This window comes from Streptomyces griseorubiginosus, from assembly GCF_001514195.1.
Classification (GTDB): Bacteria; Actinomycetota; Actinomycetes; order Streptomycetales; family Streptomycetaceae; genus Streptomyces; species Streptomyces griseorubiginosus.
The window spans coordinates 1-56,380 of the sequence record NZ_KQ948742.1 but is presented as its reverse complement, the minus strand read 5'-3'; the positions used below and the strand labels follow the sequence as shown (position 1 = coordinate 56,380).

Sequence of the window (56,380 nt, the reverse complement as noted above, 5' to 3'; positions counted from 1 at the left end):
CGGCGGGGAAGGCCGCGATCTGCGCGTCGACCTCCTCGCGCGACTGCACGATGACGGGCCGGTAGCCACGGTCGCTGAGCGCCTGCTGGGTCGTCACGTCCGGCGCGGGCCACACCAGCAGCCGCCGCGGGTTGTCCAGCGGCTCCGGGGGCAGCTCGTCGTCCATCGGCTGGGGCCGGGGGGTGTCGGGGATCTCGACGGCCCCACCGGGACCGTCCAGCGGCTCGGGCCCCTCGGCGGCGTTCTCGTCCGGGGCCCCTATGGCGTACGACCGCCCGGCCGCCTCGGTGGCGTGCGCGAGCCTCGACTGGCCGGCCAAAGAGGGCTGCGGCTGGGGGGCTTGGGCCGCCGGTGCCACCTGTGCCACTTGCGCCGCCTGGGCCGACGCCGGGGTCTGCTCGGCCGCCGGGTGCGGACGGGCCGCCTGCTCCGGGGCGGTGGCGACCGCGGGGTCGGGCCGGGTACCGAGCTTGCGCCGCCGCCCCGAACCGCCCGACTGGTGCGGCGGAGGCGTGGCCGCCCCCGGCTGCTGCACCTGCGCCGCCTGCCGGGTGAACGGCACGCCCTGCCCGAGCGTCCGCACGCTGATCGCCCGGCCCTGGGTCGAGTTGGGGTCCACGGGGGTGGCGGCGGCCGCGGCTACGGCCGCTGCGGCTGCGGTTGCGGCTTCGGCGGGCAGCGGTTGAGCTTGGGCGGCTCGGGCCTGCGCCTGTGCCTGGGCTTGCAGCGCCTGGGCCTGTGCCTGGGCTTGCAGTGCCTGTGCCTGCGCCTGCTGTGCCTGTGCCGCGTCCGCGGGCAGCGCGACGCCGGGCGGCGGAGTGGCCGGGCCGGGCGCGGACGTCTGCACCGGCTGGGGGGTCGGCTGGTTCGGGGGTACGGCGATGCCGGCGCCGGGAGTCTCCTGAGCGGCGAGCCAGGGCTGGGCAACGGGAGTGGCCTGCGCCGGCGTCTGCTGCGCCGGTGCCTGCTGCTGGGGTGCCTCTGCGGGGAGGGGCTGCCCGGGGAGCGGCTGACCCGGCTGCGCGAGGCCGGGCTGGCCGGGGACACCCTGCGGGAGGCCGGGCTGGGCCGGGGCTGCCTGGGCAGGAGTGGCCTGTGCAGGAGTGGCCTGCGGAGTAGCTGTCTGCGGAGAGGCTGCTTGCACGGGCGAGGCCGGGGCGGCGACGGGCTGGGGGACCAGACCGGCCTGTCCGGTGGCGTTCTGCACGGGGACACCCGGGTACTGCACCGGCGGCACGGCGGCGGGGACCTGCTGGGCAGGGGTCGTAGGAACAGCCGCGGGCACGGCCTGACCCGGCGTTGCCTGACCTGGAACGGCCTGACCGGGTGCGGCTGCCTGTGCGGGGACGCCCTGTGCCGGCATTCCCTGAGCGGGCGTACCGGCCGGCTCGGGCGGCTGGGCGACGGCCCGTCGGCGTCGGCCCGTCGGCGCGGTGGTCGGGTGCGGCTGCGGGGGCGTGTGGTCGTCGGCCTGGTCGTGCGGCACGGCGTCGTGCCGACCGTCCTCACCGTGACCGTCGGAGGGATCGGGGTGACCGGGGACCGGAGCCGGTACCTGCGGAACCTGCCCCGGGGTCTGGACCTGCCCGGGAACCATTCCCTGAGCGGGCACCTGCCCCAGCACCTGAGCCTGGCCCGGAAGCTGACCCGGCACCACGGGCTGCCCCGGCACCACCGGTTGACCAGGCACCACGGGCTGGCCCGGCACCAGGGGCTGTCCCTGTGCCGCAACGGGTCCCGCCGCACCGGTGTCGGCATCGGCCCCGGCCGGGCGGTCCGCGTCGGCGGGCGGGAGGGCGAACACCGAGCGGGGGGCCGCCTCCTGCGCGGCCGCTCGCTCCGACGCGGCGGCGAGCGCACGCCGTCGGCGCCCGTCCTGCTGCGGAGTGCCGTCACCCGGCGCGGACTGTCCGGCGATCTGGAGCTGCCCCTGGGCCGGCTGACCCTGGGACTGCTGCCCCGGTCCGGCGGAGCCGCCCGCGGGCAGTGCCGCCGGCAGCGCGTGCTGCTCGCCGCCGTCGCGTCGGGCCCGGCGTCCGGCCGGAGCGGGCACGCCCTGCGGCGGCACGGTCCCGCCGAGACCGCTTCCGACCGCCGCGGACCCCGCGGCATGCTCGGCGGCGGTCACCACGGCACCCTCGGACACCCCGGCGTCGCCCGTATCGCCTTCGTCGGCGCCCTCGGCGGGCCGCCCGCGGCGCCGGCCGGTACCGCCGGAGCCTCCGGAGCCGCCGTCCGCGTCCTCGCCGGAGGCCTGTGCGGGCGGGGCCAGGGCCGCCTGTTCCTGTTCGGCCGCCGCACGCCGCCTGCGCCGCCCGGTGGGCGCGGAGGACTCGTCGGCGTCGGCCGGGACGTCACCGTCGAGGAAGGAGTCGGTGGAGGCCCGCCGGGCCCGCCGCCGCCCGCCTCCCTCGGCGGGGGAGTTCTCCCCCGGATCGGTGCCCGGAGCGACCTCCGGGGACCCGGCTTCCATGGGTGCGGCCTGGACGGGCGCGGCCTCCAGCGCGGCCGGTCCGGGCACCGAGACGGCCCCCGCTCCACCCCCGATGGGTACTTCGAGGACGTACGCGCTGCCGCTCATGCCCGGCACCTCGTGCGTCTGGAGCACACCGCCGTGGGCGCGCACGATCCCGCGCACGATCGGCTCGTGCACCGGGTCGCCCCCGGCGTACGGCCCGCGCACCTCGAGACGGACGCTCTCTCCGCGCAGTGCCGCCGCGACGACGACCGTGTTGTCCATGTAACCGCCTGCGGACACGGGAGCGTTCCCGGTCGCGTCGACGCCGGCGACGTCCGCGATGAGGTGCGCGAGGGCGGTTGCGAGGCGCTGGGCGTCGACCTCGGCCTCGATGGGCGGCGCGTGGACGGCGAACTGGACCCGCCCCGGCCCGATCAGCTCGACCGCCCCGTCCACACCGGCGGCGACGACGGCGTCCAGCATGACGTTCGTACGGACGACGGCGTCGGCGCCCGCGTCGAGCCGCTGGTAGCCGAGGACGTTGTCGATGAGGTGGGTGATGCGGGAGTAGCCGGCCGAGAGGTGGTGCAGGACCTGGTTGGCCTCGGGCCACAGCTGTCCGGCGTCGTCGGCGGCGAGCGTGGACAGTTCGCGGCGCAGTTCGTCGAGGGGCCCGCGCAGGGAGCGCCCGAGCAGCGTCAGCAGCTGGTCGTGCCGGCCGGCGAGGGCCTCGTAGCGGTCCTTCTCGCGCTCGCCGAGGGCGGCGTACCGCTCCTCGCCGGCGGCGATCTCCTCGTCGTGCCGCTCCTGGAGCTCCTCCAGCTCGGTGATGTGCTTCTGGCGCAGGGCGGTCAGCTCGGAGGCGTGCTCCTCCTCCAGCCGCTCCAGCTCCTCGGCGTGGGCCCGCTCGGCGGCGGACTTCTCGTCGGCGAGGGCGTCGTAGGGCCGCCGGTCGGTGAAGGTGAGCACGGCGCCGACGAGCTGGTCGCCGTCGCGCACGGGCGCGGTCGTCAGGTCGACGGGGACCTTCTCGCCCTTCTTGGACCACAGCACCTGGCCGCGCACCCGGTGCTTGCGCCCGGAGCGCAGGGTGTCGGCGAGCGGGGACTCCTCGTACGAGAAGGGCGTGCCGTCGGCGCGGGAGTGCAGGATGAGGTCGTGGAGCTCGCGGCCGCCGAGGTCGCTGGCCCGGTAACCCAGTATCTGGGCGGCGGCCGGGTTGACGAGGACGATCCGCCCGTCGGTGTCGGTCCCGACGACCCCCTCGGCCGCGGCCCGCAGGATCATCTCGGTCTGCCGCTGCGACCGCGCCAGCTCGGCCTCGGTGTCGACGGTCCCGGTCAGGTCGCGTACGACGAGCATGAGCAGTTCGTCGCCGCTGTAGCCGTAACCGTCGTAGGCCTGCTGGCCGTTCTCCAGGTTGGCGCTGGTGACCTCGACGGGGAACTCGGTTCCGTCGGTCCTCCTGGCCACCATCCGGGTCGGCTTGGTGCGTCCGCGGGGGTCCATGTGGTCGGGCCGGCGCATGGAGCCCGGGATGAGCCGCGAGTCGAACTCGGGGAGCAGATCGAGGAGCCCCCGCCCCACCAGAGCCGTCCCGGGCGCCTCGAACGCCTCCAGGGCGATGGTGTTGGCGTTGACGACGGTCCCATTGGCGTTGACCAGCACCAACGCGTCGGGAAGCGCGTCGAGTATGGCTGCGAGGCGAGCAGCGCCTCGGGATGGCCTGCTGCTCACGAGACGCTTCCTCCCTGTTACCGCACCTTGCCGACCGCTCGGGCCATCTTGCCAAGGGGCCCGCGACGTGTCACGCGAGGGAGTCTAAGCGCAGCGGTTGTGCGGGGGAGCCGGATGAGAGGGAGGTCGCACGACGAAGTGAAGTAGAACGTGTGACCGCATCTTGGGGGCTGTGTCTTGGGTCCCCGTCTTAGGGCCCCCGTCTTGAAGGGGGAGGGGGGCCGTCTTGGAGGCTAGGCGCCGGAGTGGGTGCCCATGTCGGGCAGGAGCGGCACGAAGCGGTCCCAGCGCGCGGTCTCGCACCCGTTGCTCCGGTCGAACCGCGCGTCCACGGGCCGCCCGGCCCAGGTGCCCGTGACGTGGGCGGTCGCGGGGCCGCCGTAGAGCATGGTGCAGACGCTGCCCTCGGGGACGGGAGCGAAGGGGTCGCGCCCCCACCGGGTGTTGCGCTCGAGGGCGGCGCAGGCGCCGGGGATGTCGGGGTGGGTGCTGGGTCCGGAGGCGGTGCCTGGGGTGTCTGGGGTGCTGGGGGTGCTCGGGGCGCTTGGGGTGCTTGGGGTGCTTGGGGTGCAGCTCACTTCGTAGGTGGCGCTTCGTTCGCCCGCGTCCCGGACGGTGACGAGGAGGTGGTCGCCGCCGGTCGCCGCCGTGGCGGTCGCGGGGGCGAGGGCGGCGAGGAAGAGGGGGAGCGGACCCAGCCGGGCGAGCCGGCGGAACCGGGTGACGGGCGGGGTGACGGGCGAGGTGCGCCGGCTGACGTGTGACATGCCCTGACTAACGCCGGGCGGGGCCGTACGTTGCGCGGAAGCACTTTGCCCTGGGCGCCGCCCGCCTAGTACCGTGGGTGCCGATTGGTGGCGCGACCTTCGGCTGTGTCATCATCTGCACGCACCACTCGCGCTCGCGCGGGCGGCTGTGCGGGAGGCGTCGCCTAGTCCGGTCTATGGCGCCGCACTGCTAATGCGGTTTGGGACTTACATCCCATCGAGGGTTCAAATCCCTCCGCCTCCGCGCAAGATCACCGAAGCCCCGGTCCAGTGGACCGGGGCTTCGTCGTGGTCCTACCCCAGACGGGTGTTTCCGCAGCTCACAAGGGGTACGGCAAACGGATTTCACATGCGAGCGGCAGTCATGTAATGTTCTTCCTGTCGCCGCGAGCGGCCCGAAAGGGCGGGGAGCGGCGAAAAAACAGAACAAGCACTCGTAGCTTAACGGATAGAGCATCTGACTACGGATCAGAAGGTTGCAGGTTCGAATCCTGCCGAGTGCACACAGGTCAAAGCCCCCTCGGGATCATCCCGGAGGGGGCTTTGTCGTGCCGTACAGCAGCGAAGTACTGCAACGGGTGACGTCAGCCGGAGGGGGCACCTTGACCGGGACCGTTGAACCGCTCGACGTGGTTGTCCTGGACGACGGCGTGCAGAGCGTTGCCGTCCGGCTGTTGTCCCCGATTCCGCAGTACGGCTACTACGACGCGGAGATCGTCATCCGCAGTGACTTCGTGAACGCCACCGTACGGACGGGCTTCAACGCCGACGATCTCGACGACTGGGCGGCGATCCTGGAGGCGGTCGCGGCAAGCGATACGGAGGCGGCCGAGACCGATGACGTCGTCTGCGGCAACTGGCCCGGCGAGGGGCGTACGGCGTATCTCACCTTCATCGCCGAGGACCCGTACGTCGTCGAGGTGCACGATGCGCCGAGCACTCAGATCTCCGTCCGCGTCCCGATCGACCTCAAGGCTCAGTGGCTTGACGGGGCCCGGGAGCGCTTGATGACCGCGCGGCGGGCTCTCGGGCTGTAGCCAGGCGGTCATGGCTGCCCCGTCGCCTGATACAGCGTGAGGGGCGGAGGATGCGCTGAGCCACCTTTGGACGGACCTTGAGGGCGACCCGCAGCGGGCTGCACGTGTGTCGTGTGTTCTGGAGCGGGACCGCCAGGAGGCCGGCACAGCATGGCGCGCAGGGCGAACATGCGGGTGCGGTTGCCCGGCTCGATGGGTGTGCCGTACTTACTTCGTGGTGAAGGCCAGGCCCCGAGTGTCCTGCCACCGCTCCCCGGCCGCCTCGGCGTGATCGCTCTGCGCTCGGACGAACCCGAGCCTGATCCCCACCCCGCGCTACCCGGCTCTTGATCACCCATCACCGTCGAAGACGCTTACCGGCACCTTCCTGTGCGGAGTGCGATACGGCATGCCGTCTGCATCACTTCGATCACCCCTGGCGGTGAGGCGGTCGGCGCTCCGGCAGCGCAAACGCGCCACATTCGCGTGCATATTCACGTCGGTCATGTTCATGCCTTTCGCGCCCCGTGGGACTCCCTTAGGCTCCTGCGCCGGACGGTAGGTGTTACCGGCGGTAGGGGAGACCGGGCATGGGGCGAACAGGCAGCACACGACGCACCTTTGTGGTGGGGGCCGCGGCCGCAGGCGGGGCGGTGGCGCTGGGGACCGGCACGGCGGCTTCAGCGGCACCGGCGCAGGGACGGCAGCAAGCCGTCGCCGTGCTCGGCGGTGGCGTGGCCGGGCTGACCGCGGCGCACGAACTCGCCGAGCGGGGCTTCGCGGTGACCGTCTACGAGCGCCGGGCGCTCGGCGGCAAGGCCCGCTCCATGGACGTACCGGACAGCGCGAAGGGAGGCCGCAAGCCACTGCCCGCGGAGCACGGGTTCCGCTTCATCCCGGGGATCTACCACAACCTCCCCGACACGATGCGGCGCATCCCTTTTCCCGGGAACGCGGGCGGCGTCCGGGACAACCTGATCGCACCGAAGGAGATGATGTTCGCGCGGACCAACGGCCGCGAGGATCTCCGGATACCCATCCCTGGGGAGAAGGAGCCCGCCGAGCTCACCCTCGACGACATCAGACGCGCTCTCACCGGCCTCCTGGAGACGGGATTCAATCTGCCCCTGCATGAGATCGCGTACTTCGTGAACCGCGCCGTCGTCTTCCTGACCAGTTGCGACGCGCGCCGCAACTCCACCTGGGAGGACACCCCTTGGTGGACTTTCGTACGGGCCGGGCAGATGTCGAAGGAGTACCAGCGCATCCTCGCGGTCGGCATCACCCGCAACATCGTCGCCACCAAGGCCGAGGTGGCCAGCACCCGCACGGTCGGCACCCTCGGCGAGGCCTTCGTGTTCAACGCGCTCGGCCGTGGCGCGGACGGTCCACCCGACCGGATCCTCAACGCACCGACCAATGAGGCCTGGATCGACCCCTGGGTGGCTCATCTCAGCTCCCTGGGCGTGACGTTCCATATCGGCTGGACCGTGCACGAGGTGAGGCTGGGCGGAGACGGGCTGGTCTCAGGGGCCGTCATCGAGGATGCGGACGGCGTCCTTCGCTCCATCACCGCCGATCACTATGTCTCCGCCATGCCGGTGGAGCACGCGCGGCGCACCTGGAGTGCCGGATTACGCGCTGCCGACCCACAGTTGGCACGCTGCGACCAGCTGCGGACGGACTGGATGACGGGCATCCAGTTCTATCTGACCGAGACGCCGCCCCTGGTGCAGGGCCACTTCAACTGCATCGACTCGCCGTGGTCGCTGACCGCGATCGCCCAGGCCCGGCACTGGCCAGGGCGGGACTTCGCCGCCGACTACGGCGACGGCGTGGCCAAGGAGTGTCTGTCGGTGGACATCTCCGAGTGGGACAAGCCCGGCGTCCTGTACGGCAAGACGGCCAAACAGTGCACCCGCGAGGAGGTCGCACGCGAGGTGTGGGCACAGCTCAAGGACGCCCTCAACGACACCGGCAGGACAGTGCTGCGCGACAGCACGCTGCACTCGTGGTTCCTGGACCCCGGAGTGGACGGGATCGGCACTCCGCACCCGACCAACCAGGACGAGCTGCTGATCCACCCCGTGGGCACGCTGTACAACCGCCCTTCGGCCAGGACCGCGGTCCCGAACTTCTTCCTGTCCGGGGACTACGTCGCCGTGGACATCGACCTTGCCACCATGGAGGGCGCGAACGCCTCGGCCCGCCAGGCGGTCAATGCCCTGTTGGATCAGGCCGGTTCGAGTGCGCCGCGCTGCACGGTCACCCCGCTGTTCAGGCCACCGGAGCTCGAGAGCCTCAAGCGCCACGACCACTTCCGCTTCAAGGCCGGCCTGCCGAACGTGTTCGACCTGGGGTGATCAGGGGTTGGGTCGCAGACCTGCGAGTCGAGGACCGCTCGTCCCCCGAAGCGCGACGCATGTTCGACGGCCGACCGAGCAGGCCGAGCAGGCCGAGCCGACCGAGCAGGCCGAGCCGACCGAACAGCCACCTGCGCACAGCCACCTGCCCACAGCCACCTGAGCGCCCCTGCACGAGAGTTCGCCACGTCAAACGGAGACACACATGCCCCGCTCGCTCCTGAACCGTCGCGCGTTCATCCTCCTCGGTGCCACGGTCGCCGCGGCAGCCGGTGCCCGGACATCGGTGGCCGCCGCGGCGACCTCCCCCACCGCGCTCGCCGGCGCGCCGACGCCGGTCCGGATCGTCGACGACAGGGCGACCCCCGCCACGCGCGCGCTGTTCGCCTACCTGAAGCGGCAGCAGGGCAGAGGCATCCTGTTCGGTCACCAGCACGACCTCACCTATGGCTTCACCTTCACCACTCCGGACGGCAAGGCGTCCGACACGAGGGCGGCAGTGGGCGACTACCCCGCGGTCTTCGGCTGGGACACCCTCATCCTCGACGGCGACGAACGCCCCGGTGCCGAAGGCGGGACCGAAGCCGAGAACATCGCCGCGCTCAGCCGGTGCATCCGGCTGGGGGACGCACGCGGCGGGATCAACACCCTCAGCGCTCACCTGCCGAACTTCGTCACGGGCAGGGACTTCTACGACACAACGGGCCGAGTGGTCGGCCAGATCCTTCCCGGAGGCGCGAAGCACGCGGACTTCAACGCCTTCCTCGACCGCGTCGCGAAGGCGGTCAAGGGCGCGCGACGGCCGGACGGCACCGCCATCCCGGTCGTCTTCCGCCCCTTCCACGAGAACAACGGAGCCTGGTTCTGGTGGGGCGCCGGCCACACCACCTCGGCCGAGTTCATTGAGCTGTTCCGCTACACCGTCGAGTACCTGCGCGACACCAGGGGCGTCCACAACTTGCTCTACGCCTACTCGCCCAACTCGAGTTTCGGAGGCGACCCGACCGGCTACCTGAAGTCCTACCCCGGCGACCGTTTCGTCGACATCCTCGGCTACGACTCCTACGACGAGGGCGCCGGACCCACCCCCTGGCTCGACAGTGTGGTGAAGGATCTGACGATGGTGGTCCGGCTGGCGAACGAGCGGGACAAGGTGCCGGCCTTCACCGAGTTCGGGGAGGGCGGCACGGAGGTTCGCAACCCGCAGTGGTTCACCCAGCTGTTGCAGGCCGTCAAGGCGGACCCGCTGGCCCGTCGGATGACGTACATGCTCACCTGGGCCAACTTCGGAGGCACCAAGCGTGCTTACGTCCCGTACCCGGGCCACCCCCTGCTGCCGGACTTCGTCGCCTACCACCAGGACCCGTACACCCTGTTCGCCGCCGATCTCCACGGGGTGTACTCCGCTCGCACCACCGCTGTCAGGAACGCCCCGTTCCTGCACCTCGTGACCCCGACGGACCGGCAGCGCGCAACGGCCTCCCAGACGACCGTCCGGGTGCGCGTCACGCCCGCGAAGGCGAGCCGGGTCACCTACTCCGTGAACGGCGGACGCCCCGGACGCCTGCGCCTGGACGCCGACGGCTTCTACTCGGGCGCCTGGTCGATCGACCCGGCCCTGCGGAACAACCCCTCGGTGACCCTCACCGTGAGCGCGCAGGTGGACGGCAGGACGCTCACCGACTCGGCCGTGGTCCTCCTCGGCGAGGTCGCGTCCCTGCCCGCCGGCTGGGTCGACGACTTCGAGGGGTACGCCGGGGACGACACCGCCCTGAGCGAGGCGTACACCCATGTCAACTCCCACACCCTCACGCTGTCGGCCGACCACAAGTCCTCGGGGTCCTACGGACTGGCCTACGCGTACGACTTCACCGGCGCCGAGTACACCGGCACGGGCAAGCCGGTCGACGCGGACTGGTCCGCCTTCATTTCCCTTGCGCTGTGGCTGCGGGGCGACGGTTCCGCAAACGGCGGGGCGCTCCAGATCGTCGCAGGCGGAGTGGATTTCTGGTACCAGGTCCCGCTGTCCGACACGAGCGGGCAGGAGATCAGGGCACCTTTCAGCGAGTTCACGCCCGCCCCCTGGGACACCGCCCACGCCGGAGCCGTCCTGGACGCGTCTCACCTCGCCAAGGTGACGGCGTTCAACCTGTACCTCGTCCATGGAAGCGACGCGGCGACCAGGGGCGTCGTGTACGTGGACAACATCAGAGCCGAATGACCCACCAGCACGCGGTGACCCCCTGCCGGACGACCTACGGCAAGTTGTTGGACCCTGGAGGAGATCCGCAAGGTCTCCGGCGACCAGGAGGCCATACCTCTCGACACCCATCGCCTACGGCAACTTCTACGAGGCCCTCCGTGGCCTCTAGCGCGCCAACTTCCATACCGGCTGGACGGCGGCACCCGTCTCGTTCCCGTCTCGTTCAGCACCGTTCACGGCCGTGTCGGCGAGCCCCGGAGCCGTCCTCGCACGCACAGCCAGCCGCTTTTGAACCCCGACGTGCGGTCGGAGCAGCACGCCATCGGGAGGGCTGATGACGGCGGTGAGCCAGCCTCAGAGTCCGCCCCTTCGCACGTCTTGCCGCATGGGGTGGGATCGAGCGTGAAGGGCTCCGGAGGACTGTGGACGGACCGTCGTCTGTGCAGTGCTCCCTGCCCGACGCCGGGACCCCGCCTCAGCGGCAGGGCCCGGCGTCTGGTGCGTCACTTCCTGACGGTGAAGTACTGCCATGCGCCCCATGTGCTGAGGTTGCCGGTGTCCTTGGTGCTGTGGACGTACTCGGCTCGGATACGGAACTTGCTGCCGGCCGCGTTGGTCAGGGTCACCGTCGCGTAGCTGGTGCTCGTGGTGCTGAGTGCGTGGCAGGAGGAGGTGCTCTGTGTGTGCCAGGCATCGCTGTAGTACCGCTGGATCTGGAACTTCACGCACTGGCCGGCCTTGTCGGGCGTGACCGTGATGTTCAGCTTGGCCTTGGCGGTGTGGTGGTAGACCCGGTAGAGGAGGCCGCCGTAGTGGGTGCTCCCGTAATAGCCGCTGAGCGACTCGGACACCTTGGCGTAGGCCGACGCCGTCGTGGCGGCCGTGGCCGGGGCGTAGCGGTAGTCACCGGCGAAAGCCGCGGTGAAGGTGGTCTTGCGGGTGAGTTTGTAGGTCGTGGCCAGGTTGCCGTGGCTGTCCACCGTGCCGGTCTCGATCAGCGTCTTCCTGCCGCCGTAGGGCTGGGCGTAGATCGCGAGGGTGCGTCCGTTGTAGGTCGTGCCGAGGTGGGCGGTGATCCTTGCGGTCGCGCCGTAGCCGTACGACGGAGCGTCGGTGGTGATGGACACCGCGGCGGCGTTGCGGGAGACCTGGACGGTCGCGGACGCGTCGACGGCCTGGTGGGTGGAGTCACCCGGGTAGGTCACGGCGTATGTGTTGGCTCCCCCGACCTGCGGGACATCGGCGATGCGGAAGGTGCCGTCGGCTGACAACGGCACGTCGGGCAGCGCGACACCGGTGGGATGGGCCAGGTCGCTCTTGAGCACGTGAACGACCTCACCGGATGAGTACGGAGCCGCCGACAGCTGCCCGGAGACGGTCAGTTGGGCCCCCCGGCCGGCTGTCTCCGGTGCGGTGAGGTCGAGGGTGGGCCGGCTCGGGGGCGGGAGCTGCGACGGCACCGTGAACGTGTACGCAGCCGGGGTCTGCGACCGGTTCCCGGCCACGTCTACCCCGACGACGTAGAGGGTGTGCACGCCCCAGGACAGGGCGGTCGTCAGACTGCCGGTTCCCCCGGCGTCGGCGGGAACCCGGGCGGCACCGATGCCCGGTTCACGGTCCAGGGCGTACTCGAAGTGGTTCAGGCCGCTGGCCTGACAGTCCGGGGTCCCCGCCTCGGTGCACCCGCTGGGCAGAGGATCGCTGGAGCTGAAACTGAACGTGGTGGGCTGCCCGGCAGCCTTCGTGGGCGTTCCGGGGCTGCCCATCGGGGGGAAGTCCGGGTTGGTGACGACCGGGGTGAGGGGCGCGCTCGCGTCCACCCTGAAGTAGCAGGGCTCGGTCGGGTTCGAGTACGCCGTCCCGTCGTACGTCGACGCGTGCCAGCCGTAGGTGTGCCCGTCCGTCAGGGGTAGCGGGACGTACACGGACTGGACGGGCACGGGCTGCCCGGGGACGGACCCGTCGGCCGTCTGCGAACCGTCCACGTCCCAGGCGTGGACGACCCCCTGGTACGTCACTCCGTTGACCGTGGGCCGCGGTACGCCGATGGAGACGGTCATTCCCGCGGGAGGCGGACTGGACACGGACCGCCAGGTCGGGCTGCTGTCGCTGCCGCAGTCCGCTCCGGACGGCAATGTGGGCGCCGGCAGTGCCGGGTCGATCGGGGTCTCGTCGGCGGCCGCTGACGCTGGAAGCGCTGCCACGATCGCGCCGGCCAGCAGAAGCGCGAGCCGGCCGCGCCGGTGCGCGGTTCGATTCACAGGTGTCTTCCTCCCGGGCCGTGCCCGTACGTCAGTGTCGAGTGCCTGCACTCTCGCCGGGGGCAGCGCCCGGGAACTGGGTTGCGCGCACGGCGATTGCCAGGGCGGCATGCGTCTCCCCACGCACGCGGCCTTCCACCCCGCTGCCGCGATAGGGGATCGCAGAGCAGGCGGACGCTAACACCGACTCGGACGACCTCGGTGTTCCTTGATCAAACATTTACTGCATGCGACAGACGGCTTTCCGCAGGCCTTTCGGGCTTCTCTGCCGGCACTGGCGAGCAGGATGAGGCCGTCGCGCATGGCGCCTCGCCCTCGTTCGTCCTGCGGCCCGTCGTGCGCCCTAAAGTATCGCCACCAATAGTATCGCTAGCGATACTATTGGTGGCAGGAGTCTCTATGCACCGTTTCATCGGGCGGGAACGTGAGTTGACCTTGCTCGGCAACGCCTTGCAAGCGGTTCGCGACGCCGTCGGGTCGGCGCGGCCCGGTCAGTGCATCCTTATGCGCGGACGGAGGCGGGTCGGTAAGTCCAGCCTGGTCGAGGAGTTCCTCCGCAGGACCGGGACGCCGTACCTCTTCTTCACCGCGGCGGGCGGCACGGCGGAGGACGAGCTGACGGAGCTTCTCGACGCTGTCGCCAGATCCACTCTGCCGGAGCGGGAACTGTTCTCGGAGGAGACCCCACAGCAGTGGAACGCGGCGCTCAGGCTGCTGGCGGAGATCCTGCCCGACGACACTCCCAGCGTCGTCGTCATCGACGAGGTCCCGTATCTGACGGACCGCATCGACGCCTTCGAAGGCATGCTCCAACGTGCATGGGACCGGCTGCTCAGCCGCAAGCCGGTGCTTCTCCTCCTGGTCGGGTCCGATCTGTCGATGATGGAGGCGCTGAACAGCTACGACCGGCCCTTTCATCAGCGGGGTCGGGAAATGGTCGTAGGGCCTCTGAACCCTGCCGACATCGGCGACATGCTCGGCGTCTCCCCCGCAGCCGCGTTCGACGCCACTCTGATCACGGGAGGGCTCCCCCTGATCTGTGCCGAATGGCGGGCCGGAGCGGATGTCTGGGAGTTCCTCCGTGACTCGCTGGACAACCCGATCTCAGCGCTGCTGGTCTCCGCCGAACGGTCACTGGCGGCGGAGTTCCCACCACAGGCGATGAGCAGGGAAGTCCTGCGGGCCATCGGATCAGGGGAGCGAACCTTCACCAACATCGCTCGCGCGGCGGGCGGCATCGCCCACACCACTCTCACCCGAGCCACGGACGTCCTGACCGAGAAGAGGGTCGTGGCCGCCGAGCTGCCACTCTCGCTCAGGCCGTCGAAGGAACGTCGTTACCGGGTGGCCGACCCCTACCTGCGCTTCTGGCTCGCGTTTCTCGATCCGCACATGGCGGAGATCGAGCGGATGCGCGGGGATCTCACTCTGAGTCGGATCAAGGAGCAGTGGACGAGCTGGCGGGGCCGCGCGATCGAGCCCCTGGTCCGGGAGTCCCTCGCCCGCCTGTTGCCGGACGAGTTCCTGCCCGCCGCCCCGGCGGTCGGCGGGTACTGGACCCGCAGCAATGACGTGGAAATCGACTTGGTGGGCGCCGACCGGCAGCCGGTCGCCAGAGAGTTGCTCTTCCTGGGCTCGGTCAAGTGGTTGGAGAACTCCGCGTTCGACAGCCATGACCTGGCAGCACTGCAGAAGCACCGGGTCGCGGTCACCGACGAGCCGGTACCGCTCGTGGCGGTCTCTCGCAGCGGGACCAGATGTTCCGGTCTCCAGGCGGCCTACGGCCCCGACGACCTACTCACTGCCTGGCGGAGGGGGTGAGCTGGGCGGGGCGCGCAGGAGGTGAGCTGGGCGGGGCTTCTGTGGTCCTCATACGGCTCGTGTTCAAGGGCAAGGGCAAGGGCAGCTGGTTTGACACGGTCGTGCGGTTGTGAGGTGATCCACGGGGCTTGACTGCTGGGGGAGTTGATGTGTCGTACGTGGTCGTGACGCTTGCCGGTGCCGAGACGCCTGGGGAGCATCTCCCGCCGGCTGTCTTCACGGCCGCTGCCGCTGCCGCTGTCTCCTTCTCCTGCCCGCCCTGTTCAACCTCGTTGTCGCGATCCGGGAGTTGACCCGATGACCCACTCCGTCGATCACGAACTCGTTCAGGCCGCCGCCGAAGTCGCCCGTACGCGCTGCCGGGGTGACAACCACACCGTGGCTGCCGCGGGGCGCGCTGGGGACGGGCGGATCGTCACCGCGGTGAACGCCTATCACTTCACCGGAGGGCCCTGCGCCGAGCTGGTCCTCATCGGGGCGGCGGCCGCGCAGGGTGTCTACGAGCTGGACACCATCGTTGCCGTCGGTGACCGCGACCGCGGGGTCATTCCTCCGTGCGGCCGGTGTCGACAGGCTCTGCTCGACTACTTCCCCCGCATCGGGGTCATCGTCGGTGAGGGCGACCGGATCCGGACCGTGCCCGTCACCGCTCTGCTTCCCGAGAGCTACGTCTGGGCCGACCACCAGCTCGACCCCGAGTGAATCGACGTCAACCTGCCTGATCTCATACGGCAGTTGCCGCCAGGCCGTGGAACGCCGCTGTGGTGCGTGGATGGGCGATCTCGTCCAGCAGGTGGCGCCAGTCGGGGTCGGCCGCGGAGGGGTGGGCCAGGTCCCAGGCGGTGAGAAGCGGGGTCAGTTCGCTCTCGGATGCGATGGCGGTCTCGGATGCGAGCTCGGTCGCGAATGTGGCGGACGCGGCGGTCATCAGGGGGTTCATCGGAGGTCCCTTCCGGAGGAGTGCGGTGCTTCTAGGAGTGCGGTGCTTCTACGATGCCGCCCGTTCCCGCGTGACGACATGCGGCCCGCCGCCCGATCCGGGGTGGGGACAGCTGTACCCGTCGGGGGTTGCCACCCCTTCCGGCCCCGCTTCCGTCCCCGTCCGGCCAAGCTCCGCGACGGCATTGTCGTACCCCTCTGCGATGGTTGAGTTCATGGGCGAGCTGGTGGACCGGGTGGATGAGAACGACCTCGTCATCGGTGTGGTGGACCGGGCGGAGGCCATCGAGAAGAGGTGGCTGCACCGGGTCGCGACCACCGTCTGCCGTGATCCGCTCGGCCGGATACTCGTCCACCGGCGGTCGTACGAGATGTCCCGGTTCCCCGGGCAGTACAACTGGCTGATCGGCGGGGCCGCCGAGGCCGGGGAGTCGTACGAACAGGCCGCCGCCCGTGAACTCGGTGAGGAGCTGGGGGTGTTCGGGGTGCCGTTGCGGCCTGTCCTCCGGTTCCTGTGTGAGGGGGAGATCAGCCCCTACTGGCTCGGCGTGCATGAGGCCGTCGTGAGCGGGGTGCTCGTGCCGGATCCGGACGAGATCGCTTGGTACGGGTGGTTCGGGGAGGACGAGCTGCTGGAGGCGGTCGGGCGGGGGGAGTTCGTGTCCGACGGGGTGGAGGCGTTGCGGCGGTATCGGGACGGTCAGCGTCGGCGCTGACCGTCCCGGACATCGAACACCGGGGACCGGAGGCCGGGGGCCGGGCGGCCTCGGATACACCGCGGGCCCGGACGTCGTCCCTTCAGCAGGCCGTGCTCACCGCCTGCCGGGGCAGCAGCGGCCGGGGGAGGGTGGTGCGGTGGATGGCCGGGTGGGGAGCACGGGTGGTGGTGAAGACATACAGGCGCAGTACCAGGAAGCGACCGACGCCGGCCATCGCGGAGGCCGTTAGGTAGACCGTCTGCTCCGTGAGCAGGGTCGGGGCCGACTGAGCCGTGTGCAGGAGGAACATCGCGGCGCTGGTCATCGCGTACGCGGCGGCCGCCGAGCCGGAGGACTGGAGGTGCCTGCGCAGGCCCGCGCGGCGGCCCGTGCCGAAGGTGAACAGGGCGTGCAGCTCGGTGCACAGCAGCGTGGAGACCACCGTGATCACCGCGTTCGCGACCGCCCACGGCATCGTCATGGCCACCATCGGTACGGCGAAGCTGGACAGCACACCGACCCCGCCGCCGCAGACGACGAAGCGCACGAAGGAAGCGAGGGGGCCGGGAGCCGCCTGGGACGGGGACAGGGGCGGGGATGGGAGCGGCGACGAGGACGGGGACGGAGACGAGGACGGGGACAGAGACGGGGACGGGGACAGAGACGAGGACGGGGACGGGGACTTTGTGGGGTCGGCCGTCTGCGGCTCCATCGTGGGGGTCCCTCCGGTTCGTCGCGAGTCCGTCGGCCTCGTCGGCTGCTTCCGCTCCGACGGCTTCGCGATCTGCCGACCCCGGTGGACCGGCTGAGATCAACGATGCCGTCGCGCGAGCGCCGGATCGATGGAGTGCCCTCCCCGATCGAAGGTAGGGCTGGCTCCACCCCGGTGGTGGGGGGTCCCCGCCGCCCCTGGCGGTTCAGTCCCCGACACCCCTCGCGGTACCTGCGAGTTCCCGGTCGGCCCCCCGCTACTCGCCCCCGGCGTCCTTGGCCCGCAGCTCCTCGATGTAGGCGAGTGCCAGGTTCGTCGTACGGCTGAACCAGTCGTGGAGTACGGCGATTTCGTCGGCGGAGTACTCGGCGAAGACGGCGTCGAGGCGGTCGTAGTACGGCTGGTAGAGGGCGACGACCTTGGCCACGGCCTCGGGGCGCGCGGCGACCCGGACACGGCGGCGGTCGGTGGGGTCGGGGACGCGGGTGACGTAACCGCCGCGTTCGAGGCGGTTGAGGATGCCGGTGACCGCGCCGGTCGTGACGTGGGCCTGTTCGGCGATGTCGCCCGCCGTGAGGAGGTTCTCGCCGGCCCTCAGGACGTAGGCGAAGGACAGCAGGTCGGTGACGTTCACACCCAGCCGTTGGGCCATCTCCTGCTGGCCGAGGTGGGCCGTGGCGATGAAGAAGTCCATCGCCTCCAGCGCCTGGGCCGCGGTGGCGGCGGGGCGGGGCTCGGCGGGGTGGGGCTCGGCCGGCATCGGAATCCTGATTCTCTTAGCTTATGAGAGGTTTCTGCGTTAAATTTCTTAGGACGTGAGAGAAATGGGGGAGGAGGAGAGGATCTGTGAGCGCACATCAGTATGACGAGGGGCACACGGTCGCAGGCTGGACCGGCTTCGGCATCGCGACTGTGGGGACGGCCGTGGCGGGGCTGGGCGTATGCCTGGTCTCGGGCGCGCTGATCGTCGGCGGTCTCGCCGTCGTCGGGGTGAGCGTCCTGGTCACCTGGGCCCTGCACCTCTCCGGCTGGGGCAAGCCGCCGGGGCGCCGACCGCACGAGGAGTGGGGGATGCGGGTCCGGGACTCCAGCGCGCGGGAGGGGCACGAAGAGTGTGTCGGGTGCCGGATCGCGGGGCGGGGGAGAGGGCGGCCGAGCACGACGGCGGTCGGAGCGGGGGTGGAGGCGGGAGCAGGAGCGGGAACGGGCGCGGTTGCGGGCGCGGGCGCGAGGGTCGCGGCGGAGCCGGTCGCCGCGGAGTCCGCTGGCTGAACGGGCCCAGACCGCACCCCCAGCCCCCCAGCCCCCCATCCCACCCCAGCCGCCCCCGCACGCCCAACCCCGTTGTCAGTGGTCCCCCCTACCCTCGTCAGAGATGGCACAGGCATGGAAGTGCGCGGGGCTGCGATGGTCGGCCGATGGTCCCCTGCTGCGGTGGGACGGTGGGCGGCGCAGTGCGCTGACCTGGGGGAAGCGGGTGGCCTTCGGGGTCGTTGAAGGGGGTGTGCGGACATGCGTGGGAGCGCGGGGGCACGCGTGTGCGGCGCGGGTCGAGGTGTCGGGGCGGAGCACCGGGGCGCGGTGCGAGGAGTGCGCGCGGCTGGACCGGGCGCACTCGGTGGCCGCGGACACCCTCGCGGACGACCCACGGCCGTACCGGGTGTACCTCGCGTGGTTCGGGCCCGGCATGGTCAAGGTCGGCATCACGGCATACGAACGGGGCTCCGCGCGGCTGCTGGAACAGGGAGCCGTCTGTTTCAGCTGGCTCGGGACCGGCCCGCTCATGGCGGCCCGGCGCACGGAGGAACTGCTGCGGGCCGCGCTCGCGGTGCCGGACCGTGTTCCGTACGGCGACAAGCGGGCCGTACGGTCGTCCCTGCCGGCCTCGGCCGCTGAACGGGCCGCCGAGATCGCGGAGTTGCACGCGCGGGCCCGGACGCTGGGCGGCTGGCCGGAGTCCCTGGAGCGGGCGCCGTACGAACCGGTCGACCATGTCGAGGTCTTCGGTCTCGCGGGTCTGCCCGCCGCCGCGGGCGAGGTGAGTGGGCTCGTGGCGGGCGGGTCGGTGGGTGGCCGGCTCCTCGCGGCCGCGGGGCCCGACCTGCATCTGGAGACGGCGGGCAGGGGGGTCGTCGTACTGGACACCCGACTGATGACGGGCTGGGACCTGGTCCCGGCCGAGGGTGAGGAGAACACCGTTCCTGTAAGGGAGTTCAAGCAGGCGCGGGGTATGCAGGACGGGCTGTTCTGAGCGGAGGGAGAGGCGTCTCGGCGGTCCGGGGGCGACTCGTCCCGGCGGTCCGGGGGGCGACTCGTCCCGGCGGTCAGGGGGCGACTCGCCCCGGCGGCTGAGGCCGGCTCCCGACGCCCTGGCCGCACCCCGACCGCGCCCCGATCGCACCCACGGCACCCCGGCTGCACCCCGACGGCGCCCCGATCGCACCCACCGCACCCCGACCGCGTCCCGGCTCGGGGCGGCGTGGAACAAGGGATTCCCAGGGGTTCCCTGAGAGGCGCCTGTGCGTTTCTCAGGGAAATCACAGATTGCCGCAAGGGTGCTCTCAGGGTGCGCCGACATCGTGTTCCCATGACCACGACCTCGCCCCAGGGGCGCACCGAACTGCTGAGGCCGGACGGGAGCCCCGTCCGAGTGCTTGTGGTGGACGACGAGCTGTCGATCACCGAACTGCTGTCCATGGCCCTGCGTTACGAGGGCTGGCAGATCCGCAGCGCGGGAGACGGTACGGGTGCCGTGCAGACCGCGCGGGACTTCCGGCCCGACGCCGTCGTCCTCGACATGATGCTGCCGGACATGGACGGGCTGGCCGTGCTCGGCCGGCTGCGCCGTGAGCTGCCGGACGTGCCCGTGCTGTTCCTGACGGCCAAGGACGCCGTCGAGGACCGTATCGCCGGGCTCACCGCGGGTGGGGACGACTACGTCACCAAGCCGTTCAGCCTCGAAGAGGTCGTGGCCCGGCTGCGCGGGCTGATCCGGCGGTCCGGTGCGGCCGACCGGCGGTCCGAGTCCGTGCTGGTCGTCGGCGACCTCACCCTCGACGAGGACAGCCACGAGGTCTCGCGGGCCGGGGACAACATCCACCTCACCGCGACCGAGTTCGAACTCCTGCGGTTCCTGATGCGCAATCCCCGCCGGGTGCTGAGCAAGGCGCAGATCCTGGACCGGGTGTGGTCGTACGACTTCGGCGGCCAGGCCAACGTCGTCGAGCTGTACATCTCGTATCTGCGCCGGAAGATCGACGCGGGGCGGGAGCCGATGATCCACACCCGGCGCGGCGCCGGTTATCTGATCAAGCCCGCGGCCTCATGAGCGGACGACGACGGCCGCGGGCGCAGAAGCGGGCAGGGCGAGCAGGAAAGCCGCGCACGCTGCGGACGCGGCTCGTCGTCGCGTCGGTGGTGCTGATCGCCGTGGTCTGCTCGGTGATCGGCACCGTGACCACGCTGGCGCTGCGCTCGCATCTGTACGACCAGCTGAGCGGCAAGCTCAACGAGGCCGCGTCACGGGCGGCGCCGCGCGAACCCCCGCAGGGGCAGCTCGGCAACGGCGGCAACGACAGGGACAGGCCCGTCGGGCAGGGCAACCGGCCGAGCAGCCCCGCCAATTTCGTCATCGGCCCGGGGCCGGACGGCACGATCGCGGCCAAGGTGGAGGGGGACCGGATCACCGATGCCAAGCGCGGGGTGAAGTCCGGCTCCGACCAGAACTTCGCGATGACCGCCAAGAGCCTCACGGCCGCCCAGATCAAGGTGCTCAGCTCGGTCCCCAAGGACAACAGCCAGCACAAGGTGGAGCTGCCCGGCATCGGCGACTACCTCGTCCGGTACACCTCCAACGACACCTCCGCCTACTACGTCGCCGTCCCCACCAAGGACGTCGACGCCACCGTCGACACCCTGATCCTCGTCGAGGTCAGCGTCACCGCCGCCGGGCTCGGGGCCGCCGTCATCGCCGGGTACGTGCTGGTCGGGCTCGCCACCCGCCCCCTGCGCAAGGTCGCCCACACCGCCACCCGGGTCTCCGAACTCCCGCTGCACACCGGCGAGGTGAACCTCAGCGAGCGGGTGCCGGAAGCGGAGTGCGATCCGCACACCGAGGTCGGCCAGGTCGGCTCCGCGCTGAACAGGATGCTGGACCACGTCCACGGCGCCCTGCACGCCCGGCAGCAGAGCGAGATGCGGGTACGGCAGTTCGTCGCGGACGCCAGTCATGAGCTGAGGACCCCGCTCGCCTCCATCCGCGGCTACGCCGAGCTGACCAGACGCGGCAGGGAGGCGGTCGGCCCCGACACCCGGCACGCGCTCGGCCGCATCGAGTCCGAGGCGGGCCGGATGACCCTGCTCGTGGAGGACCTGCTGCTGCTCGCGCGCCTGGACGCGGGACGGCCGCTCCAGTTCGAGCAGACCGACCTGATCCCGCTGGTGGTGGACACCATCAGCGACGCCCGCGCCGCCGGCATGGACCACAACTGGCGCCTGGACCTGCCCGACGAACCCGCCCTGGTCTCCGGCGACGCGGCCCGTCTCCAGCAGGTGCTCATCAACCTGCTCGGCAACGCCCGCAAACACACGCCGGAGGGGACCACCGTCACCGCACGCGTGCAGCGACGCGGACCCTGGATGTGCGTGGAGGTCGAGGACAACGGCCAGGGCATCCCGCCCGACCTGCTCCCGCACGTCTTCGAACGGTTCGCGCGCGGTGACTCCTCGCGCTCCCGTGCCTCGGGCTCCACCGGACTCGGCCTCGCCATCGTGCAGGCCGTGGCGACCGCGCACGGCGGTGCCGTGACCGTCGACAGCGTGCCAGGGCGCACGGTCTTCACCTTGCACCTGCCCGCCGTCGGTCCCGCGACCCCGCGTCCGGCACCCGAAACGAACTGGCAATCGCACTCACAGGCACAACACAGCGCCGCCATATGGGTGCAACAGGGGGCTTGACCAGAGTCGTTCCCATGCGAACCGACTCTTCTCCCGGCACCCTGCCGGCGCGGGAGCACCTCCCGGCCGGCGACGCCGGTACGCCTGTCCTGGACGTAGTGATCCCCGTCTACAACGAGGAGAAGGACCTCCAGCCGTGTGTGCTGAGACTGCACGAGCACCTCAGGCGCACGTTCCCGTACGCGTTCCGCATCACCATCGCGGACAACGCGTCGACGGACACCACGCCCCTGGTGTCGCGGCGGCTGGAGGCGGAGATCCCCGAGGTCAGGGCCTTCCGGCTGGAGCAGAAGGGCCGCGGCCGGGCCCTGCGGACCGTCTGGTCCGCCTCGGACGCCCCCGTCCTCGCCTACATGGACGTCGACCTGTCCACCGACCTCAACGCGCTGCTGCCGCTGGTGGCCCCGCTGATCTCGGGCCACTCCGACCTGGCGATCGGCTCCCGGCTGGCCCGCAGCTCCCGGGTCGTGCGCGGCCCGAAGCGCGAGTTCATCTCCCGCGCCTACAACCTGATCCTGCGCGGCTCGCTGCACGCCCGCTTCTCCGACGCGCAGTGCGGCTTCAAGGCCATCCGGCGGGACGTGGCGCAGGTCCTGCTGCCGCTGGTCGAGGACACCGGCTGGTTCTTCGACACCGAGATGCTGGTCATCGCCGAGCGCGCGGGCCTGCGTATCCACGAAGTGCCCGTCGACTGGGTCGACGACCCGGACTCCACCGTCCACATCGTCAAGACGGCGACCGAGGACCTCAAGGGCGTGTGGCGGGTGGGCAAGGCGCTCGCCACCGGCGCGCTGCCGCTGGACCGGATCACCCGCCCGTTCGGCGACGACCCGCGCGACCGCGACGTCCAGGACGTGCCGAAGGGGCTGGCCCGCCAGCTCGTCGGGTTCTGTGTCGTCGGCGGGCTGTCCACCCTCTTCTACCTGCTGCTGTACAGCGTCTTCCGGCAGTTCTGCGGCTCCCAGATCGCCAACGCGCTGGCCCTGCTGGTCTCGGCGGTCGCCAACACCGCCGCCAACCGGCGGCTGACCTTCGGGGTGCGCGGGCGGGGCGGCGCCGTCCGGCACCAGGCGCAGGGCCTGGTCGTCTTCGGCATCGGCCTCGCACTGACCAGCGGCTCCCTCGCCGCGCTCGACGCGGCCACCAGCGACCCGGCGCACTCCACCGAGCTGGCGGTGCTGATCGCCGCCAACCTCGCGGCGACCGTGCTGCGGTTCCTGCTCTTCCGGGCCTGGGTGTTCCCCGAGCGGGACGAGAACCCGTCCCGGTCCACGGTGGTGACCACGCACACGCCCGCCACCACGCCCTCCACCACCACGCGGTCCGCCACACCGGCCTACGGCACGCAGCAGCCGTACGCCTCGCAACAGCCGTACGCCTCGCAGCAGCCGTACGCCCCCCTGCCCACGCGCCCCACGGCGAACCACTACGCCACCGCGCCGCACACTCCGTACACCCCTCAGACCCCGTACGACCGGCAGTCCCCGTACGACCGGCAGTCCCCGTACGACCGGCAGTCCCCGTACGACCGGCAGCCCCCGTACACCGGGCAGTCCCCATACACCCCGCAGTCCCCGTACGACGCCACCGTGCCGTCGCAGCCGGCGCGCTCCAGCGACACCGGCACCGACACCGGCACCGACCCGAGGAACTCCTGATGACCACGCAGACCGACCACCCGACCCGGCAGGGTTCCGGATGGGGTCCGGCGGTGACCGTGACGGACGTACAGGACGTCGCTCCCCCGGCCCCGGAGTCCGGTGAACCCCAACAGCCCCTCGCCCGCAGAATGTGGCGCGGCCGCCCCGAGGACCCCCGCTGGGCACGCCCCGCGTTCTGGGGCCTGCTGCTCGCCACCGCAGCCCTGTACTTCTACAACCTGAGCGCCTCCGGCTACGCCAACTCCTTCTACTCGGCGGCCGTCCAGGCCGGCACCAAGAGCTGGAAGGCGATGTTTTTCGGCTCGCTGGACGCGGGCAACGCCATCACCGTCGACAAGCCCTCGGCGTTCCTGTGGCCGATGGAGATCGCGGCCAGGATCTTCGGGCTGAACTCCTGGACGATCCTCGGCCCCGAGGTCCTGATGGGCGTCGGCACGGTCGCCGTCGTCTACGCCTCCGTAAGGCGCCGATTCAGTCCCGGGGCCGGTCTGCTCGCGGGCGCGGTGCTCGCGCTCACCCCCGTCGCCGCGCTGATGTTCCGGTTCAACAACCCGGACGCGATGCTGGCCCTGCTGATGGCGCTGGCCTGCTACTTCGTCGTACGGGCTGTCGAGGACGGCAGGACGAGGTGGCTGGTGTGGGCGGGGGTCGCGATCGGCTTCGCGTTCCTCGCCAAGACCTTGCAGGCCTTCCTGATCCTGCCGGCGCTGGCGTTCGTGTACGCGGCGGTCGGCCCGCACAAGCTGAAGAAGCGGATCGGCCAACTGGCCCTCGCTACAGTCGCGTTGGTCGTCTCCGGCGGCTGGTGGGTCGCGATCGTCGAGCTGTGGCCCGCCTCCTCGCGCCCCTACATCGGCGGCTCCCAGAACAACTCGTTCCTTGAACTGACCTTCGGCTACAACGGACTCGGCCGCCTCAACGGCGAGGAGACCGGCAGCGTCGGCGGCGGGGGCGGTGGCAGCACCGGCCAGTGGGGCGAGACCGGCTGGAACCGGATGTTCAACTCCGAGATCGGCAGCCAGATCTCCTGGCTGCTGCCGGCCGCACTGATCCTGCTGGTCGCGGGCCTGGTGGCCACGCGCAAGCTCAAGCGGACCTCCGCCACCCGCGGTGCGTTCCTCGTCTGGGGCGGCTCGCTGCTGATCACCCTGGTGGTCTTCAGCTTCATGGCGGGCATCTTCCACCAGTACTACACGGTCGCCCTCGCCCCCTACATCGCCGCCGTGGTCGGCATGGGCGCCGGAATCCTGTGGGAGAAGCGCGCCGAGACCTGGGCCTCGCTCGCCCTCGCGGCCGCGATGGTGGCCGCCGCGGCCTGGGGGTACGTCCTCCTCAACCGCACCCCCGACTACCTTCCCTGGCTGAAGTGGCTGGTCCTGGTCGGCGGTCTGATCGCCGCGCTCGGCCTGATCTTCGTGGCCCGGCTCGGCCGGCAACTGGCGCTCGGGGTTGCGGCCCTGGGCATCGTGGCCGCGCTGGCCGGTCCGACGGCGTACACCCTGAGCACGGTGAACTCCGCGCACACCGGCTCCATCCCGACGGCGGGCCCGGCGGGCGCGAGCATGATGGGCTTCGGCGGAGGCGGCGGCCGGGGCGGAGGTCCCGGCGGCGGTGGCGGCATGGGCGGCTTCGGCGGCCAGAACCAGCAGAACGGGAACGCGAACGGGAACAGCAATACGCAGGGCCAGGGCCAGAGCCAGCAGGGTCAGGGCTTCCCGGGCGGCGGCATGCCGGGCCAGAACGGCACCACGGGCAACGGCACCACGCAGGGCAACGGCACCACGCAAGGCAACGGCACCACGCAAGGCAACGGCACCACGCAAGGCAACGGCACCACCCGGAACCAGCTGGGCGGCATGGGTGAGGGCGGCGGCATGGGCCGCGGCGGTGGTGCCGGCGGCCTGCTCAACGGCGCGAGCGTCTCCTCCGAGGCCAAGAAGCTGCTCCAGGCCGACGCGGACGACTACACCTGGGCGGCGGCCGCGATCGGCGCCCAGAACGCGGCGAGCTACCAGCTGGCCTCCGACGAGTCCGTGATGGCGATCGGCGGCTTCAACGGCACCGACCCGTCCCCGACGCTGGCCCAGTTCAAGAAGTACGTGGAGGAAGGCAGGATCCACTACTTCATCTCCAGCGGCACCGGCGGCGGCATGGGCGGCAGCAGCAGCGGTACGTCCTCGCAGATCACGAGCTGGGTCGAGGCCAACTTCAAGAAGGTGACGGTCGGTTCGGCCACCTTCTACGACCTCACCCAGAAGGCGAGCAGCTGACGATTCCCACATGAGGGGGCGGTGACTTCGGTCGCCGCCCCCTTCGCCGTACGGCGGGCCCCTCGTCGTACGGCGGGAAAGTGTGTTGTACGCCGTATAGGAACTGTTCTACGGTGTACAACATGACCGCCTCCACCACCGCCCCCGGCACCGTCACTCAGGGCCACCCCCAGCGCTGGCTGATACTCGGCGTCATCTGTCTCGCCCAGCTGACCGTGCTGCTCGACAACACGATCCTGAACGTGGCGATCCCGTCGCTCACCCGCGAACTGGGCGCCGAGACCTCCGACATCCAGTGGATGATCAACGCGTACTCGCTGGTCCAGTCGGGGCTCCTGCTCACCGCGGGCAGTGCCGCCGACCGCTACGGCCGCAAGAAGATGCTGGCCGCCGGCCTGGTCCTGTTCGGTCTGGGCTCACTGGTCGCGGGCCTCGCGGACTCGACCGCCCAACTCATCGCGGCACGGGCCGGGATGGGCGTCGGCGGGGCGCTGCTGATGACCACCACGCTCGCCGTGGCGATGCAGATCTTCGCGCCCGAGGAGCAGCCGAGGGCGATCGGCATCTGGGCGGCCGTGAACTCCCTGGGCTTCGCGACCGGCCCCCTCCTGGGCGGCTTCATGCTGAACCACTTCTGGTGGGGCGCGATCTTCCTGATCAACCTGCCGGTCGCCGCGCTCGCGCTGCTCGCGGTGGTGGCCCTGGTCCCCGAGTCCAAAAACCCGCAGGGCAACCGCCCCGACCTGCTCGGCGCCCTGCTCTCCACGATCGGCATGACCTCCCTGGTGTTCGCGATCATCTCCGGCCCCGAGCACGGCTGGACGTCGGGCCGGGTGCTGACACCGGCGGCCGTCGCGGTCGTGGTCCTCGCCGCGTTCGCGTGGTGGGAGAACCGGATCCCGCACCCCATGCTCGACATGCACTTCTTCCGCGACTGCCGCTTCACCGGCGCGGTGGCGGGCGCGGTGCTGATCACCTTCGGTATGGGCGGCTCGCTGTTCCTGCTCACCCAGCACATGCAGTTCGTCCTCGGTTACGGCCCCCTGGAGGCGGGCCTGCGCACGGCACCGCTCGCCCTGATGATCGTGGCCCTCAACTTCACGGGCCTGGCGGCGAAGTGGTCGGCCCGCCTGGGCACCCCGCTCTCCATCGGGCTCGGCATGGCGGTGATGGCGGCGGGCCTGGCCTCGATCGCCACGCTCACCGACCACGGGTACCCGGGCACGCTGCTGGGGCTGGTGCTGATCGGTGCGGGGGCGGCGGTCGCGAGCCCTGCGATGGCCCACGCCATCATGAGCGCGATTCCGCCGGAGAAGGCCGGCGTGGGCGCGGGGATCAACGGCACGGTGGCGGAGTTCGGGCAGGGGCTGGGCGTCGCGGTGCTGGGCGCGGTGCTGAACTCCCGTTTCGCGGCGGGGATCTCGGTGGCGGCGGTGTCCCTGCCGGGGGCGTTGGCGCAGGCGGGGTCGGGGCCGGAGAGGGCGCGGATCACGGAGGCGTTCGCCTCCGGCCTGGAGAGCAGCCAGCTGGTGGGGGCGGTGGCGGTGTTGCTGGGTGGGGTGGTGGCGGGGGTGTTGCTGCGGCGGGCGGAGCGGGATGGAGTCGCCTGAAGGGGTGGGGGCGATGTTGCGTCGGCGGCTGCGGGTCCGTTGTGGTTTCTCGCGCAGTTCCCCGCGCCCCTTAAGTTGGAAGACACCTGGCGTCTTTGCCAGTCGACGGAGTCCTTGGAAGGTGCGCCATGGCTAACGCAGGCCCAAATGCCTCAGGCCGGACCAGTGTCTGGCTGGAGGGCAAGGTGCGCCGGAGCGGGCGGGGCGGAGGGCAGCCCTCGGGGCTGGACCGGGAGCGGATCACCGAGGCCACCGTACGGCTGCTCGACACGGACGGCCTGGCCAAGTTCTCCATGCGTCGGCTGGCCACCGAGCTGAACGTGACCGCGATGTCCGTCTACTGGTACGTCGACACCAAGGACGACCTGCTCGAACTCGCCCTGGACGCGGCCTTCGGCGGACTGGAGCTCCCGGACCCGGAGACCGAGGAGGAGGACTGGCGGGACCAACTGCGCACGATCGCCCGCGAGTACCGGGGCCTGCTGGTCCGCCACCCCTGGGTCTCCCCGCTGGCCGGCACCTTCCTCAACATCGGCCCCAACTCCCTTGCGCTGTCCCGGATCGTGCACCGGGTCATCCGCAAGTCCGGCCTGCCCGCACACGGCATCACGGGCGCGATCTCGGCCGTCTTCCAGTTCGTCTACGGCTTCGGCACCATCGAGGGCCACTTCATCGCACGCGCCGGCCAGGCAGGCATGACCCAGGACGCCTACTTCCGCCACGCGATGGCCTCGGCGACCCGGTCCCCCGACGCCGCCGAGATCCTCAAGGAGAACGAGGAGATCATGACGGCGAGGGGCGGCGACACGGTGGAGGAGATGCGGGACAGGGACTTCACGTTCGCCTTGGACCTACTCGTGGCAGGCATCGAAACGATGGTGAGGGCAACTCCCCAGGGGCGCGGGGAACTGCGCGACCAGCCACAGTGAAACCGGAACCCGCCAACGAACGAGAAGCCCCGAGATATCAGGCCAACCTGGCCGGGAACCCGCCGGTGGCAACCGGCCCCCACCGCTCCGGCGTGACCCGAATGATCGACTTCCCCTGCCGCACCATCGCCGAACGGTACTCGTCCCAGTCCGGGTGCTCCCCGGAGATGTTCCGGAAGTACTCCACCAGCGGCTCCACGGACTCCGGCGAGTCGATGACCTCCGCGGTCCCGTCGACCTGCACCCACGGCCCGTCCCAGTCGTCGCTCAGCACGACCACGCTCACCCGGGGATCCCGCTTCGCGTTCCGCGTCTTCGCCCGCTCGGGATACGTCGACACGACGATCCGCCCCGAGTCGTCGACCCCACAGGTCAGCGGCGAGGCCTGCGGCGACCCGTCCGCCCGCCGCGTCAGCAGGAGCGCCCGGTGCCGGGGCCGCACGAAGTCCAGCAGCTCGTCCAGGGAGACGGACGTGTTGGTCGCAATGTTCGGTGCCATGGCCTCAGCCTAGTTGGAGCACCACGGCGTGCCAGCGCACGGCGTCCCGGCCGAGCCGGTCGGCGCCCTCGGCCACGGTCCGCAGCAGCCTCAGCCCCGCCGCGGCCCCCTGATCGGCGACCTCCTCGGGCGGGATGTCGAACATCCGCCTGTCCACGGGCGGCTCCCCGCGCCGCAGGGTGATCAGCAGGAGTCCGCCGGGCGCGAGCAGGCCGGCCAGCCGCCGCATCGCGCCGGGCCGTTCCTCCGGCGGCAGGTGCATCCACACCGCGGACAGCAGCACGACGTCGTACGGCCCCCGCACGCCCGGTATCTCCGGCAGCGCGCCCGGCCGCCAGGTCACCCCGCTGCCGGGGTGCAGCCGCTCGGCCACCCGACGCAGCTCCGCCACCGGCTCCACCGCGTCGACCGTGTACCCGCGCCCGGCCAGCGCCGTCGCGTCCCGCCCGGTCCCCGCGCCGACGTCCAGCACCCGCGCGGGCGCCTCCGGCAGCAAGTCCAGCAGCGCCCCGTGCACGTCCTCGAACGAGACGCTCTCGTAGACCTCTCCCAGCCGCTCCGCCGACTCGGCGTAGTACGCCTGCACCCCCGTGCTCCGCTCCATGCCCGAACCGTACGACCCACCACTGACAACGGCCCCGGCCAGCGACCCCCAGCCACCGCCCGGCCGCACTCACCCCTGCGGCAGCGACTCCCCCTGCACCGCCTGCACGTCCAGCTCGACCTTCAGTGTCGTGCCGATCGCCGCGATCCCCGCCTGGACGACCTGGTTGTAGTTCATGGCGAAGTCCTCGCGCCGCAGCTGCGTGGTCGCCTTGAAGGCGGCCCGTGTTCCGCCCCAGGGGTCCGCGCCGGTGCCCAGGTAGGCGAGGTCCAGGTCGACCGGCCGTACGACACCGCGCATCGCCAGCTCGCCCCGCACGGTCCAGCGGTCCGTACCGGCCACCACGAGACCCGTCGACCGGTAGGTGATCTCCGGGTACCGCTCCACGTCCAGGAAGTCCGCCGAGCGCAGGTGGTCGTCCCGCATCGCGTTCCCGGTGTCGATGGAGGCCGCCCGGATGACCGCCTCCACCCGGGACTTGGTCACGTCGTCCGGGGCGACCTCGATCGCCGCGGTGAAGTCGGTGAAGCGGCCGTGGACGCTGGAGATGCCCAGGTGCTGGGCGACCGCGCCCACGCTGGAGTGGGCCGGGTCCACGGTCCAGGGGCCGGGCGGCGGCAGTTCCGCGCCGCCGACCCGGGCCAGCGTGACCGTGCCGACCTCGGCCCGCCCGCTCGCGGTGACGATCGCGCTGGAGGCGGTGGGCGCGTACCCGACGGCCGTGACGATGACGGTGTACGGCCCCGGCTCCAGCGGGGTCCCGTCCCGAACCGCCCCCTCCGCGTCCGCCTCCGCGCGCAGCACCTGCGTGCCGGTCATGTCGGTCACCGTGACGACCGCGTGCGACACGGCCCATCCGTCACGGGTTCGGATCCTCGCGGTCACTGGCATGTCTGAGAACTCCTCGAAAGAGACCGGCCCGTGGCGGGCGCGCGCCTCCGCTCGGAGCGCGCGTCCCCCGCCACAGGCCGGAGTGGGTGGAACTACTCGCCGGGGTGGGCAAGTTCGATGTCGTGTCCGTCGACCGCGGGGCCGTTCACCGTCAGGGCCGTGGCCTGCGGCGGGTAGCCCGTGGCGATGACCGTGTACTCGCCGCCGTCCAGGTCGGTGAAGGCGTACGCCCCGTCCGTCCCGGTGGTGGCGGTGCCGACCACGTTGCCGGCGGCGTCCACGAGGGTGACCCGGGCGTCGGCCAGCGGGCCGTGCGGGGCCCGGACGACACCCTGGAGGCGGGCGCCCGAGTCCAGGTCCACCTCGATGCGGGTGACTCCGGTGCCGCCGACCTCGACGGGCAGCGCGCGCGGCCGGAACCCGGCGGCGTTGACCGCGACGGTCACGGCACCCGGCACCAGCTCGCCGAAGGCGAACTCGCCCTGCTCACCGGTGGTCCCGGTGGCCAGCAGGTCGCCGCGCACATCGGTGACGATCACCATGGCGTCCTTGACCGGCTCCCCGTTCGCCGCGGCCCGCACGAGCCCGTTCAGCCCGCTGGTGCCGCTGAGGAGGATGTCGTAGGCGACCGGCTCGCCGCCCACCAGGACGGTGGACGCCTGCGGCTGGAAGCCGTCCGCGGAGGCGATCAGGACGTACGACCCGACGCCGGGCGCGTCGACCGCGTAGGACCCGTCGGCCTGGGCGACCGAGCGGCCCAGCTGCTGTCCCGCCAGCGAGATCAGCGTGACCGCGGCCCGCGGGACCGGGATGCCCTCGTTGCCGCGCACGAAGCCGCGGACCGGGACGGAGCCGGGGCCCTCACCGGAGGCCTCCGGACGGGCCAGGGTGGCCACGGCGGACAGCCGCTGGGTGCCCTCGGGGGCGGTTTCGGTGTCCGAGGAGACGGTCTCGGTGGCTGCCCAGCTCGGGGTGTGCTCGGCGGCGGTCTCCCCGGGAGCCTCGGAGGGCTCCGCAGCGGGGGCCTCCGCCGCGGCGGCCTGCGCCAGCGCGCCCTTGGTCCGCAGCGGGACCTCCTTGATGAACAGGGTGATCAGGAAGGCGACGGCCGCGAGGGCGCCGGCGATCAGGAACACGTCGGCGATGCCGTGGCCGTAGGAGCTCTCCATGAGCGTGCGCACCGGCGCGGGCAGCTTGGCCAGGTCCGGGATGCTGTCGGTGGAGGAGCTCGAACCGGCCAGGGCGGCCCGGTACTTCGGGTCGAGGGCGGCGACGCCGTCCGAGACGTAGTGGGTGATCCGGTGGGACATGACCGCGCCCAGCGCCGAGACGCCGACCGCACCGCCCAGGGACCGGAAGAAGGTGACCGTGGAGCTGGCCGCGCCGAGATCGGACGGTTCGACCTGGTTCTGGGTGCAGAGCACCAGGTTCTGCATCATCATGCCGATGCCGAGACCCAGCAGGGCCATGAAGATCGACATCTTCCAGTAGGCCGTGTCGTACCGGATGGTCCCCAGCAGGCCGAGGCCGGCCGTCACGAGGACGCCACCGCTGACCAGCCATGCCTTCCAGCGGCCGGTGCGGGTGATGAACTGCCCGGAGACGGTCGAGGAGACGAACAGTCCGCCGATCATCGGGATGGTCATGACGCCGGACATCGTCGGGGACTTGTCGCGGGCCAGCTGGAAGTACTGGCTGAAGAAGACCGTGCCGGTGAACATCGCGACACCGACGAACAGCGAGGCCAGCGAGGCGAGGGTGATCGTGCGGTTCTTGAACAGCCGCAGCGGGATGATCGGCTCGCTCGCCTTGGACTCGATCAGCACGAACAGCAGGCCGAGGACGATCGAGCCGCCGACCATCGTGTACGTCTGCCACGACAGCCAGTCGTACTTGTCACCGGCGAAGGTGACCCAGACCAGCAGCAGCGAGACGGCGGCGGCGATGGCGGTGGCGCCGCCCCAGTCGACCTTGACCTCCCGCTTGACCACGGGCAGGTGCAGGGTCTTCTGGAGCACGATCAGGGCGACGACGGCGAACGGGACGCCGACGTAGAAGCACCAACGCCAGCCCAGCCACGAGGTGTCGGTGATGACACCGCCGAGCAGCGGGCCGCCGACGGTGGCGACGGCGAAGGTCGCGCCGAGGTAGCCGGAGTAACGGCCGCGCTCACGCGGGGAGATCATCGCGGCCATGACGATCTGCGCGAGGGCGGACAGGCCGCCGACGCCGATGCCCTGGACGACGCGGCAGGCGATCAGCATGCCGGCGTTCTGCGACAGACCCGCGGCCGCGGAGCCCAGCACGTAGATGACGAGCGCTATCTGGACGAGCGCCTTCTTGCTGTACAGGTCGGCGAGCTTGCCCCACAGGGGGGTGGCCGCGGTCATCGACAGCAGGGCCGCGGTGACGACCCAGGTGTAGGCGGACTGGCCGCCGCCGAGGTCGCTGATGATGTGCGGGAGCGCGTTGGTGACGATCGTGGACGACAGGATCGCCACGAACATGCCGAGCAGCAGGCCGGAGATGGCTTCCATGATCTGCCGGTGCGTCATGGGGCCGTGCTCGCCGGAGCCTCCTCCGTGCTTGGCGTGTGCCCGCACACCGGCTGGTGTGGTCGTTGCCATGGGCTTCCTTCTCTTACGTGGTGATCGCGGGTGTACGGGTGGTCTGTTCGAGTACGGGGGGTGCGGGCGGCCGGGGTTCGGGGCCGTGCGCGCGGGTGTCGTCGAAGCTGGCGCGCAGCCGTGCCATCAGGGCGGTCAGCTGGGCCACCTCCTCGTCGCTCCAGTCGCCGAGCCGCTCGGAGAGCATCAGGCAGGTGCGCCGCGACAGCTGGTCCAGGAGCGCCTGGCCGGCCGGGGTCAGCCCGAGGATGCGCGAGCGGCGGTCCGCCGGGTCGGGGGAGCGCTCGATCCAGCCGCGTTCGACCACGTGGGCCACATGGCGGCTGGTCACGGACATGTCCACGGCGAGCAGCTCGGAGAGCCTGCTCATGCGCATGTCTCCGTAGCGCCCGAGCAGGGTCAGCACGGCGGCGGAACCGGCGGGGCAGTCGGACGGCATCATCCGCCCCATCTCCCGCTTCACGGCTCCGAAGGCGCTGAACTGGCGGATCAGCTCCTCGTATCGCGCCTGCTCGGCCATCACACCTCCCGTATTCGTTGCTTCGGGCAACCATAGGCTTGCTTGGTTGCTACAGGCAAATAAAACGGGGTGAGTGCGGCATAAAAACTTGGCAAAGGCAAGTATTGCGAACGTAAACCGGCACGTGAGACCCCCTGATGCCCCGGTCGGCCCCGCACTTGGGCCCCATCGCCGGATTCGCTAGGGTCTCTGGGCATGGCTGACAACCAGGGCCCCCAGGGCAACTACGACCCCGCCGGCAGCACTCAGATGTTCCGTGCCTTCGTCGACGAGGCTCCCCAGGGCGGACGGCAGCAGGCCGCGCCCGCCGCCTCCGCAGGACCCCGCGTGGGCCTGATCATCGGCGTGATCGTCGCCGTCGCGATCGTGGCGGCGGTGGCCTGGCTGGCGCTGAAGTAAGAGGAACTAACCCCACCGGACGGTGACGTCCCGCGTCTCCACCCGCATGCCCAACGGCACGCGCCACGCGTCGACGCACACCGTCCAGGTCTTCTCCCGTCGCGCGCCGGCATCGATCGGCACCGGGAGTCCCACCGTGGACTCCACGGTCGCCCAGTCGATGCCGAGCGCGCCGATGACGTGTGTCCCGAAGGTGACGGCCCCCGAAGTCACCGGCGAGCCACCGGTGTTGCGGAAGTCCAGGGTGATGTCCTCGCACCAGCGCCGGTCGGTGGCCTCCCGGACCGGCTCCGACCAGACGAGGGCCGCGGGTTCCGGGGTCCCCGCCGCGGAGGGGGAAGCCGAGGGGCTACGGCCGTCCCCGGGGCCCTCGGTGGGCCGCGCGGGTGCGTCCGCGGTAGGGCCGACGTCGGGGGCCGTACCCGCCCGCGTGGTGCCGACCGCCGTCGATCCCGCCGAAGTGCCGTGCGGGGTGGCCGGGTTCGCCGACGCCGGGCTTCCGGCCGGACGGGACGCGGTTCCCTGGAGTGGCACCAGGGTCACGTCGCCGGTCGGCATGACGGCCGTATCGGATGAAACCGTGGGGCCGCCCGCCGCGCCCGTGGCGACGTAGCCCTCACCGTCGCCTCCGCCGCACGAGGCCAGAACAGCGCCCAGACAGACGACGGCCGCCGACGCGCCGAGCAGGGCGCACCGACGGCCATGTGTCCAGGTCGTCCGTGGTGAACGAGGCATCGCGCCATGGTGGCTGACGCCCCGTCGGATGGGAACCCTCGCGCAGGGTCGGATCAGTCGGAGATGAGACCCTCGCGCAGCTGGGCCAGCGTGCGGGTGAGCAGCCGGGAGACGTGCATCTGCGAGATGCCGACCTCCTCGCCGATCTGCGACTGGGTCATGTTGGCGAAGAAGCGGAGCATGATGATCTGCCGCTCACGGGGCGGCAGCTTCGCCAGCAGGGGCTTGAGGGACTCGCGGTACTCCACGCCCTCCAGCGCGGTGTCCTCGTAGCCGAGGCGGTCCGCGAGGGAGCCCTCGCCGCCGTCGTCCTCCGGGGCCGGGGAGTCCAGCGAGGAGGCGGTGTAGGCGTTGCCCACCGCGAGGCCGTCGACGACGTCCTCCTCGGACACGCCGAGCACCGAGGCGAGTTCGGCGACCGTCGGGGAGCGGTCCAGCTTCTGGGAGAGCTCGTCGCTGGCCTTGGTGAGGGCCAGGCGCAGCTCCTGGAGGCGGCGCGGGACGCGGACCGACCACGAGGTGTCGCGGAAGAACCGCTTGATCTCGCCCACGACCGTCGGCATCGCGAACGTCGGGAACTCCACGCCCCGTTCGCAGTCGAAGCGGTCGATCGCCTTGATCAGGCCGATGGTGCCGACCTGGACGATGTCCTCCATCGGCTCGTTGCGCGAGCGGAAGCGGGCCGCCGCGTAGCGCACCAGCGGGAGGTTGAGCTCGATGAGGGTGTCCCGGACGTATGCACGCTCGGGGCTGTTCTCGTCGAGTGCGGCGAGCCGCAGGAAGAGGGAGCGGGACAGGGTGCGGGTGTCGATGGCTCCGGACGCGGCCGGCAGCGCCGGGGTCGGGGCGGCCTCGACAGCCGGGACGTCGATGAGCGCGGGCGCAGCCTCGCTCTTCGTGAGCGTGAGCACCTTCGAGCTGCCCTGGTCTGCGGACATGCCACCCCCTTTGGGTCGCGGGACGGTACGGCGAACGCTTCGTCGAGGAACGTCAGCCTTCACCTGAATACCGGAGCCGAAGCCCCGGCAAACGCGCTTCCGGAAGAATGTCACATGTCGGCAACACGCTGTAGTGACATGTCGACACGTGAGACGCGAATCCGCCCTGGATAAAGGGGGTCTGACGGTATTTCGGCACAGAAGGGTCGGGAACGGTGCCGGTGAGCGATTCGCTCGCGCCGGTTACGCCTCGACAGTGCTTGCGAACTGCGGTGATACGGGTGTGCGACCGTGCGCCCCTTATGCATCCGCCATGCGCCCACAGCTATGGGTCCGCGGCTGCGTTCCGACGGCTATGCGCCCACGCCTCTATGCGTCGGCCTCTATGCGTCGGTCCTCTATGCGGCGTCGGCCTCTATGCGTCGGCCCTCTATGCGGCGTCGGCCTCTAAGCGTCGATGCGATTGGCGGACCGCAGCCGTTGAAAGCTACGCGCGAGTAGCCTCGAAACGTGCATCTGCGAGACGCCGAGTTCCGCGCTGATTTGCGACTGGGTGAGGTTGCTGTAGTAGCGCAGCAGAAGGATTCTCTGTTCGCGCTCGGGGAGTTGCACCAGGAGGTGCCGGACCAGGTCGCGGTGCTCCACGCCGTCCAGCGCCGGGTCCTCGTAGCCGAGCCGGTCCAGCAGGCCCGGCAGTCCGTCGCCCTCCTGCGCCGCCTCCAGGGAGGTGGCGTGGTACGACCGGCCGGCCTCGATGCAGGACAGCACCTCGTCCTCGCCGATGCGCAGCCGCTCGGCGATCTCGGCGGTCGTGGGCATGCGCCCGAAGGCGGTGGTCAGGTCCTCGGTGGCGCTGTTGACCTGCACCCACAGCTCGTGCAGCCGGCGCGGGACGTGGACCGTGCGGACGTTGTCGCGGAAGTACCGCTTGATCTCGCCGACGACGGTCGGCATCGCGAAGGTGGGGAACTGCACGCCCCGCTCCGGGTCGAAGCGGTCGATGGCGTTGATCAGCCCGATGGTGCCGACCTGGATCACGTCCTCCATCGGCTCGTTGCGCGAGCGGAAGCGGGCGGCCGCGTAGCGCACGAGCGGGAGGTTGGCCTCGATGAGCGCCGCCCGCACCCGGGTGTGCTCCGGCGTGCCCGGCTGGAGCCCCTTCAACTGGCCGAAGAGCACCTGGGTGAGCGCCCGTGTGTCGGCGCCGCGGCTGCGGGGGGCCGCCTCCTGGGGAGGGGCCGCCTCCTGGGGAGGCGCGGTACTGGCCGACACGGTCAACGCCACCTCTTCGTTGGTCAACTCATCCGTCAAAAGCGGTCATAGCATCACAAGACATGTGCACTGTGTGCAAGCACCGCATAACGTTGGGTTACGCCGTGTTGAGAGGCAGGTAAGAACGAGTTGGGGATCGGGACGCGGAAAAGCCTCCCGTCGTTCCCGGCGGGAGGCTTCTGCGTGCGCGAGCCCGGCGTGGGCTCGGCGCCGGCTCGGTAGGGGCGGGCTCGGTAGGTGCGGCTCGGTACGTGCGGGCTCAGTAGGTGTAGTCCGCGACCACCCAGGTCGCGAACTCCTTCCACAGCGCCACGCCCGCCTGGTGCTCCGGGTGCTCGGCGTAGGTGCGCAGCGCCGCCGCGTCCTCGAAGCCGGAGTTGATCGCGAAGTCGTAGGCGATGGGGCGGTCGCTGACGTTCCAGCCCAGCTCCCAGAAGCGGATCTCGGGGATCTTGCCGTCGAGGGCGCGGAACGCCTCCTCGCCGGCGACGACCCGGGGATCGTCGCGCTCGACACCCTCGTTGAGCTTGAACAGGACGAGATGGCGGATCATGGGCGCTCCCTCGGTTCGGTCAGTGCGCCCCGTCGGCCAGCCAGGTGAAGAAGTCGCCCACGGCCTTGGCGGCGTCCGATATGCCCTCGAACCCTATCTGCACGTAGTCGGCGGCCTTGGCCGGGTCGGTGATGATCACGTACAGGACGAAGACCACGACCAGATAGACGGCGATCTTCTTACCGTTCACCGCCATCGCGGCCTCCCCCGCTTCTGCTGTTGCTCATGGTGTTGCTTATGGGGCGCGAGTGTAACCGGGGTGATCAGTACGCATGAAGGGCCCCGTCTTTACGACGGGGCCCTTCTGAAGCGGTAGCGGAGGGATTTGAACCCTCGGTGACTTGCGCCACACTCGCTTTCGAGGCGAGCTCCTTCGGCCGCTCGGACACGCTACCGAGGGAGACCTTACAGCAAGGTGGGGCGTGGTTTGAAATCGGTATCCGGCGCCCCGGTGGCGGTCTTGGCGTCGTCCCGTCAGCGGTCCCTTCAGCGGTCCCTTCAGCGGTCCCTTCAGCGGTTCCGGAAGAACTCCGTGAGGAGGCGGGCGCATTCGTCGGCGAGGACTCCCTCGATGACCTCCGGGCGGTGGTTGAGGCGCCGGTCGCGGACGACGTCCCAGAGGGAGCCGGCCGCGCCCGCCTTCTCGTCGCGGGCGCCGTAGACCACCCGGTCCACCCGGGACTGCACGATCGCGCCCGCGCACATCGTGCAGGGCTCCAGAGTGACGACGAGCGTGCAGCCGGTCAGCCGCCACTCACCGAGCTCCGCCGCCGCCAGCCTGATCGCGAGGATCTCCGCGTGCGCGGTCGGATCACCGCCCGCCTCGCGTTCGTTGTGGGCGGCGGCGAGCACCGTCGTACCGTCCGGGGACAGTACGACGGCACCCACCGGCACGTCCGTGCCCGCCTTGCCGGCCTCGTCCAGGGCGAGCCGCATCGCGGCCCGCCAGCGGTCGCGCACCGGGTCCGGCGCGGTGGCTCCGGTCAGCGGACGGTCTCCAGGACCTCCGAGGCGCCCAGGGCCTCGGCGATCTCGGTGACCGCGTCCTCCGACAGGGACTTCAGCTCCTTCTCACTGACGCCCAGGTCGTCGAGGACCGTGGCGTCACCGACCGGACCGTGCGGCACGGCCTCGGCGGAGCCGCCGCCGCTCGTGGTGTCGTCGTCCTCGTCCTCGTCGTCCTCACCGTCCTCGGTGCCGTCGAGATCGAGGGCGTCCAGGTCGGGGTCGTCGTCGCCGGGCTCCCTTCCGAGCAGTTCGTCGGTGAGCAGGATCTCGCCGTACGAGCTGCGGGCGGCGGCTGCCGCGTCCGAGACGTAGATACGGGGGTCTTCCTCACCGTCGATACGGACGACGCCGAACCAGGCGTCCTCCTGCTCGATGAGGACGAGCACCGTGTCGTCCTCGGCCGAGGCTTCCCGGGCGAGGTCGGCCAGATCCGACAGGGTCTCCACATCGTCCAGCTCTGTGTCGCTCGCTTCCCACCCGTCTTCGGTGCGCGCGAGCAGTGCGGCGAAGTACACCGTGACTCTCCCACTGGTCATAGGCGTGCCGGTTGGGGGTCCCCCCGGCGGAGGTTACGGGCGGGGAGAGCTCGGGCTCCGAGCCCCACCCACTCGGAATCGTGGCAGAAACAAGGCGTTCAGGGGACGTCTTCGGCACCCTGTGTCCGGTGGTTTTGATCGCACGCGCGTCGGCACGTCGATGTCGGACTCACCAGCGCACTCGTCGCCGCCACGAGCGGGATCGTACGCGGCTTTTCCAAACGCCTTCGCACGGGCACCTGTTCAGCGCACCGGGAGGGCGTCGGCGGCCGGGTTTCGGAGTCTGCGTCGGCGTCCCGGGGCGCGAGCGGTTCCTTACCAGCGGAATGTCCGCATGCGCATCGCGTGCCGCAGACGGGCGACCTTCGCGCGGCGTGGCTGGACCCGGTCGCGCAGTTCGCGGGCCTCGGCGAGGTCGCGCAGGAACTGGGCGCGGCGGCGGCGGCGCTCGGCGTCGGTCTCGTGGGGGTTGCGGGGGGCGCGGAGGATCTGGGTGCCGGGGAGATCCTGGGTGCCGGGGGCCGTCCCTTGGGGGTCAGGTGGTTCTTGGGTGCGGTGGTTGTTCTGGGTGCGGTGGTTGTTCTGGGCGCCGCGGACGTCCTGGGCGCCGCGGACGTCCTGGGCGTCGTGTGAGGGCGCGTCTCGGGGCTTCCCGGGGGTTTCCGCGTCCCGGGGGCCATCGGGGTTGCCCGCGTTTCGCGTCCGTCGCGGTTTCTGCCGTGACAGTTTCTGGCGTGACGGCTTCCGTCCGGATTCGCGCTCCGGCAGGTCAGGCATAGGCTCACCACCCTGTTGTCCGTCTCTCCCACCTTCCCTCGGACGGGGGGTTTGACGCCAGCGCGAGTGCGGCGGTGGTGCCGGTTACTGTTGTGGACATGCGCCTCCACGTCGTCGACCACCCCCTGGTCGCCCACAAGCTCACCACCCTGCGCGACCAGCGCACCGACTCCGCGACCTTCCGCCGTCTCGCCGACGAGCTGGTCACCCTGCTCGCCTACGAGGCCACGCGTGACGTGCGCACCGAGGCGGTCGACATCAAGACGCCGGTCGCCGAGACGACCGGCGTGAAGCTGTCGTATCCGCGACCGCTGGTGGTGCCGATCCTGCGGGCCGGGCTCGGCATGCTGGACGGCATGGTCCGGCTGCTGCCGACCGCGGAGGTCGGTTTCCTCGGCATGATCCGCAACGAGGAGACCCTCCAGGCCACGACGTACGCTGCGCGGATGCCGGAGGACCTCTCGGGCCGGCAGGTCTATGTCCTCGACCCGATGCTGGCCACGGGCGGCACGCTGGTCGCGGCGATTCGTGAGCTGATCAAGCGTGGTGCGGACGATGTGACCGCGGTGGTGCTGCTGGCCGCGCCGGAGGGCGTGGAGATCATGGAACGCGAGCTGGCGGGGACGCCGGTGACGGTCGTGACGGCGGCGGTCGACGATCATCTGAACGAGCAGGGGTACATCGTGCCGGGGCTGGGGGATGCGGGGGATCGGTTGTACGGGGCTGCGGAGTAGCGGCGGTCTGGTTGTCGGGTCGGGGCGGGTCGTCTGCGGGTTCGGTGGGGGCGGGCGTTTTGCGCAGTTCCCCGCGCCCCTGAATGCCTGCGGCGGCCCCTTGCGGTCCGGTGGGGGCGTGCGTAGCGCGTGCGGTTCGGTTTGGGGTCGGTGCCGGGGTGGGGGTATCCGTCCTCGGTCCGGCGGCTCGGTCCCTCGATCAGGTGCCCGGTTCCGGACGCCGGCCGCTGCGGGCGGACACCCCCCACCCCGTCCCCTGCCCGCCGTACGCGGCCAACGGTCCGGGAGGGCGGGCGCGCGCGGCTAACGGTTCCGTCGTGGCGCAGGTGGACTGCAACCCCTCAGGGGCGCGGGGAACTGCGCGACCAGCCCCCACCGGGCCGCACTCGCCGAACAACCGAACCCGGCACCCCCGTAGGCGGCCTCAGCAGCTCCTCTTCGACGACGTCGCCGCCGGCTGCGGATGAGTCAGCGCGGTCAACGCCTTGTCCGCCGCCGCCTTGCTGTTCAGGTTCTTGAACGCCGAGCCGATGATCAGGTCGACCTCGGCCCCCTTACGCGTATCCGTTCGCGTCTCCGCCGCAGCGACCTGCGTGCCGAGGACCGGCAAGGACGTCTTCAGCGCCGACGCCGGACCGAGCAGCAGCCCCGTGCCCTTGACCTTCTTGTCATAGGTGGCCGTCGCATTGCCCACGTCGCCGATCCGGAAGCCCCGCTTCTTCAGCTCGTCCGCCGTCTTCTTGGCAAGGCCACCCCGCTTGGTGGCGTTGAAGACGTTGACGGTGATCTGGCTCGGCTTGGGGAGCGCCGGCGCGGAGGGCGAGGGGCTGACCTTGCTCGCGCAGTCGGCCTTCGGGCCCGCCGCGGACGCCTTGTCCCCGCCGCCCGTGAACACGTCGATGAGCTGGAGCGTGCCCCAGCCGACCAGGCTCAGCGCGGCGACGGAGGCCACCACGCCGAACACGAGCCTGCCGCGCCGCCGGGGCCGACGCATCCGGGGGTACTTGTCTCCCGTGATCCGGTACTTACCGCCCATGCCGGGGGGCGTCAGCATGCTCATGGGCGCAGCGTAGTGCGCCCGGGCGGCGATTCCTACTAGATGATCATTGACCGCGGCGCAGGAGAACCCGAAAGGGCCAAACCTTTACAGCGCGGTCACTCAGTCCAGCTCGAGCACACGCGCGTGCAGCACCTGTCGCTGCTGGAGCGCCGCCCGCACCGCGCGGTGGAGCCCGTCCTCGAGGTAGAGGTCGCCCTGCCACTTCACGACGTGCGCGAACAGGTCGCCGTAGAACGTCGAGTCCTCGGCGAGCAGGGTCTCCAGGTCGAGCTGGCCCTTGGTCGTCACGAGCTGATCGAGGCGGACCGGGCGCGGTGCGACGTCCGCCCACTGCCGGGTGCTTTCCCGGCCGTGGTCGGGGTACGGCCGGCCGTTTCCGATGCGCTTGAAGATCACACGGAAAGCCTACCGGTCAAGACCTTCCGGGCGCAGCCATGGCGGGCGAGTGCGACGCTTGAAAAAATGCCCAAAAACTGGGCAAAGCGGGAACAGGGGTCTGGTATGAGCGAGCGAAAGACCGCGCCCGGGGGCGTCACGGGGGGCCCGACGGGAACTGCCGACCGTTCCATGCCGGAGGCAAGAGCCGCTTCCGCCGCCCTTCCGCAGCCGGCCCTGGAGATCGCCTCCGGCTATGCGTTCGGCGGGCCCGCCCTCGAACTCGGGGCGCTGCTGTGGGACGGCGTCTGCCTGCCGGACGCGCAGGTCAGGATCCCCCTGCCGATGCTCAACCGGCACGGCCTCGTCGCCGGCGCCACCGGCACCGGCAAGACCAAGACGCTCCAGCTCGTCGCCGAGCAGCTCTCCGCGCAGGGCGTGCCGGTCTTCCTGGCCGACATCAAGGGGGATGTGTCAGGCATTTCGGCGCCCGGCGGGCGGAACGAGAAGGTGCAGGCCCGGGCGGCTGAGGTGCACCAGGAGTGGGTCGCCACCGGGTTTCCCGCCGAGTTCTACGCCCTCGGCGGCATCGGGCACGGCATCCCCGTGCGGGCCACCGTCACCAGCTTCGGGCCGGTGCTGCTGGCCAAGGTGCTCCAGCTCAACCAGACCCAGGAGCAGTCCCTCGGCCTGATCTTCCACTACGCCGACCAGAAGGGGCTGGAGCTGGTCGACCTGAAGGACCTGCGGGCCGTCGTCGCCTTCCTGACCTCCGACGAGGGCAAGGCCGAGCTGAAGAACATCGGCGGCCTGTCCACCGCCACGGCCGGGGTCATCCTGCGGTCCCTCACCGCCTTCGAGGCGCAGGGCATGGCCGACTTCTTCGGGGAGCCCGAGTTCGACACCGCCGAGCTGCTGCGGACGGCGAGCGACGGGCGGGGCATGGTGTCCGTCCTGGAGCTGGCCGCCGTACAGGACCGGCCGCAGCTGTTCTCGACCTTCTTGATGTGGCTGCTCGCCGATCTCTTCCACGACCTGCCGGAGGTCGGGGACGCCGACAAGCCCAAGCTCGTCTTCTTCTTCGACGAGGCGCATCTGCTCTTCCACGGCGCCTCGAAGGCGTTCCTCGACTCCATCACGCAGACTGTCCGGCTGATTCGCTCGAAAGGGGTCGGCGTCTTCTTCGTCACGCAGACCCCGAAGGACGTACCGGCCGACGTCCTCGCGCAGCTCGGCAACCGCGTGCAGCACGCGCTGCGGGCCTTCACTCCCGACGACCAGAAGGCGCTCAAGGCGACCGTGAAGACCTTCCCCGACTCGGCGTACGACCTGGAGGAACTCCTCACCGGGCTCGGGACCGGCGAGGCCGTCGTCACGGTTCTCAGCGAGAAGGGCGCCCCCACGCCGGTCGCGGCGACGCGGCTGCGCGCCCCGGAGTCCCTGATGGGGCCCGTCGAGGCCGGAACCCTCGACGCCGCCGTCAAGGCCTCGCCGCTGTACGGCCGTTACGCACAGGCTGTGGACAGGGAGTCGGCCTACGAGAAGCTGAGTTCGCTGAGTTCGCCGAGTTCGCGGGGTGCCAAAGGCCCGGACGAGATGGCCGACGAGGTGAAGGCACCGGCCAGGAAGCCCAAGGACGATCCCTCCGTCGTCGAACAGGTCGTCGGCAGCGGGGTGTTCAAGTCCCTCGCGCGGTCGCTGGGCACGCAGATCGGGCGGGAGATCACCCGCTCGCTGTTCGGTACGGCCCGGCGGAGGCGGTAGCCGAACGGTCCCGCCTCCGCCGGTCCTCGGTGGATCAGCCGCGCTTCGGTTCCTTCACCGGCGGCTTCCGGTCCTGGTGCTGCGCCTTCGGCGCACTGCGGGCGGCTTCCGCGCGCAACAGGGCGCGCAGGACCGCGTACGGGTCGGTGGGCATGGCTGTGTTCCTTGCGTGAGTGCTGAACTGGCTCGGGGGAAGCGGGCTCTGTCAGCAGCGCAGGACCACGGAACGCAGGGCGGGCAGCGCGTACGGCGGCCTCGGGGGCGCCGGGAGCCGACGGCCCTCGGAGACGGAGGGTGCCGTTCCCGGGCGCGCGGCCGGTCGCAGGGGTACGGCGGCTGCCGTGCGGTGGGCGGTGCGGGCCGGTGGCCGCAGGGCCGTGTCCAGGACGTCGTACTCGGCGGTCTCACCGGCCACGACATGGGCCGCGTGCGTCTGTGCGGGGGCGCCCGGCACGAGCAGCACGAGGAGCAGCACGAGCGCACGCAGCAGGCCGAGACGGTGCTGAGGGCGTCGTGCGGTGCTCACCCAAGTCGTCTCCCCCTCCGACGCGCCCGGTTCATCACTTCGGCGCGGGGGTTCACCCGTTCGCGGCAATTCGCGGCAAGGGGGACGCGGGCGGTTGGGGGGGGCGGGGCTGAGGGGGGCGGCTCCGGCTCAGGCTCAAGCTCCGGCACCGGCTCCGGGTCGGGGCTGAGGGCGGTGACCAGCTCCGGCTCCGGCAGCACCGGGTCTGGCACCGGGTCGTCTGCCCGGCTAAGCCTTCTTCGCCGCCTTCGCCGCCGCCTTCATCTCCTGCTTGTGCGCCCGGACCTTCGTCAGGGACTCGGGGCCCGTGATGTCGGCGACGGACCGGAAGGACTTCGGTTCGCCGTATGTCCCGGCCGCCTCCCGCCAGCCCTCGGGCTGCACGCCGAGCTGCTTGCCCAGCAGGGCCAGGAAGATCTGGGCCTTCTGCTTCCCGAACCCCGGCAGCTCCTGGAGGCGGCGCAGCAGTTCACGCCCGTCCTCGACGCCCTTCCAGACCAGCTCGGCCTCACCGTCGTAGTGCTCGACGAGGTACTGGCACAGCTGCTGGATCCGCTTGGCCATCGAGCCGGGGTAGCGGTGCACGGCCGGCTTCTCGGAGAGCAGCGCGGCGAAGGCCTCCGGGTCCTGCGCGGCGATCTCGTGCGCGTCCAGGTCGTTCGCGCCGAGCCGGTCAGCGATGGTGCGGGGCCCCTTGAACGCCCACTCCATCGGAACCTGCTGGTCCAGCAGCATCCCGACCAGCGCGGCGAGCGGGGAGCGGCCGAGGAGTTCGTCGGCCTCGGCGTCCTGGGCGAGGTGAAGGGTGACGTCCATGCCCCCGATCATGCCCCCGCCCGGGTCATCCCTCCACGTGAGGGCACCTCCAGCCCCGGAGTCCCGGTCAGGGCCTCCAGTACCCCAGCGCGTTGATCCGCTCCTTCGGCACCCCGAGCTCTTTGCGGACGTACGACGACAGCGCCCTGGTCGTCGCCGTGTCGCAGGCGATCCACACGTACGCGTCCGGGTGGGTCCGCAGCAGGCCGGGCAGGGCCGAGCGGGCCTGGGAGACCAGGTGGGCGCCGGAGTCGAGGCGCGGCACCCGGCGGACCTCGTGGCGGGCGGGGTCGGTGCGGAAGGGGAGGCCCTCGTCGCCGCCCTCGAACCAGACCGTCGCGGGGGAGGAGTCCAGCGCGCCGAGGAGGGAGTTGAGGGCGGGCAGCGAGGCCGGGTCGCCGAAGACGAAGACGTGGGAGGGCTCGGGGTCGGGACGGTCGAACCCCGTGCCGTGGACCGTGGCCTCGATCGTGTCGCCGGGCTTCGCCGTGCGGGCCCAGTCGCTGGCCGCGCCCTCGTGCAGGGCGAACTCCAGGCTGAAGGTGCCGGCCCCGGGGTCCGGGTCGACCAGGGTGAAGGCGCGCTGGTGCGGCTTGCCCGCGGCGGAGAACCACAGCCGTACCCACATCGTCGGGTGGACGCCGGTGGCGGCGAGCATCCCGCCGTCGGTGAGGTGCACCCGCCGGTACGCCTCGGTGACGTCCTCCGCGCCGGTCACGGTGAACTCGAAGTCCTTCGCGCGCAGCAGCCGCAGGACCGCCCCCTCCCAGCCGTGCCCCTGCCCCATGGTCTTCTCACCCTTCGCGTACGATCCCCACATCGGAAAACTTAGGTAAGCCTAACTTAAAGAGAGCCGGGTGTGAGGGTGAGCATCGAGATCTTCCGCGACGCCTGGGGGATCCCCCACCTCCGTGCGGACAGCGCGCGGGAACTCGCCCGCGCCCAGGGCCGGGTCACCGCCCGCGACCGCGCCTGGCAGCTGGAGGTCGAGCGGCACCGCTCGCGCGGGACCTCGGCCGCGTTCCTCGGCGCCGGGGCCCTGCCCTGGGACACCCTCGCGCGCCGGGCTCGCCTCGACGACACGGCGAGACGCTGCTTCGCCGCGCTGGAGAGACGGGACCCGGAGACCGCCGACTGGGTGCGGGCGTACGTCGACGGTGTCAACGAGGAACTGCCGGGTGCCGAGGCCCCCGAGTTCGCGCGGGCCGGCCTCGCCCCCGGGCGCTGGGAGCCCTGGACCCCGCTTGGCGTCTGGCTCGGCACGCACATCCTGTTCGCGGGCTTCCCGGCCAAGCTCTGGCGGGACGAGGCGATCCGGCACCTGGGCCCGGACGCGGTCGGCCTCTTCGCCACCGACGGCCCCGGCACCGCCGGCAGCAACGGCTGGCTGGTCGCTGGCGCCCGCACCGGCACCGGCCACGCGATCCTCGCGGGCGACCCGCACCGCTACATCGAGGACCCCGGCGTCTACCAGCAGATCCGGCTGTCCTGCCCCGAGTTCGACGTCCTCGGCCTCGCCGTGCCCGGCGTCCCCGGCATCGCCCACTTCGGCCACGCCGGCACGGTCGCCTGGTCCATCACCAACGCGATGGCCGACTACCAGGACCTGTACCGCGAACGCCTGCGCCGCACGGGCGCCGGCATCGAGGCCCTCGGCCCGGACGGCCACTGGCACCGGGCCTCCCGGCACACCGAGACCGTGGAGGTGGCGGGCGAAGCACCGGTGGAGATCGAGGTGATCGAGACCGACCGCGGCCCGGTGATCGCGGGCGGCCCGGAGGGGTTGGACGGGGGAGTGGTGGAGGGGGGAGTGGTGGAGGGGGCACCGGTCCTCTCGGATCCGCCGGTCCTCGTGGATCCGCCGGTCGTTTCAGACCCGTCGATCGGCTCGGATCCGTCGGTCGTCTCGGATCCGTCGGACGGCTCGGGCCCGTCGGTCGGCTCCGATCCGTCGGTTTTCCCGGGCCAGTCGGTCCTCCGGGACTCGTCGGCCCTCCTGGGCCAGACAGTCCCCCCGGACCCGTCGGCCCTCCCCGACCCGCTGGCCCCCTCCGACCCTCCAACCCTCCCCGACCCCCCGGTTGCCCTGTCCCTCCGCCACCCGCCCCGGGTCACCGAGGACCTCGGCTTCAGTGCGCTCCTCCCCCTTCTCCGTGCCCGCCGCGCGGCCGACGTGGACCGGGCCTTCGACCACTGGGTCGAGCCGGTGAACGTGGTGCAGGCCGCCGACACCGAGGGCGGGCTGCTGCACCGGGTCGCGGGCCGGGTCCCGGTGCGCGCGGCGGCCAACCGCCTGCGGCCCGTGCCCGCCTGGGAGCCCGGTCACGAATGGCAGGGCTGGCACGAGACCCCCCGCGCCGGACTCACCGACGGCATCGCGGTGATGGCCAACCAGCGCGGCCCCGCCACCCCCCTCGGCGTCGAGTTCGCTCCACCGCACCGAGCGCAGCGGATCACGGCCCTACTGGCGGAGAAGGACCGCTGGTCCCCCGCCGACATGCCGGCGATCCACACGGACACCCATCTCGCCTCGGCGCAGCCCCTGTTGGACCGCATGGAACGGCTGGACGGCCTGAGCCCAGAGGCCGAGACGTTGAGGGAAACGATCCTCCAGTGGGACCGTCGCATGGCCGCGGACAGCCATGAGGCTGCCCTCTACGCCGCCGTCCGCAGCGCGGTCGTACGACGGCTGGCGGCCCACCCCGCCTTCGCCGCGCTCACCGCCCCGCCCGCCTACCCCGACGTCCTCCTCCCCTGGCTCGGCCTCCTCCCCCGGATCGCCTTCGCCCTCGAACACCTCCTGCACGCCGAGGAGTTGTACGGCGTCGACCGGGACGGCGTAGTGCGCGGCGCCCTGGAGGAGGTGGCCGCCGAGCCGCCGCGGGGCACCTGGGGCGACACCCACCGCCTCGTTCCCTGGCGGGCACTTCCGGAGCCGGACCCGGACGCCCCCGCCCTCTCCGGGGACCACGACTGCGTCCTGTGCACCTCGGCGGTCCCCGGGCTCACCGACCTCGCCGCGCGCGGCCCGGCCGCCCGCTACGTCTGGGACCTGGCCCGCCGCGAGGACAGCCTCTGGGTGGTCCCGCTGGGCGCCTCCGGCGTCCCCGGCTCACCCCATCACCGCGACCAACTCCCCTTGTGGCTCAAGGGAGATCTCGTCCCGGTCGTCACCGACTGGCAGCACCTGACGAAGGAAGACTGAGGAAACCGATGTCCGACACCCCGGCCCACGCAACGGCCCCCACCTCGGCCGACGCAGCGCCCCCCCACCCGGCCCACGCAGCGGCCCCCGCCCTCGCCCCCACCCGTGAAGCGGTCCACACCCAGACCGTCCCCGGCTTCGGCACCGTCCGCGTCCTGCCTCTCGACCCGCACGCCGACGCCCCCACCGTGCACGCCTGGGTGCGCGAGGAACGGGCCGCGTTCTGGGGCATGAACGGCCTCACCAAGGACCAGGTGGCCGAGATCTACGCCCACTTGGACACCCTCGACACCCACCACGCCTACCTCCTGGAGAAGGACGGCGAACCCGCCGGGCTCCTCCAGACCTACGAGCCGGAGGCCGACCGGGTCGGCGAGTGCTACGAGGTCCGCCCCGGAGACATCGGCGTGCACCTGCTGCTCGCGCCCGCGGCCGCCGGGGTCGCCACCTCGGGGTGGTCGTCGGCGCTGCTGAGCGCCGTGGCCTCGTACGTGCTGCTCGGACTCGACCGGCGCCGGGTCGTCGTCGATCCGGACGTGCGCAACGAGAAGGCCGTCGCCCGGTTCGTGAAGCAGGGATTCGTGGCGGGCGAGGCCGTCGTCCTCCCGGAGATCGACCTCCCGGACGTCCACCTGCCCGAGAAGCACGCCCAACTGGCCTTTCTGACAAGGGAGGTAGCCTTCCCGGGTGACGCCTGACGACCTCGTCGCCCACTACGGCCTGGAACCGATCCCCCGCGAGGGCGGCCTGTTCCGGCAGACCTGGGCGGGACCGGAGCGCGACGACGGACGACCGCACGGCACCGCGATCGTCGCGCTCCTGACCGCGGACGACTACTCCGCCCTGCACCGCCTGCCCAGCGACGAGATCTGGCACCACTACCTCGGCGATCCCCTGGACCTCCTGCTCCTCGCCCCGGATGGCACGGCGACGACCCCCGTGCTGGGCCCCGACATAAGAGCCGGCCAGCGCCCTCAGCTGACCGTGCCCGCGGGCACCTGGATGGGCGCCAGGACCCGTGGCGCGTGGACCTTCTTCGGCTGCACCATGGCCCCCGGCTTCACCTACCAGGACTACGAGCACGGCGACGCGGCCGAGCTGACGGCGCGTTATCCCGCCGAGGCCGCCCGGATCGCGGGACTGTGCCGTCCATGAGACTCCTGGAGGGCCAGGTCGCCCTGGTCACGGGCGCGGGCGGCGGCATCGGACGCGGGGTCGCGCTGCGCTTCGCCGAGCAGGGCGCCGCGGTCGCGCTCCATTGCCGTACGGCGGTGCCGGCGGCCCGTGAAGTGGCTTGCAGGATCGAGGACTTGGGCGCCCGGGCCGTCGTACTGGAGGCGGAACTGCGGGACGAGGCGGAGTGCCGGCGGCTGGTTGCCAAGGCGGCCGAGTGGGGTGAGGGGCTGACCTCCCTGGTCAACAACGCGGGCGTGCAGCCGACGCAGCCGCTGCCCGGGATGACGGCGGCGCAGTGGCGGGAGGTCGTGGACACCAACCTCACCAGCGTCTTCGCGTGCACGCAGGCCGCAGCGGAGGTCATGGGGCCGGGCGGGTCGGTGACCCACATCGCGTCGATCGAGGCGAGCCGGCCCGCGCCCGAGCACGCCCACTACTCCGCCTCGAAGGCCGCGGTCGTGATGCACGCACGGTCGGCGGCCCTCGAGTACGGCCCGCGGGGCATCCGCGTCAACACCGTCTCGCCCGGCCTGATCGACCGGGAAGGGCTGGCGCGGGCCTGGCCGGAGGGCGTGGAGCGCTGGACGCGACGAGCGCCCCTGGCCCGGCTCGGACGCCCCGAGGACGTGGCCGACGCGTGCGTGTTCCTCGCCTTACCGCTCGCGTCCTGGATCACCGGTCACGACCTGGTGGTGGACGGCGGGGTGTCGGCGGGGGCGGCGTGGTGACGGTGGGCGGGATGTCGGTGGGGGCGGCGTGGTGACGGTGGACGTGGTGAGGGCGGGGACGGTGTGGTGACGGTGGGCGTGGTGACGGCGGGGGCGGTGTGGTGAGCCGCACGGCGCCGTCCGCGCCGCCGGTGAGCGCTTGGCCGTCCGCGTCCGTACCTATCGGGAAGACCGTGAGCCCAGGTACGGAGTAGTGACGTGAGGTGTGAGCGTACGCGCAGCAGCACAGGCCGGCGAAGGCGAGGACTTCAGGGGCTGGTGCTGCTGGGCACCGCGCTGGTCCTGCTCCTCCTCGGCGGCGGAACGGCGTCGGCACACGCGGCCCTGCGCGCCACCGACCCCGAGGACGGAACCGTCCTCAAGTCCGCCCCCCGCTCCATCACCCTGACCTTCACCGAGTCCGTCGGTCTGCTCGACGACTCCTTCCGGGTCCTGACCCCCAAGGGCGAACGCCTGAAGACCGGCGAAGCGGCACACGGGGCGGGCGGCTCGGACACGGCGAGCGTCACCCTGCCGGCCAAGCTCGCCCAGGGCACCTACACGGTGGCCTGGCGGGTGGTCTCGGCCGACAGCCACCCGGTCTCCGGCGCCTTCACCTTCTCGGTCGGCAAGCCCTCCCCGGCCACGGTGGTCGTGGACACCGGCCCGACCGAGAACCCGGCCACCGAGAGCCTCTTCAACATGGGCCGCTACCTGGCCTACCTCGCCGCGGCCCTGCTCATCGGCACCGCGGTCTTCCTCGCCGCCTGCCGTCCCCCGGAGGCGGCCCGCCTGGGCAGGCTGCTGTGGGCGGGCTGGGGCACCCTGCTCGGCTCGACCCTGTTCCTGCTGGTGCTGCGCGCGCCCTACGAGGCGGGGACGGGCCCGGCGTCCGCCTTCTCCCTGAAGGCCTTCGAACGCACCCTGAGCACCCGCCCCGGCGAGGCCCTCCTGGTCCGCGTGGCACTGCTGCTGGTCGCGTACTTCTTCGTCGTACGACTGCTGCGGCTCGGCGAGTCGCGGCTGTCCCGCCCCTGGCAGGCCGCCGGCGCCGTGCTCGCCGTGGGCCTCGCGCTGACCTGGGCCGCCGCGGAGCACGCGTCGGCCGGGATCCAGGTACCGGTGGCGATGACCTCCGCCGTGCTGCACGTGCTGTCCATGGCGGTCTGGCTGGGCGGCCTCGCGTCCCTGCTCTCGCTCCTGCACCGGGCCTCCTCCCAGCTCCCGCCCGCCGTGGTCGCCCGCTTCTCCCGGCTGGCCTTCGGCTGCGTGACCGTCCTCGTCGTCACGGGCGTCTACCAGTCCTGGCGCGGCCTGGGCTCCTGGAAGGAGATCACCGGCACGACGTACGGCCATCTCCTGGTCCTCAAACTGATCGCGGTGGCACTGCTGCTGACGGCGGCGCGGCTGTCGCGGCGGTGGACCGGACGACTGACGGCCACGACCACGGCCACGGGGGCGGAGGCGAAGCCGGCCGTCGAGGAGAAAACGGTCGTCGAGGAGAAAACGGCCGTGGTGGAGACGGTGCCGGAACGGGTGGGAGCGGCGGCGGTTTCGTCGACGTCTGCCGGTACGGCTGGAGCATCCGCGGTTGCGGACCCTGAGGGCGAAGCGCCCGCCGCCCAGGACCCGGACGACGCGGTGCCGACGCCGGCCGAGCCGGTGTCCGCCACCCCCGGCCAGGGGGCACGTGACGGGCGTCGTACGCGTGGGCGTGACGCGCGGGCCGACGCGGCCTACCGGCACGGCCTGCGCCGCTCCGTCCTCGCCGAAGTGACCGTCGGTGTCGTGGTGCTGGTGCTGAGCACCGTGCTGAGCGGCACACTGCCCGGCCGGGCGCAGGCGGAGGCGGCCGAGGCGGGTCCGGCCACGGGCGGACTGCCCACCGCGTCTGTGACCACTGTCCCGTTCGCCGTGGCCGGTGCTTCGGGGAAGGTTCAGATCACCCTCGACCCGGGCCGCACCGGCGAGAACTCCGTGCAGGCCATCGTCTACGCGGCCGACGGCGGTCTCGCCACGGTCCCCGAACTCCGGTTGTCCTTCACCCTGCCGGCCAAGCAGATCGGCCCGATCGACGCCGGGCTCAAGAACAAGGGCGGCTACTGGGGCACGAACGACCTCACCCTGCCGCTGGCCGGCGACTGGCAGATGAAGGCCACGGTCCGGGTGTCCGACATCGACCAGATCAGTGTGACGAAGACGGTGCGGATCGTGGGCTGAGCAGCTCGTCCATGGTCTCGGCGGCGTGTACGGCGGCTGCCGCGCAGCAGTTGTTGAACAGGACGTGCACCTGGTCGACCCGCTCGGCCAGGGCGCGCACCCGCGGTACCCACTGGGCGAGTTCGGCGCGCGAGTAGTCGTAGCGGAAGCGTTCCTCCTTGCTGCCGCGGCCCCAGGAGGAGCTGCGCCCGTGGAAGCGCACGACGGCCAGCCGGTCGGAGGTGACGGGGGTGACCGGCGGCAGGGAGGCGGGCAGTCCCTGGCGCATGTCGACGGCGACGGCCGCGAAGCCGTACTTGGCCAGCAGCGCGCAGGTGAGGTCCTCCTGCTCCTCGTGCCACCAGGACGGATGCCGGAACTCGACCTGGACGGGCCACCCGGCGGTCCGTTCGGCGGTCTCCTCCAGGAACCGCTCGGCCCGCGCCCCCGGCCGGAACCACGGCGGGAACTGGAACAGCACCCCGCCGAGCCGCCCGGCCTCCCGCAACGGCTCGATCCCGGCGGCGAACCGCGCCCACACCTCGCCCGGAGGGACGTCGGCGAGCGCGGCCTGCCGGGCGGGGTGCCCGGTGAGCACGGCGTACGCCTTCACGTCGAACACGAACTCCGGGGGCGTCCGCTCCACCCAGAGCCGGCTGTTGCGCTCACTGGGCAGGGCGTAGAAGGTGCCGTCCACCTCGACGACGGGAAAGCGCCCGGCGTAGAACCGCAACCGCTTCTCCGCGTCCCGCCACCCCGGCGGGTACCAGCCGCTGCGGACGAGCGCGGGGTCGGTCCAGGAGCACGTGCCGACAAGGATGTTGGTCATGGACGCCGGGTACCGACTTAGGGTGCGGCCATGACTTCCCAGGCGTATCTCTCCCAACTGTTCTCGCTGGAAGGCCGCGTGGCCCTGGTGACCGGCGGCAGCTCGGGCATCGGCAGGTCGATCGCGGAGGCGTTGGCGCGGGCGGGAGCGAGCGTGGTGATCGCGGCGCGCAGAGAACCCGAACTGTCCTCCGTAGTTGCTGAATTGGACGCATCGGGCTGCCGATCGGCTTGGGTGAGCGGAGACTTGAGCACGAGGGACGGGGTCCGTACGGCGGCGGAGGCGGCCGCGGCCGTGTTCGGCGAGCCGGACATCCTGGTCAACTCGGCGGGGGTGAACCTGCGTCCCCCGATGAACGAGCTCACGGACGAGGTGTGGGACACGACGATGGCCGTCAACCTGGAGGCCCCCTACCTCCTGGGCCAACGCTTCGGCCCCGGCATGGCGGAGCGCGGCTTCGGCCGCATCATCCACATCACCTCCCAGCAGGCCCACCGCGCCTTCGTCCAGAGCGGCGCGTACGGCGTCTCCAAGGGCGCCCTGGAATCCCTGGCCCGCTCCCAGGCCGAGGCCTGGTCCCCCCACGGAGTCACCTGCAACACCCTGGTCCCCGGCTTCGTCCTGACCCCCCTGAACGCCCGCCTGGCAGACGACCCGGAGCAGGTGGCCCACCTTGCCACCCGCACCATGACAGGCCGCAACGGCCTCCCGGACGACTTCGCGGGCGCGGCGGTGTTCCTGGCGAGCGGGGCGGCGGGGTATGTGACGGGGCAGTCGATCTTTGTGGACGGGGGGTTGTCGGTGCATTGAGGCGGGGGAGGTGAAGGCCCCCGAAACTCGACTGGACTGCCGCTGCCATGATCCGGACCGCCGGTCTCTCGTCGTCCGGTATGGAGAGCCGGGAGGCACGATGGACAAGCGAACGGATCCTGTCGAGATCATCGCGCGGGTGGGCGGCCTCACGCCCTGCTCGGACCACGAGCGGGCTCTCGGCACCTGGGTGTACCTCGCCTCGAAGGCGGGATGGCAGGTAGCAGAGGCCGACGGATTCACTGCCAGCCCCGGCCGGGGTGAAATCGGCGCGGTGGACATCGAGGGCATCCGGTACGTGATCCGTCTCGGCCCCTGGGTACGACGGCTCCTGTACGAGGTGGTCGACGGACACATGGTGAAACGGGACACCCTCGCGACCGCGGCCTGGGCGGAGCCGCTCGTCACGAAAGACAGCGCACCGGGTTTGCACTCCGCGGAATCCGGCAGATCCGACTGTTCCGACTGACACGGAAACGTCGAAGGGCCCCGCTGCGAACAGCGGGGCCCTTCGACATCGTGCCCGGTGAGGCACTGGCGGAGGATACGAGATTCGAACTCGTGAGGGGTTGCCCCCAACACGCTTTCCAACTGTCCGCGCGGCTGCCCGGGAGCGTTCGCAGCGGTTCGCGTGGCAGGTCAGGCGGGCGGCGCGTACTTCCATGAACGGTGATGTCCGTGGGCGCACTGGACAAAGACCAGGACAACGAGGCGACCAACACCCGCTTTAGGAGCGAGGTTGGGCGACCTGACGGCTGACCTGTGGAAGAAGCACTCCGGCGGACGTGGGGTGCACGCCCTGCTAGCGCGTGCTGTTCCCCGTGGCTCCCCACTCGTTCTGGCACGGTTGTGGCACGGAGAGCTTCTGATCCGCAGCTCTGCAGAGAACGGTCATTCAAGGTCATACAGGCCGCCATGAGGCCAATGAGGGCTGGTGCTGCCGGTTGCTGGGGTTGCTGTACTTCGTTGCGGTACGCGGTCGGCGCCACTCCTCACCCTGGCAGGTAGCCACCTCAACCCCGGGTCTCTCTATCCCATAGGCCATACGCCATCCCCGCAATCACTAGGGCGCCAGATAGCGAGATGGTAAAGATGGTGAAGACGTCACCTCCACCAAATTTGTCGATCAACAGGAACGCCGAATGGGCGGCAAACGCCAGAGGGATAATGAATAGAAACATCGATCCCAAGGCCAATTGGATGGCGAACCCAAAACGTTGCGCCCCGCTATCGCCTGGAAAGTGCAGTCCAATATTCCAGGGTCCGGCCGACGGTTTCAGCTCCACCTCCAGATCTTGCCCGTATAGCTGCGGTCTCAGTTTTTTATAGAAGGCATCGAAAACCTCTTCACAGGCGAGCCACTTGCAAGCGTAGGTCATGGAGCTGCAATAAAAATAGCCAGCCAAGGCGGGTAACGCCTTTTGCAGCGTCGCAGAGTTGGCAAACTGAAATCCCGCGACCGTGAACCTCAATTCCTGCTTGCTCCCGATCAGCAGCTCAAATAGGGCGACAATTAGGCAGTAGGCGATTGTTGATCGATTCAGGCTCTTGGTGACCTCTTCCCATGATTCGCGGAGCTCCTTGAGGTATTTTTCAGCCTCTTCTGTGGAAATTTCCTCCAACGCCTTCTGAGCTCTCTCTTTATTCGATGGCATCCATCACCCCTCCTTGCGGCAGTATTGGGCATGCTCAAGTTCACTCACCCGCGTAGCGCTGATTGCCGATTCATTCCCTCGTGTGCGGGCTTGCACGCCGAACATGCGGGAACATTGTGTACACGAAATCTTGTGACGCGTATCAGCGTTGAGCGAATTGGCACGTACGAGTGGACGACTCCCGCATCACTGGACAAGCGCGGTCGGTGGAGTCTCAACTACCGATGCCCGGCCGATCCCGCGGGGAGGCATCGTCTTGACGTGGGCCGTACTCCGCGGTGCTCGCCTCGTGGCCACGGGCCGTATCCACATGTGGGCGCGCGTCGGAGCAGCGCGGGCGAAGCGGGCCGAAGGCAGGAGCGTCGCCCGCAGCGGAGCCGGGAAGCGCGCCCGGCGGAGCGGAGCGCAGCCGGGGCTTGACGAGGTGAGGAAATCCGTTCCGACTGGGAACACAGCGTCTTTCAAGAGCGTCGCGTCACCACCAATGGCGCTTGCTCTGACCTGTATCAATGGCCCGATGTGGCACATTCAGGAGGGTGCTGGCCCACATATGGCCCAGAGAGCAGCCTCTGAGTTGTCTTACTGGTCTGTCAGTCGACGGCACGGGGCTGTTGAAGGTCACCGAGTTCTCGCTGAGTGCTGAGGGTGTCTGGGTGGGTGTCGCCGAGGCTGTCGCGTCGGTGGGCGAGGATGGCCTCCAACTCGCTGCGGGCCCGGTCCAACTCACCCTGATCCCGCAGAACCAGGGCAAGTTCGTGGCGAGC

Annotated in this window: 51 protein-coding genes, 3 tRNA genes and 1 pseudogene (1 of these 55 cut by a window edge); 26 read left to right on the top strand and 29 right to left on the bottom strand. The window is 71.0% G+C overall.

The window, feature by feature from the left end; genetic code table 11:
* A protein-coding gene (locus AQJ54_RS32165) for a PAS domain-containing protein (RefSeq protein ID WP_169808259.1) crosses the window boundary here: on the bottom strand, positions 1-4,195 show its 5' portion. 569 nt of this gene lie to the left of the window's left edge; only the first 4,195 of its 4,764 coding nucleotides appear in the window; it begins with the start codon at positions 4,193-4,195; its stop codon lies off the left edge, out of view.
* 233 nt (positions 4,196-4,428) lie between these two features.
* Entirely contained in the window at positions 4,429-4,962 is a 534-nt protein-coding gene (locus tag AQJ54_RS32160) for a subtilase-type protease inhibitor (protein ID WP_062243186.1), read from the bottom strand.
* A 153-nt stretch (positions 4,963-5,115) separates the two neighbouring features.
* On the opposite strand from AQJ54_RS32160, the gene AQJ54_RS32155 reads away from it, so the two are divergent.
* From AQJ54_RS32155 to AQJ54_RS32145, 3 genes are all read left to right on the top strand, one after another.
* Positions 5,116-5,206: transfer RNA gene (locus AQJ54_RS32155), tRNA-Ser, on the top strand.
* 186 nt (positions 5,207-5,392) lie between these two features.
* Positions 5,393-5,465 (top strand) — tRNA-Arg (locus AQJ54_RS32150).
* Between the two features lie 99 nt (positions 5,466-5,564).
* Entirely contained in the window at positions 5,565-5,999 is a 435-nt protein-coding gene (locus AQJ54_RS32145; RefSeq protein WP_062243184.1) for a DUF5959 family protein, read from the top strand.
* A 34-nt stretch (positions 6,000-6,033) separates the two neighbouring features.
* On the opposite strand, the pseudogene AQJ54_RS46905 reads toward AQJ54_RS32145, so the two are convergent.
* A pseudogene (locus AQJ54_RS46905) lies at positions 6,034-6,263 on the bottom strand (site-specific integrase); the annotation flags it as partial.
* Positions 6,264-6,568: 305 nt separating this feature from the next.
* On the opposite strand from AQJ54_RS46905, the gene AQJ54_RS32140 reads away from it, so the two are divergent.
* Complete coding sequence (locus tag AQJ54_RS32140; RefSeq protein WP_062243181.1) at positions 6,569-8,341, top strand: hydroxysqualene dehydroxylase; 1,773 nt, start codon at positions 6,569-6,571, stop codon at positions 8,339-8,341.
* Between the two features lie 205 nt (positions 8,342-8,546).
* Entirely contained in the window at positions 8,547-10,562 is a 2,016-nt protein-coding gene (locus AQJ54_RS32135) for a glycosyl hydrolase (RefSeq protein ID WP_062243179.1), read from the top strand.
* A 485-nt stretch (positions 10,563-11,047) separates the two neighbouring features.
* Here AQJ54_RS32135 and AQJ54_RS32130 read toward each other — a convergent pair whose 3' ends face one another.
* Complete coding sequence (locus AQJ54_RS32130) at positions 11,048-12,805, bottom strand: Ig-like domain-containing protein (protein ID WP_062243176.1); 1,758 nt, start codon at positions 12,803-12,805, stop codon at positions 11,048-11,050.
* A gap of 399 nt (positions 12,806-13,204) precedes the next feature.
* Here AQJ54_RS32130 and AQJ54_RS32125 point away from each other — a divergent pair, with 399 nt between their 5' ends.
* Together AQJ54_RS32125 and AQJ54_RS32120 are read left to right on the top strand one after the other, a co-directional pair.
* Complete coding sequence (locus AQJ54_RS32125; protein ID WP_062243173.1) at positions 13,205-14,626, top strand: ATP-binding protein; 1,422 nt, start codon at positions 13,205-13,207, stop codon at positions 14,624-14,626.
* 297 nt (positions 14,627-14,923) lie between these two features.
* The gene (locus AQJ54_RS32120) at positions 14,924-15,328 is read left to right on the top strand and encodes a cytidine deaminase family protein (protein WP_062243170.1); all 405 of its coding nucleotides are present in this window, start codon (positions 14,924-14,926) and stop codon (positions 15,326-15,328) included.
* A gap of 22 nt (positions 15,329-15,350) precedes the next feature.
* Here the strand turns inward: AQJ54_RS32120 and AQJ54_RS32115 are convergent, their stop codons facing one another.
* Positions 15,351-15,566, bottom strand: coding sequence for a hypothetical protein (locus tag AQJ54_RS32115; RefSeq protein WP_062243167.1), 216 nt, complete (start codon positions 15,564-15,566; stop codon positions 15,351-15,353).
* Between the two features lie 214 nt (positions 15,567-15,780).
* Between AQJ54_RS32115 and AQJ54_RS32110 the strand changes: the two genes are divergently transcribed.
* Positions 15,781-16,281, top strand: coding sequence for an NUDIX hydrolase (locus AQJ54_RS32110; protein WP_062026066.1), 501 nt, complete (start codon positions 15,781-15,783; stop codon positions 16,279-16,281).
* An 82-nt stretch (positions 16,282-16,363) separates the two neighbouring features.
* Here the strand turns inward: AQJ54_RS32110 and AQJ54_RS32105 are convergent, their stop codons facing one another.
* Positions 16,364-16,810, bottom strand: coding sequence for a GtrA family protein (locus AQJ54_RS32105; RefSeq protein WP_246091131.1), 447 nt, complete (start codon positions 16,808-16,810; stop codon positions 16,364-16,366).
* Positions 16,811-17,231: 421 nt separating this feature from the next.
* Positions 17,232-17,735 (bottom strand): MarR family winged helix-turn-helix transcriptional regulator, encoded by a 504-nt coding sequence (locus AQJ54_RS32100; RefSeq protein WP_062025488.1) that lies wholly within the window; start codon positions 17,733-17,735, stop codon positions 17,232-17,234.
* Positions 17,736-17,821: 86 nt separating this feature from the next.
* On the opposite strand from AQJ54_RS32100, the gene AQJ54_RS32095 reads away from it, so the two are divergent.
* The 8 genes from AQJ54_RS32095 (at position 17,822) to AQJ54_RS32060 (ending at position 28,401) form a co-directional block, all read left to right on the top strand.
* Complete coding sequence (locus AQJ54_RS32095; RefSeq protein ID WP_062243164.1) at positions 17,822-18,247, top strand: HGxxPAAW family protein; 426 nt, start codon at positions 17,822-17,824, stop codon at positions 18,245-18,247.
* A 103-nt stretch (positions 18,248-18,350) separates the two neighbouring features.
* Complete coding sequence (locus AQJ54_RS32090) at positions 18,351-19,226, top strand: DUF2797 domain-containing protein (RefSeq protein WP_079070100.1); 876 nt, start codon at positions 18,351-18,353, stop codon at positions 19,224-19,226.
* 336 nt (positions 19,227-19,562) lie between these two features.
* Positions 19,563-20,303 carry a response regulator transcription factor gene (locus AQJ54_RS32085; RefSeq protein ID WP_030319293.1) on the top strand — a complete coding sequence of 247 codons (741 nt, stop codon included), beginning with the start codon at positions 19,563-19,565 and terminating at the stop codon, positions 20,301-20,303.
* Positions 20,300-21,931: a sensor histidine kinase gene (locus AQJ54_RS32080; RefSeq protein ID WP_062243158.1), complete on the top strand. Its 1,632-nt coding sequence runs from the start codon at positions 20,300-20,302 to the stop codon at positions 21,929-21,931. Before AQJ54_RS32085 ends, AQJ54_RS32080 begins: the two co-directional genes overlap by 4 nt.
* A gap of 14 nt (positions 21,932-21,945) precedes the next feature.
* Complete coding sequence (locus AQJ54_RS32075; RefSeq protein ID WP_062243155.1) at positions 21,946-23,589, top strand: bifunctional glycosyltransferase family 2/GtrA family protein; 1,644 nt, start codon at positions 21,946-21,948, stop codon at positions 23,587-23,589.
* Positions 23,589-25,862: a glycosyltransferase family 39 protein gene (locus AQJ54_RS32070; protein WP_062243152.1), complete on the top strand. Its 2,274-nt coding sequence runs from the start codon at positions 23,589-23,591 to the stop codon at positions 25,860-25,862. The genes AQJ54_RS32075 and AQJ54_RS32070 overlap by 1 nt, the downstream gene beginning before the upstream one ends.
* 122 nt (positions 25,863-25,984) lie before the next feature.
* Positions 25,985-27,472 (top strand): MFS transporter, encoded by a 1,488-nt coding sequence (locus AQJ54_RS32065; RefSeq protein ID WP_248845477.1) that lies wholly within the window; start codon positions 25,985-25,987, stop codon positions 27,470-27,472.
* Positions 27,473-27,600: 128 nt separating this feature from the next.
* The gene (locus AQJ54_RS32060) at positions 27,601-28,401 is read left to right on the top strand and encodes a TetR/AcrR family transcriptional regulator (RefSeq protein WP_062243146.1); all 801 of its coding nucleotides are present in this window, start codon (positions 27,601-27,603) and stop codon (positions 28,399-28,401) included.
* Positions 28,402-28,438: 37 nt separating this feature from the next.
* Here AQJ54_RS32060 and AQJ54_RS32055 read toward each other — a convergent pair whose 3' ends face one another.
* From AQJ54_RS32055 to AQJ54_RS32035, 5 genes are all read right to left on the bottom strand, one after another.
* Positions 28,439-28,900 (bottom strand): PPOX class F420-dependent oxidoreductase, encoded by a 462-nt coding sequence (locus tag AQJ54_RS32055; protein ID WP_030319281.1) that lies wholly within the window; start codon positions 28,898-28,900, stop codon positions 28,439-28,441.
* Between the two features lie 4 nt (positions 28,901-28,904).
* Positions 28,905-29,504, bottom strand: coding sequence for a class I SAM-dependent methyltransferase (locus AQJ54_RS32050; RefSeq protein WP_062243143.1), 600 nt, complete (start codon positions 29,502-29,504; stop codon positions 28,905-28,907).
* A gap of 69 nt (positions 29,505-29,573) precedes the next feature.
* On the bottom strand, positions 29,574-30,395 hold the full coding sequence (locus tag AQJ54_RS32045) for a YceI family protein (protein ID WP_062243140.1): 822 nt from the start codon (positions 30,393-30,395) through the stop codon (positions 29,574-29,576).
* Positions 30,396-30,487: 92 nt separating this feature from the next.
* Entirely contained in the window at positions 30,488-32,950 is a 2,463-nt protein-coding gene (locus AQJ54_RS32040; RefSeq protein ID WP_062243732.1) for an MFS transporter, read from the bottom strand.
* Between the two features lie 85 nt (positions 32,951-33,035).
* Complete coding sequence (locus AQJ54_RS32035; RefSeq protein ID WP_062243137.1) at positions 33,036-33,542, bottom strand: MarR family winged helix-turn-helix transcriptional regulator; 507 nt, start codon at positions 33,540-33,542, stop codon at positions 33,036-33,038.
* Positions 33,543-33,737: 195 nt separating this feature from the next.
* Between AQJ54_RS32035 and AQJ54_RS32030 the strand changes: the two genes are divergently transcribed.
* The gene (locus AQJ54_RS32030) at positions 33,738-33,941 is read left to right on the top strand and encodes a hypothetical protein (RefSeq protein ID WP_062243134.1); all 204 of its coding nucleotides are present in this window, start codon (positions 33,738-33,740) and stop codon (positions 33,939-33,941) included.
* A 6-nt stretch (positions 33,942-33,947) separates the two neighbouring features.
* Here AQJ54_RS32030 and AQJ54_RS32025 read toward each other — a convergent pair whose 3' ends face one another.
* The 9 genes from AQJ54_RS32025 to AQJ54_RS47455 all read right to left on the bottom strand — a co-directional run bounded on the left by AQJ54_RS32025 (position 33,948) and on the right by AQJ54_RS47455 (position 39,472).
* Positions 33,948-34,676: a hypothetical protein gene (locus AQJ54_RS32025; RefSeq protein WP_063806474.1), complete on the bottom strand. Its 729-nt coding sequence runs from the start codon at positions 34,674-34,676 to the stop codon at positions 33,948-33,950.
* Between the two features lie 53 nt (positions 34,677-34,729).
* A complete protein-coding gene (locus AQJ54_RS32020; RefSeq protein WP_020134018.1) occupies positions 34,730-35,614 on the bottom strand; it encodes an RNA polymerase sigma factor SigF in 885 nt (294 codons plus the stop codon).
* Positions 35,615-36,061: 447 nt separating this feature from the next.
* Positions 36,062-36,925, bottom strand: a complete 864-nt coding sequence (locus AQJ54_RS32015) for an RNA polymerase sigma factor SigF (protein ID WP_062025466.1) — start codon at positions 36,923-36,925, stop codon at positions 36,062-36,064.
* Positions 36,926-37,145: 220 nt separating this feature from the next.
* Complete coding sequence (locus tag AQJ54_RS32010) at positions 37,146-37,439, bottom strand: Dabb family protein (protein ID WP_062025464.1); 294 nt, start codon at positions 37,437-37,439, stop codon at positions 37,146-37,148.
* A 19-nt stretch (positions 37,440-37,458) separates the two neighbouring features.
* Complete coding sequence (locus AQJ54_RS46220; RefSeq protein WP_020134015.1) at positions 37,459-37,635, bottom strand: hypothetical protein; 177 nt, start codon at positions 37,633-37,635, stop codon at positions 37,459-37,461.
* 114 nt (positions 37,636-37,749) lie between these two features.
* Positions 37,750-37,834, bottom strand: a tRNA-Ser gene (locus AQJ54_RS32005).
* A gap of 115 nt (positions 37,835-37,949) precedes the next feature.
* Complete coding sequence (tadA, locus tag AQJ54_RS32000; RefSeq protein ID WP_062243726.1) at positions 37,950-38,375, bottom strand: tRNA adenosine(34) deaminase TadA; 426 nt, start codon at positions 38,373-38,375, stop codon at positions 37,950-37,952.
* Between the two features lie 47 nt (positions 38,376-38,422).
* A complete protein-coding gene (locus AQJ54_RS31995; RefSeq protein ID WP_062025462.1) occupies positions 38,423-38,962 on the bottom strand; it encodes a tRNA adenosine deaminase-associated protein in 540 nt (179 codons plus the stop codon).
* A gap of 336 nt (positions 38,963-39,298) precedes the next feature.
* On the bottom strand, positions 39,299-39,472 hold the full coding sequence (locus AQJ54_RS47455) for a DUF4461 domain-containing protein (protein WP_141209320.1): 174 nt from the start codon (positions 39,470-39,472) through the stop codon (positions 39,299-39,301).
* A gap of 386 nt (positions 39,473-39,858) precedes the next feature.
* Here AQJ54_RS47455 and upp point away from each other — a divergent pair, with 386 nt between their 5' ends.
* Positions 39,859-40,494: a uracil phosphoribosyltransferase gene (gene upp / locus AQJ54_RS31985; RefSeq protein WP_062026063.1), complete on the top strand. Its 636-nt coding sequence runs from the start codon at positions 39,859-39,861 to the stop codon at positions 40,492-40,494.
* Between the two features lie 424 nt (positions 40,495-40,918).
* On the opposite strand, the gene AQJ54_RS31980 is transcribed toward upp, so the two are convergent.
* Positions 40,919-41,554: a LytR C-terminal domain-containing protein gene (locus tag AQJ54_RS31980; protein WP_248845476.1), complete on the bottom strand. Its 636-nt coding sequence runs from the start codon at positions 41,552-41,554 to the stop codon at positions 40,919-40,921.
* A gap of 99 nt (positions 41,555-41,653) precedes the next feature.
* Positions 41,654-41,950: a type II toxin-antitoxin system VapB family antitoxin gene (locus tag AQJ54_RS31975; RefSeq protein ID WP_003999914.1), complete on the bottom strand. Its 297-nt coding sequence runs from the start codon at positions 41,948-41,950 to the stop codon at positions 41,654-41,656.
* A 171-nt stretch (positions 41,951-42,121) separates the two neighbouring features.
* On the opposite strand from AQJ54_RS31975, the gene AQJ54_RS31970 reads away from it, so the two are divergent.
* Entirely contained in the window at positions 42,122-43,693 is a 1,572-nt protein-coding gene (locus tag AQJ54_RS31970) for a helicase HerA-like domain-containing protein (RefSeq protein WP_107121181.1), read from the top strand.
* A 205-nt stretch (positions 43,694-43,898) separates the two neighbouring features.
* Here AQJ54_RS31970 and AQJ54_RS31965 read toward each other — a convergent pair whose 3' ends face one another.
* From AQJ54_RS31965 to AQJ54_RS31955, 3 genes are all read right to left on the bottom strand, one after another.
* Positions 43,899-44,219 (bottom strand): hypothetical protein, encoded by a 321-nt coding sequence (locus tag AQJ54_RS31965; protein ID WP_062243125.1) that lies wholly within the window; start codon positions 44,217-44,219, stop codon positions 43,899-43,901.
* Positions 44,220-44,447: 228 nt separating this feature from the next.
* Positions 44,448-45,035 (bottom strand): HhH-GPD-type base excision DNA repair protein, encoded by a 588-nt coding sequence (locus AQJ54_RS31960; RefSeq protein ID WP_062243720.1) that lies wholly within the window; start codon positions 45,033-45,035, stop codon positions 44,448-44,450.
* 67 nt (positions 45,036-45,102) lie between these two features.
* The gene (locus AQJ54_RS31955) at positions 45,103-45,822 is read right to left on the bottom strand and encodes a siderophore-interacting protein (RefSeq protein ID WP_062243122.1); all 720 of its coding nucleotides are present in this window, start codon (positions 45,820-45,822) and stop codon (positions 45,103-45,105) included.
* Between the two features lie 78 nt (positions 45,823-45,900).
* On the opposite strand from AQJ54_RS31955, the gene AQJ54_RS31950 reads away from it, so the two are divergent.
* The 5 genes from AQJ54_RS31950 to AQJ54_RS31930 all read left to right on the top strand — a co-directional run bounded on the left by AQJ54_RS31950 (position 45,901) and on the right by AQJ54_RS31930 (position 52,343).
* Positions 45,901-48,240: a penicillin acylase family protein gene (locus AQJ54_RS31950; RefSeq protein WP_062243120.1), complete on the top strand. Its 2,340-nt coding sequence runs from the start codon at positions 45,901-45,903 to the stop codon at positions 48,238-48,240.
* Positions 48,241-48,248: 8 nt separating this feature from the next.
* Positions 48,249-48,938: a GNAT family N-acetyltransferase gene (locus AQJ54_RS31945; RefSeq protein WP_062243118.1), complete on the top strand. Its 690-nt coding sequence runs from the start codon at positions 48,249-48,251 to the stop codon at positions 48,936-48,938.
* A complete protein-coding gene (locus AQJ54_RS31940; protein WP_062243115.1) occupies positions 48,928-49,395 on the top strand; it encodes a cupin domain-containing protein in 468 nt (155 codons plus the stop codon). The genes AQJ54_RS31945 and AQJ54_RS31940 overlap by 11 nt, the downstream gene beginning before the upstream one ends.
* Positions 49,392-50,144, top strand: coding sequence for an SDR family NAD(P)-dependent oxidoreductase (locus AQJ54_RS31935; RefSeq protein ID WP_062243112.1), 753 nt, complete (start codon positions 49,392-49,394; stop codon positions 50,142-50,144). The genes AQJ54_RS31940 and AQJ54_RS31935 overlap by 4 nt, the downstream gene beginning before the upstream one ends.
* 258 nt (positions 50,145-50,402) lie before the next feature.
* On the top strand, positions 50,403-52,343 hold the full coding sequence (locus tag AQJ54_RS31930) for a copper resistance CopC/CopD family protein (protein WP_062243108.1): 1,941 nt from the start codon (positions 50,403-50,405) through the stop codon (positions 52,341-52,343).
* On the opposite strand, the gene AQJ54_RS31925 is transcribed toward AQJ54_RS31930, so the two are convergent.
* A complete protein-coding gene (locus AQJ54_RS31925; protein WP_062243105.1) occupies positions 52,309-53,151 on the bottom strand; it encodes a DUF72 domain-containing protein in 843 nt (280 codons plus the stop codon). The genes AQJ54_RS31930 and AQJ54_RS31925 overlap by 35 nt on opposite strands.
* Before the next feature lie 30 nt (positions 53,152-53,181).
* On the opposite strand from AQJ54_RS31925, the gene AQJ54_RS31920 reads away from it, so the two are divergent.
* Together AQJ54_RS31920 and AQJ54_RS31915 are read left to right on the top strand one after the other, a co-directional pair.
* Complete coding sequence (locus tag AQJ54_RS31920; RefSeq protein WP_062243102.1) at positions 53,182-53,961, top strand: SDR family NAD(P)-dependent oxidoreductase; 780 nt, start codon at positions 53,182-53,184, stop codon at positions 53,959-53,961.
* Positions 53,962-54,061: 100 nt separating this feature from the next.
* The gene (locus tag AQJ54_RS31915; RefSeq protein WP_062243099.1) at positions 54,062-54,430 is read left to right on the top strand and encodes a hypothetical protein; all 369 of its coding nucleotides are present in this window, start codon (positions 54,062-54,064) and stop codon (positions 54,428-54,430) included.
* Between the two features lie 544 nt (positions 54,431-54,974).
* On the opposite strand, the gene AQJ54_RS31910 is transcribed toward AQJ54_RS31915, so the two are convergent.
* Together AQJ54_RS31910 and AQJ54_RS47845 are read right to left on the bottom strand one after the other, a co-directional pair.
* Positions 54,975-55,616, bottom strand: a complete 642-nt coding sequence (locus AQJ54_RS31910) for a hypothetical protein (RefSeq protein WP_062243096.1) — start codon at positions 55,614-55,616, stop codon at positions 54,975-54,977.
* Between the two features lie 590 nt (positions 55,617-56,206).
* The gene (locus AQJ54_RS47845; protein ID WP_487248027.1) at positions 56,207-56,362 is read right to left on the bottom strand and encodes a tetratricopeptide repeat protein; all 156 of its coding nucleotides are present in this window, start codon (positions 56,360-56,362) and stop codon (positions 56,207-56,209) included.
* Between the last annotated feature and the right edge of the window lie 18 nt (positions 56,363-56,380).

Bases quoted from the DNA above. Each gene is read 5' to 3' on its own strand.
- AQJ54_RS32160 (WP_062243186.1), bottom strand. From the start codon at position 4,962: ATGTCACACGTCAGCCGGCGCACCTCGCCCGTCACCCCGCCCGTCACC.
- AQJ54_RS32140 (WP_062243181.1), top strand. From the start codon at position 6,569: ATGGGGCGAACAGGCAGCACACGACGCACCTTTGTGGTGGGGGCCGCG.
- AQJ54_RS32135 (WP_062243179.1), top strand. From the start codon at position 8,547: ATGCCCCGCTCGCTCCTGAACCGTCGCGCGTTCATCCTCCTCGGTGCC.
- AQJ54_RS32125 (WP_062243173.1), top strand. From the start codon at position 13,205: ATGCACCGTTTCATCGGGCGGGAACGTGAGTTGACCTTGCTCGGCAAC.
- AQJ54_RS32120 (WP_062243170.1), top strand. From the start codon at position 14,924: ATGACCCACTCCGTCGATCACGAACTCGTTCAGGCCGCCGCCGAAGTC.
- AQJ54_RS32115 (WP_062243167.1), bottom strand. From the start codon at position 15,566: ATGAACCCCCTGATGACCGCCGCGTCCGCCACATTCGCGACCGAGCTC.
- AQJ54_RS32110 (WP_062026066.1), top strand. From the start codon at position 15,781: ATGGGCGAGCTGGTGGACCGGGTGGATGAGAACGACCTCGTCATCGGT.
- AQJ54_RS32100 (WP_062025488.1), bottom strand. From the start codon at position 17,735: ATGCCGGCCGAGCCCCACCCCGCCGAGCCCCGCCCCGCCGCCACCGCG.
- AQJ54_RS32090 (WP_079070100.1), top strand. From the start codon at position 18,351: ATGGCACAGGCATGGAAGTGCGCGGGGCTGCGATGGTCGGCCGATGGT.
- AQJ54_RS32085 (WP_030319293.1), top strand. From the start codon at position 19,563: ATGACCACGACCTCGCCCCAGGGGCGCACCGAACTGCTGAGGCCGGAC.
- AQJ54_RS32080 (WP_062243158.1), top strand. From the start codon at position 20,300: ATGAGCGGACGACGACGGCCGCGGGCGCAGAAGCGGGCAGGGCGAGCA.
- AQJ54_RS32075 (WP_062243155.1), top strand. From the start codon at position 21,946: ATGCGAACCGACTCTTCTCCCGGCACCCTGCCGGCGCGGGAGCACCTC.
- AQJ54_RS32070 (WP_062243152.1), top strand. From the start codon at position 23,589: ATGACCACGCAGACCGACCACCCGACCCGGCAGGGTTCCGGATGGGGT.
- AQJ54_RS32065 (WP_248845477.1), top strand. From the start codon at position 25,985: ATGACCGCCTCCACCACCGCCCCCGGCACCGTCACTCAGGGCCACCCC.
- AQJ54_RS32060 (WP_062243146.1), top strand. From the start codon at position 27,601: ATGGCTAACGCAGGCCCAAATGCCTCAGGCCGGACCAGTGTCTGGCTG.
- AQJ54_RS32055 (WP_030319281.1), bottom strand. From the start codon at position 28,900: ATGGCACCGAACATTGCGACCAACACGTCCGTCTCCCTGGACGAGCTG.
- AQJ54_RS32050 (WP_062243143.1), bottom strand. From the start codon at position 29,504: ATGGAGCGGAGCACGGGGGTGCAGGCGTACTACGCCGAGTCGGCGGAG.
- AQJ54_RS32045 (WP_062243140.1), bottom strand. From the start codon at position 30,395: ATGCCAGTGACCGCGAGGATCCGAACCCGTGACGGATGGGCCGTGTCG.
- AQJ54_RS32040 (WP_062243732.1), bottom strand. From the start codon at position 32,950: ATGACGCACCGGCAGATCATGGAAGCCATCTCCGGCCTGCTGCTCGGC.
- AQJ54_RS32035 (WP_062243137.1), bottom strand. From the start codon at position 33,542: ATGGCCGAGCAGGCGCGATACGAGGAGCTGATCCGCCAGTTCAGCGCC.
- AQJ54_RS32030 (WP_062243134.1), top strand. From the start codon at position 33,738: ATGGCTGACAACCAGGGCCCCCAGGGCAACTACGACCCCGCCGGCAGC.
- AQJ54_RS32025 (WP_063806474.1), bottom strand. From the start codon at position 34,676: ATGCCTCGTTCACCACGGACGACCTGGACACATGGCCGTCGGTGCGCC.
- AQJ54_RS32020 (WP_020134018.1), bottom strand. From the start codon at position 35,614: ATGTCCGCAGACCAGGGCAGCTCGAAGGTGCTCACGCTCACGAAGAGC.
- AQJ54_RS32010 (WP_062025464.1), bottom strand. From the start codon at position 37,439: ATGATCCGCCATCTCGTCCTGTTCAAGCTCAACGAGGGTGTCGAGCGC.
- AQJ54_RS46220 (WP_020134015.1), bottom strand. From the start codon at position 37,635: ATGGCGGTGAACGGTAAGAAGATCGCCGTCTATCTGGTCGTGGTCTTC.
- tadA (WP_062243726.1), bottom strand. From the start codon at position 38,375: ATGCGGCTCGCCCTGGACGAGGCCGGCAAGGCGGGCACGGACGTGCCG.
- upp (WP_062026063.1), top strand. From the start codon at position 39,859: ATGCGCCTCCACGTCGTCGACCACCCCCTGGTCGCCCACAAGCTCACC.
- AQJ54_RS31980 (WP_248845476.1), bottom strand. From the start codon at position 41,554: ATGAGCATGCTGACGCCCCCCGGCATGGGCGGTAAGTACCGGATCACG.
- AQJ54_RS31970 (WP_107121181.1), top strand. From the start codon at position 42,122: ATGCCGGAGGCAAGAGCCGCTTCCGCCGCCCTTCCGCAGCCGGCCCTG.
- AQJ54_RS31960 (WP_062243720.1), bottom strand. From the start codon at position 45,035: ATGGACGTCACCCTTCACCTCGCCCAGGACGCCGAGGCCGACGAACTC.
- AQJ54_RS31955 (WP_062243122.1), bottom strand. From the start codon at position 45,822: ATGGGGCAGGGGCACGGCTGGGAGGGGGCGGTCCTGCGGCTGCTGCGC.
- AQJ54_RS31945 (WP_062243118.1), top strand. From the start codon at position 48,249: ATGTCCGACACCCCGGCCCACGCAACGGCCCCCACCTCGGCCGACGCA.
- AQJ54_RS31935 (WP_062243112.1), top strand. From the start codon at position 49,392: ATGAGACTCCTGGAGGGCCAGGTCGCCCTGGTCACGGGCGCGGGCGGC.
- AQJ54_RS31925 (WP_062243105.1), bottom strand. From the start codon at position 53,151: ATGACCAACATCCTTGTCGGCACGTGCTCCTGGACCGACCCCGCGCTC.
- AQJ54_RS31920 (WP_062243102.1), top strand. From the start codon at position 53,182: ATGACTTCCCAGGCGTATCTCTCCCAACTGTTCTCGCTGGAAGGCCGC.
- AQJ54_RS31915 (WP_062243099.1), top strand. From the start codon at position 54,062: ATGGACAAGCGAACGGATCCTGTCGAGATCATCGCGCGGGTGGGCGGC.
- AQJ54_RS31910 (WP_062243096.1), bottom strand. From the start codon at position 55,616: ATGCCATCGAATAAAGAGAGAGCTCAGAAGGCGTTGGAGGAAATTTCC.